Annotated in this window: 43 protein-coding genes and 2 pseudogenes; 20 read left to right on the top strand and 25 right to left on the bottom strand. The window is 60.7% G+C overall.

Annotation, left to right across the window (positions count from 1 at the left end; translation table 11 throughout):
* The 3 genes from BS629_RS38965 to BS629_RS21970 form a co-directional block, all read left to right on the top strand.
* Positions 1-226: hypothetical protein (locus BS629_RS38965; protein ID WP_158081462.1), on the top strand; the 226-nt coding region annotated here is incomplete at its 5' end.
* A gap of 1,107 nt (positions 227-1,333) precedes the next feature.
* Complete coding sequence (locus BS629_RS21975) at positions 1,334-2,017, top strand: winged helix-turn-helix transcriptional regulator (RefSeq protein WP_018246080.1); 684 nt, start codon at positions 1,334-1,336, stop codon at positions 2,015-2,017.
* Between the two features lie 123 nt (positions 2,018-2,140).
* Entirely contained in the window at positions 2,141-3,382 is a 1,242-nt protein-coding gene (locus BS629_RS21970) for an 8-amino-7-oxononanoate synthase family protein (RefSeq protein WP_018246079.1), read from the top strand.
* Between the two features lie 48 nt (positions 3,383-3,430).
* Here the strand turns inward: BS629_RS21970 and BS629_RS21965 are convergent, their stop codons facing one another.
* The 4 genes from BS629_RS21965 to BS629_RS21950 all read right to left on the bottom strand — a co-directional run bounded on the left by BS629_RS21965 (position 3,431) and on the right by BS629_RS21950 (position 7,380).
* A complete protein-coding gene (locus BS629_RS21965; protein ID WP_018246078.1) occupies positions 3,431-4,486 on the bottom strand; it encodes an extracellular solute-binding protein in 1,056 nt (351 codons plus the stop codon).
* Positions 4,487-4,519: 33 nt separating this feature from the next.
* Positions 4,520-5,290: an ABC transporter permease gene (locus tag BS629_RS21960; RefSeq protein ID WP_018246077.1), complete on the bottom strand. Its 771-nt coding sequence runs from the start codon at positions 5,288-5,290 to the stop codon at positions 4,520-4,522.
* A 70-nt stretch (positions 5,291-5,360) separates the two neighbouring features.
* On the bottom strand, positions 5,361-6,269 hold the full coding sequence (locus BS629_RS21955; protein ID WP_018246076.1) for an ABC transporter permease: 909 nt from the start codon (positions 6,267-6,269) through the stop codon (positions 5,361-5,363).
* A 1-nt stretch (position 6,270) separates the two neighbouring features.
* Entirely contained in the window at positions 6,271-7,380 is a 1,110-nt protein-coding gene (locus BS629_RS21950) for an ABC transporter ATP-binding protein (protein ID WP_018246075.1), read from the bottom strand.
* 237 nt (positions 7,381-7,617) lie between these two features.
* Here BS629_RS21950 and BS629_RS21945 point away from each other — a divergent pair, with 237 nt between their 5' ends.
* The 5 genes from BS629_RS21945 (at position 7,618) to BS629_RS21925 (ending at position 12,990) form a co-directional block, all read left to right on the top strand.
* Positions 7,618-8,316, top strand: a complete 699-nt coding sequence (locus BS629_RS21945) for a GntR family transcriptional regulator (protein ID WP_018246074.1) — start codon at positions 7,618-7,620, stop codon at positions 8,314-8,316.
* 104 nt (positions 8,317-8,420) lie between these two features.
* Positions 8,421-9,782: an aspartate aminotransferase family protein gene (locus BS629_RS21940; protein ID WP_077988501.1), complete on the top strand. Its 1,362-nt coding sequence runs from the start codon at positions 8,421-8,423 to the stop codon at positions 9,780-9,782.
* Positions 9,783-9,784: 2 nt separating this feature from the next.
* Complete coding sequence (locus tag BS629_RS21935; protein WP_018246072.1) at positions 9,785-11,494, top strand: acetolactate synthase catalytic subunit; 1,710 nt, start codon at positions 9,785-9,787, stop codon at positions 11,492-11,494.
* Positions 11,491-12,267: a 3-oxoacyl-ACP reductase FabG gene (gene fabG / locus BS629_RS21930; RefSeq protein WP_018246071.1), complete on the top strand. Its 777-nt coding sequence runs from the start codon at positions 11,491-11,493 to the stop codon at positions 12,265-12,267. The genes BS629_RS21935 and fabG overlap by 4 nt, the downstream gene beginning before the upstream one ends.
* A 39-nt stretch (positions 12,268-12,306) precedes the next feature.
* Positions 12,307-12,990, top strand: a complete 684-nt coding sequence (locus BS629_RS21925; RefSeq protein ID WP_018246070.1) for a response regulator transcription factor — start codon at positions 12,307-12,309, stop codon at positions 12,988-12,990.
* Between the two features lie 59 nt (positions 12,991-13,049).
* Here the strand turns inward: BS629_RS21925 and BS629_RS21920 are convergent, their stop codons facing one another.
* The 12 genes and pseudogenes from BS629_RS21920 to BS629_RS21860 all read right to left on the bottom strand — a co-directional run bounded on the left by BS629_RS21920 (position 13,050) and on the right by BS629_RS21860 (position 23,902).
* The gene (locus BS629_RS21920) at positions 13,050-13,763 is read right to left on the bottom strand and encodes an RNA polymerase sigma factor (protein WP_018246069.1); all 714 of its coding nucleotides are present in this window, start codon (positions 13,761-13,763) and stop codon (positions 13,050-13,052) included.
* A gap of 45 nt (positions 13,764-13,808) precedes the next feature.
* The gene (locus BS629_RS21915) at positions 13,809-14,135 is read right to left on the bottom strand and encodes a cupredoxin domain-containing protein (protein ID WP_018246068.1); all 327 of its coding nucleotides are present in this window, start codon (positions 14,133-14,135) and stop codon (positions 13,809-13,811) included.
* A gap of 8 nt (positions 14,136-14,143) precedes the next feature.
* Positions 14,144-14,665, bottom strand: coding sequence for a DUF4142 domain-containing protein (locus tag BS629_RS21910; RefSeq protein WP_026188729.1), 522 nt, complete (start codon positions 14,663-14,665; stop codon positions 14,144-14,146).
* Positions 14,666-14,816: 151 nt separating this feature from the next.
* A pseudogene (locus BS629_RS21905) lies at positions 14,817-14,930 on the bottom strand (DUF488 family protein); the annotation flags it as partial.
* A 395-nt stretch (positions 14,931-15,325) separates the two neighbouring features.
* A complete protein-coding gene (locus tag BS629_RS21895) occupies positions 15,326-16,771 on the bottom strand; it encodes an aldehyde dehydrogenase (RefSeq protein WP_018246066.1) in 1,446 nt (481 codons plus the stop codon).
* Positions 16,772-16,794: 23 nt separating this feature from the next.
* Positions 16,795-17,580, bottom strand: a complete 786-nt coding sequence (locus BS629_RS21890; RefSeq protein WP_026188728.1) for a coniferyl-alcohol dehydrogenase — start codon at positions 17,578-17,580, stop codon at positions 16,795-16,797.
* Positions 17,581-17,619: 39 nt separating this feature from the next.
* Entirely contained in the window at positions 17,620-18,657 is a 1,038-nt protein-coding gene (locus tag BS629_RS21885) for a branched-chain amino acid ABC transporter permease (RefSeq protein ID WP_018517497.1), read from the bottom strand.
* A complete protein-coding gene (locus BS629_RS21880; protein ID WP_018246063.1) occupies positions 18,654-19,568 on the bottom strand; it encodes a branched-chain amino acid ABC transporter permease in 915 nt (304 codons plus the stop codon). The genes BS629_RS21885 and BS629_RS21880 overlap by 4 nt, the downstream gene beginning before the upstream one ends.
* Positions 19,565-20,293 carry an ABC transporter ATP-binding protein gene (locus BS629_RS21875; RefSeq protein WP_018246062.1) on the bottom strand — a complete coding sequence of 243 codons (729 nt, stop codon included), beginning with the start codon at positions 20,291-20,293 and terminating at the stop codon, positions 19,565-19,567. The genes BS629_RS21880 and BS629_RS21875 overlap by 4 nt, the downstream gene beginning before the upstream one ends.
* On the bottom strand, positions 20,290-21,057 hold the full coding sequence (locus BS629_RS21870; RefSeq protein ID WP_032981278.1) for an ABC transporter ATP-binding protein: 768 nt from the start codon (positions 21,055-21,057) through the stop codon (positions 20,290-20,292). Before BS629_RS21870 ends, BS629_RS21875 begins: the two co-directional genes overlap by 4 nt.
* The gene (locus tag BS629_RS21865) at positions 21,050-22,369 is read right to left on the bottom strand and encodes an ABC transporter substrate-binding protein (RefSeq protein WP_018246060.1); all 1,320 of its coding nucleotides are present in this window, start codon (positions 22,367-22,369) and stop codon (positions 21,050-21,052) included. Before BS629_RS21865 ends, BS629_RS21870 begins: the two co-directional genes overlap by 8 nt.
* A gap of 69 nt (positions 22,370-22,438) precedes the next feature.
* Positions 22,439-23,902 carry an aldehyde dehydrogenase gene (locus tag BS629_RS21860; protein WP_026188727.1) on the bottom strand — a complete coding sequence of 488 codons (1,464 nt, stop codon included), beginning with the start codon at positions 23,900-23,902 and terminating at the stop codon, positions 22,439-22,441.
* A 247-nt stretch (positions 23,903-24,149) separates the two neighbouring features.
* Here BS629_RS21860 and BS629_RS21855 point away from each other — a divergent pair, with 247 nt between their 5' ends.
* Both BS629_RS21855 and BS629_RS21850 read left to right on the top strand, forming a co-directional pair.
* Positions 24,150-25,049, top strand: a complete 900-nt coding sequence (locus BS629_RS21855) for a helix-turn-helix transcriptional regulator (RefSeq protein ID WP_018246058.1) — start codon at positions 24,150-24,152, stop codon at positions 25,047-25,049.
* Between the two features lie 241 nt (positions 25,050-25,290).
* Positions 25,291-26,994 (top strand): adenylate/guanylate cyclase domain-containing protein, encoded by a 1,704-nt coding sequence (locus BS629_RS21850; protein WP_018246057.1) that lies wholly within the window; start codon positions 25,291-25,293, stop codon positions 26,992-26,994.
* Between the two features lie 449 nt (positions 26,995-27,443).
* Here BS629_RS21850 and BS629_RS21840 read toward each other — a convergent pair whose 3' ends face one another.
* Both BS629_RS21840 and BS629_RS21835 read right to left on the bottom strand, forming a co-directional pair.
* Positions 27,444-28,850 (bottom strand): adenylate/guanylate cyclase domain-containing protein, encoded by a 1,407-nt coding sequence (locus BS629_RS21840; RefSeq protein ID WP_018246055.1) that lies wholly within the window; start codon positions 28,848-28,850, stop codon positions 27,444-27,446.
* 119 nt (positions 28,851-28,969) lie between these two features.
* A complete protein-coding gene (locus BS629_RS21835) occupies positions 28,970-29,455 on the bottom strand; it encodes a MarR family winged helix-turn-helix transcriptional regulator (protein WP_018246054.1) in 486 nt (161 codons plus the stop codon).
* Positions 29,456-29,655: 200 nt separating this feature from the next.
* Between BS629_RS21835 and BS629_RS21830 the strand changes: the two genes are divergently transcribed.
* The 7 genes from BS629_RS21830 to BS629_RS21800 all read left to right on the top strand — a co-directional run bounded on the left by BS629_RS21830 (position 29,656) and on the right by BS629_RS21800 (position 39,761).
* Complete coding sequence (locus BS629_RS21830) at positions 29,656-31,242, top strand: AMP-binding protein (protein ID WP_018246053.1); 1,587 nt, start codon at positions 29,656-29,658, stop codon at positions 31,240-31,242.
* Between the two features lie 41 nt (positions 31,243-31,283).
* Complete coding sequence (locus BS629_RS21825) at positions 31,284-32,108, top strand: p-hydroxycinnamoyl CoA hydratase/lyase (protein ID WP_018246052.1); 825 nt, start codon at positions 31,284-31,286, stop codon at positions 32,106-32,108.
* Positions 32,109-32,164: 56 nt separating this feature from the next.
* Positions 32,165-33,271 (top strand): NAD(P)-dependent alcohol dehydrogenase, encoded by a 1,107-nt coding sequence (locus BS629_RS21820; RefSeq protein ID WP_077988500.1) that lies wholly within the window; start codon positions 32,165-32,167, stop codon positions 33,269-33,271.
* Positions 33,272-33,292: 21 nt separating this feature from the next.
* Positions 33,293-34,732 carry a coniferyl aldehyde dehydrogenase gene (locus BS629_RS21815; RefSeq protein ID WP_018246050.1) on the top strand — a complete coding sequence of 480 codons (1,440 nt, stop codon included), beginning with the start codon at positions 33,293-33,295 and terminating at the stop codon, positions 34,730-34,732.
* A gap of 447 nt (positions 34,733-35,179) precedes the next feature.
* On the top strand, positions 35,180-37,108 hold the full coding sequence (locus BS629_RS21810; RefSeq protein ID WP_018246049.1) for a diguanylate cyclase: 1,929 nt from the start codon (positions 35,180-35,182) through the stop codon (positions 37,106-37,108).
* A 77-nt stretch (positions 37,109-37,185) separates the two neighbouring features.
* A complete protein-coding gene (locus tag BS629_RS21805) occupies positions 37,186-39,480 on the top strand; it encodes an FdhF/YdeP family oxidoreductase (protein WP_077988499.1) in 2,295 nt (764 codons plus the stop codon).
* On the top strand, positions 39,477-39,761 hold the full coding sequence (locus BS629_RS21800) for a hypothetical protein (protein ID WP_077988498.1): 285 nt from the start codon (positions 39,477-39,479) through the stop codon (positions 39,759-39,761). Before BS629_RS21805 ends, BS629_RS21800 begins: the two co-directional genes overlap by 4 nt.
* Before the next feature lie 11 nt (positions 39,762-39,772).
* Here the strand turns inward: BS629_RS21800 and BS629_RS21795 are convergent, their stop codons facing one another.
* The 7 genes from BS629_RS21795 to BS629_RS21755 all read right to left on the bottom strand — a co-directional run bounded on the left by BS629_RS21795 (position 39,773) and on the right by BS629_RS21755 (position 47,434).
* Positions 39,773-40,771, bottom strand: a complete 999-nt coding sequence (locus BS629_RS21795) for an AraC family transcriptional regulator (RefSeq protein ID WP_018246046.1) — start codon at positions 40,769-40,771, stop codon at positions 39,773-39,775.
* 942 nt (positions 40,772-41,713) lie between these two features.
* On the bottom strand, positions 41,714-42,718 hold the full coding sequence (locus tag BS629_RS21780; RefSeq protein ID WP_018246044.1) for an Ldh family oxidoreductase: 1,005 nt from the start codon (positions 42,716-42,718) through the stop codon (positions 41,714-41,716).
* A 156-nt stretch (positions 42,719-42,874) separates the two neighbouring features.
* On the bottom strand, positions 42,875-43,954 hold the full coding sequence (locus tag BS629_RS21775; protein ID WP_018246043.1) for a quaternary amine ABC transporter ATP-binding protein: 1,080 nt from the start codon (positions 43,952-43,954) through the stop codon (positions 42,875-42,877).
* Positions 43,947-44,834, bottom strand: coding sequence for an ABC transporter permease (locus tag BS629_RS21770; protein WP_018246042.1), 888 nt, complete (start codon positions 44,832-44,834; stop codon positions 43,947-43,949). The genes BS629_RS21775 and BS629_RS21770 overlap by 8 nt, the downstream gene beginning before the upstream one ends.
* A gap of 95 nt (positions 44,835-44,929) precedes the next feature.
* Positions 44,930-45,931 (bottom strand): ABC transporter substrate-binding protein, encoded by a 1,002-nt coding sequence (locus BS629_RS21765; RefSeq protein ID WP_018246041.1) that lies wholly within the window; start codon positions 45,929-45,931, stop codon positions 44,930-44,932.
* Between the two features lie 67 nt (positions 45,932-45,998).
* The gene (locus BS629_RS21760; RefSeq protein ID WP_018246040.1) at positions 45,999-46,793 is read right to left on the bottom strand and encodes a pyrroline-5-carboxylate reductase family protein; all 795 of its coding nucleotides are present in this window, start codon (positions 46,791-46,793) and stop codon (positions 45,999-46,001) included.
* A gap of 11 nt (positions 46,794-46,804) precedes the next feature.
* Complete coding sequence (locus tag BS629_RS21755; protein ID WP_018246039.1) at positions 46,805-47,434, bottom strand: TetR/AcrR family transcriptional regulator; 630 nt, start codon at positions 47,432-47,434, stop codon at positions 46,805-46,807.
* A gap of 147 nt (positions 47,435-47,581) precedes the next feature.
* Here BS629_RS21755 and BS629_RS21750 point away from each other — a divergent pair, with 147 nt between their 5' ends.
* From BS629_RS21750 to BS629_RS38500, 3 genes and pseudogenes are all read left to right on the top strand, one after another.
* A complete protein-coding gene (locus BS629_RS21750) occupies positions 47,582-49,618 on the top strand; it encodes an NADH:flavin oxidoreductase (RefSeq protein WP_018246038.1) in 2,037 nt (678 codons plus the stop codon).
* Positions 49,619-49,666: 48 nt separating this feature from the next.
* Entirely contained in the window at positions 49,667-50,269 is a 603-nt protein-coding gene (locus tag BS629_RS21745; protein WP_018246037.1) for a dimethylsulfoniopropionate lyase, read from the top strand.
* A 34-nt stretch (positions 50,270-50,303) separates the two neighbouring features.
* A pseudogene (locus tag BS629_RS38500) lies at positions 50,304-50,381 on the top strand (electron transfer flavoprotein subunit beta/FixA family protein); the annotation flags it as partial.

Raw genomic sequence — 50,381 nt, 5'->3', positions numbered from 1 at the left:
GGAGTTCGCCGCCGTCAGCCGGGCACTCGACGAGCGCTTTGGTCGCAATGCCATCATTCGCGGCGAAAAGGATCTCATCAATCGTGTGCCACCAGCGCAGCGCAATGCTTTCGAGGCGATGCAGGACAGGTTGAAGGTCCTGCAGCGGACGGTGCGCATGGAAAGCAGCGAACAGATCATCTCGGAACGGCACCAGCGGGCTGTCAGTCGTGGCATTAGTCTCTGAGACCAATGAATGAGCTGCGGGAGAGATTATGGACGGCAGGAAATCGCTGCAATGCGATCGCCCGCGCCTATATCGCGATCGAGATCAAGAACCAGGCGCGCGGTCGCTCGCTCGCCCGTCAGCTGTGGGCCATCCCTCGGCTCATGGAGTATTCTGTCAACCCAATTACTTGGCGGAGGCAGCGAACGGCTTCAAGCAGCGTGTCGATCGCGGGTGCATGACTCAAATAAGCTGACTTTGAGGATGCGCCCCATTTCCTCGAACTCAGCCGAGCTGCCCTTCAACGCGTCTGAAACTCCTGGTGCAGGATGCGGCAGGCGTCTTTCATGACAGGACTTTTGTAGCCATCGTATTCAGATAAAACTAGTCCCCCTGCTCTGCGTGTTGATCATGAACCCTTCGCTGTGGGGACACCCTGTCTGCCCCTACACGTCCCGCTCCCGAAATCTGCGTTCAACCGAGCGGCTGGCATGATCACCGCGAATCTGTCCGACCTATAAGGCCGGACAGATTCGTAGTGTCGGAATGCTGTCGGAGTAAACATGCGTGCGACATCAAAGCCGATGGCCCTCGCATTTGTTTTCGAATTTCCCCAACTGCTGGAAAACTCGGACCCAAAACTTGAAATCGCCTGAGCGACCGTCGGAGCGAGCGCTTATGGCACACCAGGCTGCCGCGGTTTTCGCATGTTGTCCGTAAAGCGAACGGACAGCAGTACTTATGTCCCCAACATCTGCATCACTCCAAAAATCCGGTGCGGTTGCGGCGCAGCCGGCTGAGAACCTTTCGAACATTTCGCGCATTAAAAAGCCCCGTTACCGTCCGGAAACAGGCCATCAAATTATGCCGGACGTCGATCCCACCGAGTGGGCCACGATCACGTGCCGTCCCTGGCAAATACGCGCTTCAGTGCGAAGTGCTTCTCATGCTCAACATTATGTTGTAACAAAACCGAAAGGCAAGCTATAAAAACACCCGCAATGAGAGCGATTTTCGCGATATTTTACGAATCAGGCTTGAGGTGTCACTTAGAATGAGGCAATCCGGTGAGAGTTTTGTCGTAGCAAACGTAGAAATGGTGGGGTCAACAGCTGGCGGTGCGAGCCGATGAGCGCACTTCTGGCGATCGTATCCCGGGATGCCGACTATTATTTGATGCTGTCATACATCTTGAGGGGGGCCGGATACAGGACGGTGCTGGTCGATATTCCAAACGAGGCCGTGGCGATCGCCGAGGAGCGCGGCGCTGCAGCTATCATCGTCGACTGCCAGCCGGGTTCACAAATTCTGGCTGATATCGCGTCGAGCCTGGGAGAAAAGGGGCTTGCCGACGAACTCACACTCATCGCACTCGTCGCCGAAAAGGCCGCTTATCTCGACATCCTGAAAGCCGACGTCGATGAGAGCTTCACAAGGCCGATGCCTCCGGAACGGCTGCTGTCTTATCTCCACGGTGAAATAGGCAATTCCTCCGACGAAGCGTCTGGCCGCTTCGTTCCAATATATGACGATCTGAAGCTGGACGTCAGCGGCCGGCGTGTCTTGGTAAGGGGTATGCCGGTTAATCTCAGCCCGATCGAGTTTCGTCTGCTGAGCGCTCTTATGGGTGACGCGGGGCGTGTTCTAAGCCGCGCGGAACTGATCGCGGTCGCTTGGCCGAAATCAGCTTTCGTCGAGCCTCGGACAGTCGATGTTCATATCGGCCGGCTCCGGCGTGCATTGAGGCGGGCGCTTGGCCGCGATTTGATCCGCACCGTGCCAAAGGAAGGATATGCAATCGACGTTGCGTAAAGTATGTGACTTCCCCACGTTCACATGTTCATCGAAACTTCCCGAAAACTTGCTGTCGCCTTCGTTGCATAAACGACGATCACGCGCATAGCTTGAAGTCCGTTGAACATTTGGGAGCACAACATGCAAGAGGCAGCTTCGGGCGCCGGATCGGCGAAAACATCCCACAGAAACACCGCGGGCCTGATCAGCCACGCGAGTCCCCACTTTGCCGCCGCCCAGCTCAACGGCTTGATGGCCCTCTATGTCCATCCGTCTGACGGTCGAGCGGTGGAGCTGCCGGTTTCGGATCGCCGATTGAAGCGCGTCGTCGACTTCGTCCGCTGCTCGTATCTCGGGCTCGACAATCACCCCTCAATCATCGAAGGCGCAATAGAGACAGTTCGGCGCTACGGAACACTACACTGGTCCTGCGCCCGGACGCGGCTCAATTTTGCAGTCCTCGGAGACCTCGAGGATGCTCTTTCTGATCTCTTCGGCGCGAGGGCTATCACCTACACAACAGTGCTTGCCGCCAACTTAAGCGCGCTTCCGCTGATTGCGTCCGGCGTTCTGACGGGCGGCAAAAAACCAGTCATGGTATTCGACCGTCTCGCGCATGCAACGCTCGCCTTCAACAAGCCCGTCGTTGCTGAAGAATGCGAGGTGCGCACTATAGGCCACAACGATCTTCAGGCGCTCGAAGAAATTTGCCGCCAGAACGAGGCGGTCGCCTATGTTTGCGACGGTGTCTATTCCATGGGTGGCTGTGCCCCGATCAAGGAGTTGCGGGAGCTTCAGGAGCGATACGGCCTCTTCCTTTACATCGATGATGCTCACGGTATATCGATTTTCGGGGAAAGAGGCGAGGGGTTTGCCCGTTCACAGATGCCAGAAGGTCTCGGTGAACGGACGATCATCGCCGCCTCGCTCGGGAAGGGCTTCGGAGCGTCGGGCGGCATGCTGATGCTCGCAACGGCGTTCCAGGAAGAGATCTTCCGGCGCTTTGCTCTCGCGCATGCCTTCTCGGCCTCCATCAATGTTGCGGCGATCGGTGCAGCTCTGGCCTCTCAGTCGATTCACCGCACACCGGAACTTGGTGTGCGGCAAAGGACGCTCGCAGAACACATCTCTCTTTTCGACGAGCTGGTGCCGACCGCACAGGCAGGGTCCCGACTCCCGATCAGGACCGTCGTCGTCGGTGACGAGCTTGCGGCAATCGGCGCTGCCAGACTTGTACTTGATTCTGGTTACTACACGTCGGCCATTTTCTTCCCGACTGTGGCCAAGGGAAGGGCGGGGCTGCGAATATGTCCGACTGCCGGCCACACGGCATCCGAATTGCGCGACGTCGCAGCTGCCGTCAATCGTGCTCTCAAGGGATAAAGATCTGTCTCCGCCCCTTCGGGCGGAACCACCGCCAAAGGGGGATCGTTATCGGATCCAGGCATTCCAACGCTCGAGCATCATCGCAGCATTGTCGTTGATCCATTTGGCGTCCGGGATGACGATGTAATCCCGGATGTCCTCGTCGCTCGGCAGTGCCGCGCGTGCAGCCGGCGACATCAAATCGATCGCCTTGCGGCTCGGCGGCGTGCAAAGGAGTTCGTTGCACACCCCGGCCTGCGCCTCCGGATGATCAAGCCAGTAGCCGATCAACTTCAACGCGTTTGCGCGGTTCGGCGCATCCTTGATAATCGTCAAGCGATCGCCGACGAGGAACGAGGCCTGTTTGGACCAGGCGATCTGGCGTCCTTCCGCCTTCAGTGTATTTGCGCGCGTCAGCCAGATCTGCCCGATTCTGTAGTCGCCGTTGCGAAAGCCCTGAACGCTCTGGTCACCGGTCTTCCACCAGAGCGATATCGCCGGGCGGATCTCGTCGAGCTTGTTAAGGGCGCGATCAACGTCGAGCGGAAAGAGTTTGTCGCGCGGAACACCATCGGCGAGGAGCGCGGCAGCCATTACCCTCCACGGATCGTCGAAATTTGGAAACGAGCGACCCCCAGGAAATTTTGTCTGGTTCCACATATCGGCCCAGCTCAACGGATTCCCATCCTTGAAGGCAGTCGGGTCGTAGGCCATCAGCGTTGCGGTTGAAAAAAGCCTGGCCCCAGCGCTGACGCAGGCATCCTCGACCAGATCTGGCCGGCTCTGGAAAGACTTGCAAAAGTCGGTCAGGTCTTCAGATGTAAGCCGATGCGCTTCAGCGCTCGCCTGGATCTCGCCGTCCGGATAAAGGTCCCAGGTCACGTTGCCGGTCTTGACCATGGCCGCCGCTTTCGCCCGCATCTCGGCATTCGTTGCCGCGACGGAAACAACTTTGATGCCGGTCTTTTCGGTAAACGGCTCGAACCAGAATTTTCGAAGCGCGGCATCGTAGGCGCCGCCTGTGGTCGCAATGATGACCTGCTCCTCGGCTTGCGCCGCCCCCGCACCGGCAAGCATGAGGCAAGCCGCAAGCAGTGGCTTGATCTTCGTTCGCTTTTTCATCGGTTCTTCCTCTCTCCGATTGATGTGATCATGTTAATCCTCCCCGCGGCCGGTAAGGAGATGAATGGTCCCCATGAGCAGCAGCGATACCGCGACGAGCAGCGTCGAAACCGCCGCTATGACCGGGGTGAGATTGAAATCGATGTCCTCGAACATCTTGCGGCTGATCGTTTTTCCGCCCGTATCGGAAATGAAGAAGGCGACTGTTGCCTCATCGAACGACGCCAGAAACGCAAAGACCGAAGCCGCAGCCACCGCCGGGGCGATGTTAGGAAGCACAACGCTGATAAAGGCGCGGCTCCGGCTTGCCCCGCAATTCAGTGCGGCAAGCTCGAGTGACGTGTCGAAGCGCTCGAGTGCTGCCGACACGGTGATGATCACGTAGGGAACAGCAAGTACGGTGTGCGCGATCAGGAAACCAGCGAAATTGCCGGTCAGACTGAGCGGGGAAAAAACCAGATAAAGGGCAACGCCAAAGACAACATGGGGAACGATCATTGGCCCCAACGACAATGCCCGCAGAAGCGTCTTTCCCGGCAGATTACCGCGAACGAGCCCGATGGCGGCCAATGTACCGATAACCGTCGAAGCGACCGTCGTCGCCAGCGCAATCTGCAGACTGAAGATCGTTGCTGCGCGCCAGTCCGGATCGGATAGAAAGTCGATATACCAGCGAAGCGTCAGGCCCCTCGGCGGGAACTCGATATAGCTGCTGTCGTTCAGCGAAATCGGGATGACGAGCAACGTCGGCAGAACCAGGAAGAACAGGATTTCCCCGATCAGGAAGCCCCCAAGGAGCCGCAATGCCGCTTTGCCGTAAGGCCGATGGGTGCTGTTGACGGGAGAGGGGGCGAATGAGGCGGTGACTGCGGGCTCAATTGACACTGTTCATTCCTTTGCTGACGGAAAGCGCCTTGCGGAACACAAGGACAAAGATCAGCGTCGTGGTCAGAAGGACGGTCGCGAGCGCTGCGGCAAATGGCCAGTCAAGCAGAACGGTGGTTTGCTGGCCGATCAGCGTTGCCATCATCAATGCTCCAGGCCCGCCGACGAGTGCCGGCGTGATATAAAAACCGATCGCCAGGATGAAGCACATGACGCATCCGGCAAAGATTCCAGGCAAGCTGAGCGGCAAGGTCACGCGCCAGAACGCGCTAATCGGGCCGGCGCCGAGATTGCGGGCGGCTTGAGTGTACTCTGCAGGAATAGTGCGAAGAACGTTGTAGACCGGCAGGATCATGAAGGGCATGAGAACATGCGTCATCGCAAGGATCACCGCGCCTTCGGTGTAGATTAGCTTCAACGGACTGCCAATGAGGCCGCTCTCGATCAGCAGACCGTTAACGATGCCGTTTCGCTGCAGCAGCACGATCCAGGCATAGGATCGCACCAGCACTGAGGTCCATAGTGGGACCAACACCGCGGCCGATACGAGCATCGCCATCCTGCCTTTGGCATGCGCCATGAGAAAGCTAACCGGAAATCCAAGCAGCAAGCTCGTCACTGTTACGATGGCGCCCGTCTGCAACGTCCGAAGCAGGACTTCCATGTAGAGTGGCTCGGTGACGATCCGCTCGTAATGCTCCAGCGTGAATCCCGGCGCCATTAAGCTCAAAGAGACGAGCCGTCCAATCGGATAGATGAAGCCTCCGGCCAGTAACAGCATCAACGGCGCAATAAGCAGGAACGTCAGCGCATGCGAATACTGGCGCGCCGAGCGTGAGAAAAACCAGCTCGCTGGACGGGTTGGTACAACGCGTGGATTATCGACGGTCGTGGTCATTTCATCCCTCCTCAACCGTAAAGAGCCGGAGGCCGTCGCGTTCGGCGACGACGTCCACGAGTGCCCCCATTGCGAAGGGCTCCCTCTTTCCATCAGCAGGGATCTGCACCTGAATGATCTCGCCGCTTCCGAAATCAGTGCGAACGAGATGAAGGTCGAAGGAGCCGGCAAAGACCGACGTTTCGATCCGACCGGGGAGGGCGTTCTGTCCTCCTGCGCCCCGCGCTGCAAGGCCGAGGCGCTCAGGGCGCAGCGCGAGCCGAACGCGATCACCTATCTTTGCCGAACCCTCGAAATTATGGGCGGCACCGGGCGTATCAATAACCACGTCGTCACCCAGTCTGATGGTGTGACGACCAGCGGTCTTGCCCAGGAATTCTCCCGTTAGGAAATTCATCTTGCCGATGAAGTCGGCGACAAAGGCACTCTCCGGATTACAGTAAAGATCCGCCGGGCTTCCAAGCTGCACGAGTTGCCCCTTTGCCATGACAGCGATCCGGTCGGACATCGTCAACGCCTCCTCCTGATCGTGCGTCACGTAGATGACCGTTGCACCGAGGCGCCGCTGAAGCTGCTTGATCTCGATCTGCATGGATTCGCGCAGCTTCTTGTCCAGTGCCCCGAGTGGCTCGTCCATCAAGAGAACAGGCGGTTCGAACACCATTGCTCGCGCGACTGCAACCCGCTGCTGCTGGCCGCCGGAAAGTTCGTGGGGATAGCGCTTGGCATAGTCCGGGAGTTGGACGAGGTCGAGCGCCCGGCTAACGCGTTCTGCCCTGAGGTCCTTGCGGATGCCGCGCATCCTCAGGGGAAAGCCGATGTTTTCGGCGACGGTCAGATGCGGGAATAAAGCATAACGCTGGAAGACCATCCCGATATTGCGGCGATCGGGCGATACGGCGGTGACATCGCGCCCACCAATGATAATGCGTCCGGCAGACGGACTTTCGAAACCGGCGATCATTGTCAGAAGCGTCGTCTTGCCCGATCCGGATGGACCGAGGATCGACAGGAATTCGCCTGCTGAAATGTCCAAGGTCACTGCGCCTACGGCAGTCTGGCTGCCGTAGGCCTTTCCTATGCGATCGATAAAAACAGGCGCACCAATCAAACTGATATCTCCTTTGCTTTAAGATGCATTGATCCCTCCCGACTCCGCCCGCGCGGCGCCAGGTGGTGTGAGTGTCGTGCCGACAAGGCCGGCATCTGTTCAGGCATGGCCGCACGGGGCCAAGGCGTTGCTAATATTCACGATCCCGTTATGCTGTCACATTGCGTGATCAATTTTTACACAATGCATTTTTGTTGCAACAAAAATGTGAAGAAGTCAACTCGTGGGGAGTTAATTTTGAACGAGAATACAACTGAAGAGGAATCGCCGGCGTCGGAATTGCACTCCGGGCGTCTCAGCGACTTCGCCTATTCATCCATCAAGGAGCAACTTACGCGGGGCGTATACAAGCCCGGTCACAAGTTGCCGATCCGTTCGGTTGCCGAAATGCTGAAGGTTGGTGCGACGCCGGCGCGCGAGGCGATTAACCGCCTGGTCTTTGAGGGTGCGCTCGTCATGGTGGGTCCTAAAACCGTCATCGTCCCGCATCTCGATCTTTCGGCGCTTTACGAAGTCACGCAGATGCGGCTTGCCCTCGAAGGATTAGCGACCGAAAAAGGCGCACTTCGTGCGACCAATGATGTGCTTGACAAGCTATTGGTAATACAGGAAAAAATCACACTTTCGCTCGAGGAAAAGCGCTACGGCGATGCTCTTCACGACAATAAAGAATTCCACTTTACCATCTATCGACTGTGCGAGATGCCGCACCTTCTTTCGACCATCGAGGCCCTATGGTTAAGGATCGGCGCCTCGTTCCACGACCTCTATCCTGAGTTTGCGGAAGCGAAATACGGTGTCCACAACCACCTGGCCGCGATTGAGGCTCTGGTGGATAAAGATCCCTCCGCCGTCCGAGCGGCAATGGAAAACGACATTCGAGACGGCTATCGGCGCCTCAAGAAAGCAGCGCAGGAGCGTCTCAAGCGGCAATAACATCGTGGCCGGATTTTTTTGTTGCAACTTCTTCGGGTTCATGATTTTTGTAATAACAAAATTATGAAGGGTCGCGCCGTGACCCATTTGCCGGAGAAGATCGAATGTTTCACCCTTGTATCTTGCGCGACGGCCGGGGATTTCCCCGGTCGAGGTCCGAACATTTCTTCAAAAAGGGTCGCCGCGTGTTTCCAACCGGGATCACGCGCGTCACCGTCGATCATGAGCCCAGCCCGCTCTACATTTCGCGCGGGGAGGGGGCCTATCTCATCGACGTCGACGGCAATCGCCTACTCGACCTAAACAATAATTTCACGACGCTGATTCACGGCCATGGTTTTCTTCCAGTTGCCGACGCGGTTGCAGATCTTCTTCATCGCGGCACATGTTTCTCTAACCCGACCGAGCACGAAATCACGCTGGCCGAGCTGTTGATCGAGCGCATTCCGGCTATCGAACATATTCGCTTTGTCAGCAGCGGGACCGAGGCTGTGATGTTTGCGATCAAGGCCGCTCGCGCCTTCACTTGCCGGCCCGGCATCGCACGGATTGAAGGCGCCTATCACGGCGCTTACGACTGGGCGGAAACGGGGCAGGCGGTGTCGCCGGCTATATGGAACGATCCCTCGGTGTCTCAGGCCGTACCGGCCTATCGCGGAATGCCCCGTTCGGTAAGGGACGAGGTAACGGTTATCCGCTTCAATGACATCGCGGATCTAGAGCGCCGAATTGCTTCGGCTGCCCCTTCACTGGCTTGTATCTTGATCGACCCGATGCCAAGCCGCGCCGGGCTGATAGCGCCTGAGCCAAGCTTTTTTGCCGCTGTCGAGGCGATCGCGAAGCAATACGGGATTCTCATCGTGGCCGATGAGGTCCTTAATCTGCGGCAGTCATATGTTGGGGCGTCGGCCCGCTATGGTCTCCACCCCGATTTGGTCGCCGCCGGCAAAATCATCGGCGGAGGTTTTCCCGTCGGGGCGATCGGCGGGCGCAAGGACGTGATGCGGGTGTTCGCAAGCGACAGCGGCAAGCCGCTGCTGCCGCAAGGCGGCACGTTTTCGGCAAATCCCGTATCGATGGTTGCGGGCCGGGTTGCCATGGAGGCGATGACGGATGGCGCTTTCGCTGCACTCGAGAGCCTTGGCGATAGAATCCGGGCTGGACTTCGAAAGGAAATCGCGCGCCACGGGGCAGCCTTCAGCGTGACGGGGGCGGCATCCTTGTTTCGTATCCATCCGAAAGGAAAGCAGCCAACGGACTTCCGCGAGGCGTATCTCGCCCCGGAAGAGGCCGAGTTGATGGGGCGGCTCTCCAGGCATTTCCTCAGTTGCGGCATCCTGCTTCCCAATGGCGCTGCGGCGTGCCTTTCGACGGCAATGACAACTGCGGACGGTGATGCGGTCGTCTCAGCCTTCGCAGACTTCCTTTCAATCCTCGAAGCAACTTCAACCGAAGCAGGCATGTGACCATGGCAACTGATCATCTAACCGTCGCCGAGCGGATCGCTCTTTCCCTGAAGAGGCACGACGTCACCCATATCTTTGCTCAGAGTCTGCCTTCGGCGGTTATCCTTGCGGCCGAAGCAATCGGCATACGTCAAATCGCCTACCGTCAGGAAAACATGGGCGGGACCATGGCCGACGGGTATGCGCGGCTGTCAGGCAAGGTCGGCGTTGTAGCAGCGCAGAACGGACCTGCGGCAACGCTTCTCGTTCCGCCGCTGGCCGAAGCGCTGAAGGCTAGCGTTCCGGTCGTTGCTCTCGTTCAGGATGTGGAACGAGATCAGGCTGATCGCAATGCATTCCAGGAACTCGATCATCTCACCCTGTTCCAATCATGCACGAAGTGGGTGCGCAAGGTGCTCGTTGCTGAGCGGATCGACGACTATGTCGATGCTGCTTTCACGGCAGCCGCCTCGGGCCGGCCGGGACCGGCAGCTCTCCTGCTCCCCGCCGACCTCTTGCGTGAGCAGATCTCCCCTTCGCTGTTTCGTCGTGAGGCTGTGCTTGGCCACTGGCCACTCGATCGGTTGCGTCCACGCGATAGCGACATCGAGCACGCAGCCTCGATGATCGCCGCAGCCCAGGCGCCCATCGTCATCGCCGGAGGAGGCGTCCATGCAAGCCATGCCGCCGGCGAGCTTTCGGCGCTACAGGACGAAGCCTCGCTTGCCGTCCTGACGACCAATATGGGAAAAGGCGCGGTCGACGAATACCACCCGCTGTCAGCTGGCGTTCTCGGTGCTCTCGTCGGGCCGAGATCGCTTGGACAGCACGCGCTTGCCCTCGTCGAAGAAGCCGATCTCGTCATTCTGGTGGGGACGCGAACCAATCAGAATGGCACTGACAGTTGGCGCCAAATTCCCCGGTCCGCGTCAGTCATCCACATCGATGTCGATCCCACCGAAATCGGACGTACCTACGAAGCGGTCAGATTAGCAGGCGATGCGGCCGAAACTATCAGCGCGCTTCGCCGCGCGCTTGCCCGACGCGATCTCTCTTACCGCGCATCGCAGCGCGACAAGTTGACGGCTCGGATTGCGGGTTTCTGGCGCGCGTTTGACATGGAGCGACGATCTATTGCCCGTTCGGAGAACAGTCCGATCCGTCCCGAGCGAGTCATGTCCGACCTGCAACAAGTATTGACGGCAGAGACGACCGTTGTTGCCGATGCGAGCTATTCCTCGATGTGGGTCGCGGGCCAGCTCCGAGCCCTTTCGGCCGGCATGCGCTTCCTATCGCCGCGGGGCCTTGCCGGACTTGGGTGGGGCCTGCCACTTGCGCTCGGCGCGAAAGTGGCAAAGCCCGACAAGCCGGTCGTTGTCATCGTCGGGGACGGCGGTTTCGCGCATAGCTGGGCGGAGTTGGAGACCATGGTGCGGAGCAAGCTTCCGGTACTCATCATCGTGTTGAACAACGGTATCCTTGGCTTCCAACGTGATGCGGAAACTGTCAAGTTCGGCAGCTTCACGACTGCCTGCAGTTTCGCGGACGTCGATCATCGGCGAATTGCGGAAGCTTGCGGCTGCCCAGCAGTACGCATCTCGGATCCCGCCAACCTTTCTCAATACCTTGAGCGCGGTCTCTCTGGAGACGGGCCCTTGCTGATTGAGGTAATAACAGAGGCCGCCGCCCATCCGCCCCTTTCGCTGTTTACTGGAATGGATCAAGCGGCATGAGCCCTGGTGGCAGTTCGCATGTTGCGGTCATCAGCGGTGGCACGACTGGGATCGGTCTTGCCACTGCGTTTCGACTTCTCAGGGCCGGTCATCGGGTTGCGGTCTTCAGCCATGGTGAAGCAAGCGTCATGGCCGCGGGCTCTGCGCTTGCCGAGGCTTTCGGGCCAGAGCGCTCGCTTACGAGAAAGGTCGATCTCCGCGAACCGGCGGCGATCAATTCCTTTTTCGGCGAAGTCACCCGTGTCCTAGGCGCACCTGGGATCCTCGTTTGCAACGCGGGGATTTCGCCGAAAAGTCCTGACGGCCCTCTTCACGTCGCCGACCTTACCCTTGAAGAGTGGAACGACGTGCTCGCCGTCAACCTGACAGGGACGATGTTGTGCTGCCGAGCCGCTCTGCCCGCCATGAAGGAAAGCGGTTTTGGACGGGTCATATTCGTTGGATCTCTTGCCGGCCGGACGATACCGCGGATCGCCGGCGCGAGCTACGCGACGTCCAAAGCCGCACTTTCAGGATTATCCCGCGTGCTGGTCTCTCAATATGGCTCCTACGGCATAACATCGAATGTCGTGGCGCCAGGTCGCATCCTGACGCCACTCACAGGCTCCCCGCAAAGCAAGACCAACATCGACGCGCTCGCCCGTATTCCGGCGGGGCGGCTCGGTGCACCGGACGACGTCGCCGCGGTGATCGCGTTTCTGGCATCGGAGGATGCACAGTTCGTCAACGGAGCCATCATAGATGTCAATGGCGGCGAGTTCGCAACGAGTTAGGGCTTGCCGCATCGTCAACCGACAGAAGAGGCGATAGACATGACCCCGGTCATTCTGGTCTGCTCACAGGACGCCGAGCTTTATCTGCTCCTCGCGCATATTCTGCGTAGTGAAGGCTTTGAGGCTCGTCTTGCTGCAAGTGACGACGATGTGGTGGACGCCTGCACATCAATAGAGCTTTCCGCCGTCGTACTGGATTGTGCAGGTTGGCCGAGTGACGTTGCGCCCCTGTGTGCGCTCTTGAAGGGCTCGGGGCTTTCCGTGGGTGCACTCATCGGCGAGGATATGCGCACGCAGCACCTGCAATTGATCAAGGCGGGCCTCGACGAAGGCATCACGCGTCCTCTGTCGCCTGCAAAGCTTCTCGCCTTTCTGCACGACATAAGCCCTCGGCCGGCGGTTTCGACTCTGCCAAATTGCGCTTCCGCCGCCGAGATTGTCTTCGGGCCGCACGCAGTCGTGGTTTCAGGCAAGATTGTAGCGCTTGCGCCTATTGAAATGAGAATCCTTAAATTCCTAATCGAAAGGCAAGGGCAGATCAGTACCCGCAAGCAACTCATCGAGGCCGTTTGGCCAGTTCCGCACGCTGTAGAAAGCCGGACCGTTGACGTGCACATTGGCCGGCTGCGAAAAGCGTTTGCAGGACTCCGCAATCTGAGGATTCGCACTGTCTATGGCGCGGGTTACGCGCTCGATACCACGATTAACCTCCGCATGTTTTAGCGCCCCGCGACTACCATGGCAGGCGTGCGTGGCAAGCTGCCCGCTGATATTGCGAGACATCATAACGTCTTGTGACGAAGGGCAGCGATGACGCGGTCGGCCATGAAAGCGCAACGGGCGCCATCGAACGGGAACAGGGCCGAGAATGCGCCGGAGAGCTGCTTTTCGATCGAATGGCGCATCATCTTGCGCGCCCGGTGCAGCCGGGTCTTGGCGGTTTCGGGTCTTATGCCGAGGTAAGACGCGGCCTCGTCTGTGCTCATGCCCTCGACATCCCGGAGCACGAACACGGCGCGAAAATCATCCGGGAGTTCGTCGACCGCATTCTCGAGGAGATGCCGCGCCTGGCTCCTGGCGAGCTCGGTTTCCGGATTGGTTGCTGACAGGGAGGAGGGAAACTGTAACACTTCGCCACCTGGCGCCATCGTCTGCATATCGATTTCCTCGAGCCCGGTGGTGTTCTTTCGGGCCCGCACGCGACCCAGCGCCTCGTTGAGCGTAATGCGGGTCAGCCATGTCGAAAGTTGCGCCTCGCCCCGGAACGTCGCCAGATTAGTGAATGCCTTGATGTAAGCGGCCTGGACGACATCTTCCGCCTCCGCATCGTTACGGATGACGGCGCGCGCCGTCCGGAACAGGCGCTGATTGTGACGCTGAACTATGGTGCGGATGGCGGGCTCGTCGCCTGCTTTTGCCAAGGGCACGAGATCGGCGTCGGACAGTATCGACATCTGCTGCCGGTGTCGCTCGGCCGGAATCGGAATGGCTATCATGGGGAATTCTCCGCCCGCTCGCGCATCTTTCGATTGGAGCCCGGCCTATGGCCGGACGTCCAGCTTGCCCGTCATAGCGGGATGAAAACGACAATAAAAATCAATCGCTCCCGCTTGGGCGACCGTCATGCGGGCTTCCGATGTCGGCGGCAGGTCGATATCGAAGCTCTTGTCGCGAGCGGTTGCCGTGTGCCGGAATATATCATCGTTTCTCCAGACGATCACATCGCCCACATGCAGCTCGGGAGGCGGCGAGCTGAATTTCATGCCGGTGATGGTGATCTGATAGTCCGCCGCCGAGGCAACCCCGTTGCCTGCCCAAAGTAGTGCAAAGAGCAGCGGGAGCCGTAGGGATTTCATCAGCAAGCCCATTGCCATGTCTATTTGGTCTTCGAAGCCAGATGCTCGGCATGCATCTGGTGCTCCTTGAACAGGGTCAGGCCCGTTTCCAGCAGCGACTTGAGCTCTTTATTCCCAGCCGACGGGATCAAGATGTTGGCAAGCGCGTCGTTGACCGACTTGTGATAGGCGACTTCGTTTTCGACATAGGCCTTGTCGAACGCCGCGCCGTCGAGCGCCTCCAGCGTCGTCAGTTCCTTAGCTGCTTGTGTCGACAAGGACTGGCTGACGGGGTTGTCTTCGGGTGTCACCTTCAGCATCTTGACGAGAGCGAGCGCCTGATCGTTGACGGCCTTGTGGTCGCGCTCCATGGTTTTGGCGAATGCAATGACTTCGGCATTCTTGCTCTTCTTCAACGCCTGTTCTGCCGCGGTGACATCGATCTGTCCCGCTGTGTAGGCGATGTGGGCGATCTGAGGATCGGTCGGCTTGGCATCGGCGGCGATCGAAGCCGTGCCGAGTGAGGCTGCCATCAGAGTGGCGCCGAGAATTCGCTTCAACATGATCTGTCTCCCTTGTGTCGTGACCGATGCCTTCCGGCGGCAACGGTGGTGCGCCTTCGGAAGCGAACATTGGATGCAGGTTCGTCGAAAAGGTTCCCGGAAATTTCGGACACGGAAAGGGCGTGTGTCATCGACGTCGGTCACCGACGCGTCAGTCTTTGCCGATGAAGCGCTGAAGCACGATAGCGTGATTGTGGTCCACGTCTTTCGCAGCGTAGAGAAGCGTCGTGTCCGCTTGTCCGATCTGGCGTTTCAGCTCCTCCAGCAGCTTCCAAGGGAGGACTCATTTAGGAACCTTGCACGGCCTCTATGTGCTCGAAGGTTCTCGTGTGAGACTGCTCACGAGCGGAAAGCTGGACGGCAAGACACAGATCATCGGTCTCGACAGTGTGTCTGATAACACTTTGTGGATAGCGATCGAAGGGGAGTGCCTTCGGAGTTCGGATCTCTGACGAAGATTCGCGGCCAATTCCCTCGCCTCCCCATGATCTTTGGCTGAAGCTTGCTGACGCCCTGGACGGTTTCTCGATCTGAAAGGTCGACGCGGGGCATCGGCGCATGTCGCCGGTCTAAGTCTGATCGCGCCACAAACGTGAAGCCGGCGTGGCGCGATGATGCCTCGGGAGCTGATTGCCATCCGTAGCGGAATTTGCCCGCCGCTCAGAAGGGATAATGCTGGGCGGAGTCCTCAACCGTGATCCAGCGCAGGTCGGTGAATTCGGCGATTGCCGCTTTGCCGCCGAAGCGGCCGTAGCCGCTGCCCTTGACGCCGCCGAAGGGCATTTGCGCCTCGTCGTGCACGGTCGGGCCGTTAATGTGGCAGATGCCGGATTCGATCCGCGCTGCAACCGTCATTGCCCGCTGGACATTCCGGCTGAAGACGGCGGAGGACAGGCCGTATTCGGTGTCGTTGGCGATGCGGATGGCTTCTTCCTCGCCGGCAACACGAATGATCGGCTTGACCGGGCCGAAGGATTCTTCCGCATAGACGCGCATCTCGGGCGTGACATGATCGAGCAGCGTCGCCTCGACCACGGTGCCCGAGCGCTTGCCGCCGGCCACGAGCTTTGCACCCTTGGCCGTCGCATCGGCGATCAGCTCTTCCATTTTTTTCGCGGCGTCGAGGCTGATCAGCGAACCGAGAACGACGTGGCCACGCGGATCGCCGGCCGGGAGCTGGCTGGCGCGGGCGGCCAGTTTGGCGACGAACTGATCGGCGATGGTCTCGTCGACGATGATCCGCTCCGTCGACATGCAGATCTGGCCCTGATGCATGAAGGCGCCGAAAATGGCGGCATTGACGGCACCGTCGATATCGGCGTCGTCGAGGATAACAAGCGGCGCCTTGCCGCCCAGTTCAAGAAGGGCGGGCGTGAGATGTTTGCCGCAGGTCTCGGCGATGATCTTGCCGACCTTGGTCGACCCGGTGAAGTTCACGCGCCTGACGGCCGGATGGGCAATCAGCGCGGTGACGATCTCGGGCGCATCTTCCGGCGCGTTGGTGAGAACGTTGATGACGCCGGCCGGCAGGCCTGCTTCGGTCAGCACTGTGGCAATCAGCCGGTGCGTGCCGGGGCATTGTTCGGATGCCTTGAGGACGACGGTGTTGCCGCAGGCGATCGGCATGGCGATGGCGCGGGTGGCGAGGATGACGGGCGCGTTCCAGGGGGCAATTGCCAGGCAGACGCCGACGGCCTGGCGAACGCCCATGGCGAGCGTGCCGGGTTTGTCGGAAGGGATGATTTCGCCGGTGATTTGCGTCGTCATGGCGCCGGCCTCGCGCAGGATGTTGGCGGCGAGCATGACATTGAAACCGGCCCAGGGCGCGGTAGCGCCCGTCTCCTCGATCATCAACTGGGTAAACTCGCCCACTTTGGAATCCATGATGTCGGCAGCCTTCATCAGGATGGCGCGGCGCTGGCCGGGGCCGGTCTTCGACCAGGCGCCAAAGGCAGCGGAGGCGGCATTAACGGCCGCGGCAACATCGTCCAGGCTTGCCGCTGCGGCGCGGCTTGCGAGCTTCTCGGTGAAGGGATCGATGCGATCAAAGGTCCGGCCGCCGGAGGCTGCGCGGTCGGCGCCATTTATGAGGAGGGAAATATTCATCGGAGATCTCCTGGGGACAAGAACTAGAAGCCGAGAACTTCGGCGTTGATGGAAGCTTCGAGGCCGCCGTCGACGGCAATGTTGGTGCCGTTGATCCAGCGCGCACCATCCGAGCAGAGGAAGAGCACGGCGGGTGCGATATCGGCGGAGGTGCCGGCGCGGCCGACGCGGGTGATGTCGCTATCGACCCTGGCGTCGCCGAGCACGGCACGGAACTGCTTGAGGATCGGCGTTTCCACCGGCCCGGGGCTGACGGCATTGACGCGGATGCCACGGTTTTTGAACAGCGGCTGATGGGCGGCGCGCATGGTCCAGAGCAGCAGCAGTTCCTTGGAGAGCGGGTAGGCTTCCTCGTCCTTGAGGCCGTGCTCGGCGACAATCGCCGCCACCTCGGGAAAGCCGTCTATGCCGGCGAGCGACTTTGCCCGCTCGAGATTGGCGCGCCAGCCGTAGCCGGCGATCGAGGCGACGTTGACGATGGCGCCGCCTTCGCGCAGGCGGGGTGCCACGGTTTCGGAGAGGGCGCGAAGCCCGTAGAAATTGACGGCGAGCGTCGAGACGACGCCGGTGCTGCCGGAAAGGCCGGCGACATTGGCGAGCGCGTCGAGGCGCACCGGAAGCTGCGCAACGATGTCGGCAACGCCTGATGCGGTGGACAGATCACCCTTGATGAAGGCGGCACTTCCACTGGCAGGCTCGCGGACATCGACGCCAATGACCTCGGCGCCCATCTGGCCGGCCAGTTCCGCCGTGCGGGCGCCGATGCCGGAAGCCACGCCGGTCACCAGGATCGTTTTACCAAAAAGCATGAACGTCACCTTTCGCAAGAGATCCGGACGCAAGCCGGCTCATTCTTCCCATTGGATTTTATGCGGACCGGGCAATTTCAGCCGATAGCCGACGGGCAGAAGTTGAAAATCGAAACGGCGCTCGATTTCGCCCCAAAGGCCGCGCGGCAGGTAGAGCGAGAAAATCACGGCGGTGGCGCCGAGGCCGATCAGGTACCAGACGCCGGCTGCGCCGAAGAAGGTCTCGATCACGAAGAACAGGATGGCGCCAAGGATCGCGCCTTCGAACTTGCCGATCCCGCCGACCAGCACCATGAAGATCATGTAGGCCGTCCATTGGACGCTGAAATAGGTCTTCGGCTGGAAGGTGGTGGCGGTCGCCAGCCACAGGCCTCCGGCGACCGCGATGCCGAAGGCGGCGAGCACGAAGAGCAGCCGATTGGTGGCGATCACGCGCACGCCGAGCGAGGTTGCCGCCTCCTCATTGTCGCGGATCGCCTGCATGGCGGCACCGGCGCGGCTGCGCATCAGGAGGAAGAGAGCGCCGAGCAGGGCGGCCATGGCTATCAAGGCGAGCCAGTAGATCGTTGCCCGCCGCATGTTGCCGTCATAGACATTGAGCGAAATCAGCGAGGTTCCCGTTTCCCCCTGGATCAGCCGGTCGAGATTGACGAGCAGATGGGCAAGTTCGGCTATGACCCACATGCCGATCGCGAACTCGCCGCCCTTCAGGCGCAGCATGAACAGCGAAAGCGGGATTGACAGGACGCCGGTCACGACCGCGGCGGCAAACAGCGCGACGAAGGGATTGAGCCCCGCATCGGCCAGCCGGATGGTGAAATAGGCGCCGAGGCCGAAGAACACCTGCTGGCCGACCGAGACGAGCCCACCGAAACCGGCAAGCGCATTCCACATGGCGGCAAGGATCACGTAGATGAACAGGGCTGTCATCCGGTCGATCGCACCGGCGCCGAGCACGGCGGGGGCAAACATCAGCAGGGCGAGCACCGCGGCCATGCAGCCAAGCGCCACCCGCGACGATTTCGTCCAGCGCTCTATCGATATTCCGGTGGAGGCAAGGGTCGCGTTGGGGCTCATGTCGGGCTCCGGAGACGGGTGCGCAGTTTGAGAGAGGCGCCAAATTTATCGAGAACCGGCATGCCGAACCGGGACAGCCTGACGAAAAGCACCAGCAGGAACACGGCATGGCCGCCGATCAGGAAGCCTTGCGGATGCAATTGCGCGCCGAGCGATTGGGCAAGACCGAGAACGATGCCGCCGGCAAGCGTCCCCCATAGTGATCCCGCTCCTCCAATGACGGCCGCCTCGAAGGCGAAGAGAAGCTGTGGGCCGCCGGCATAGGGGCTGAAGGTTGCCCGCATCCCGAGAAAAGCACCGGCGATCCCGACCGTGACCATGGTGATCGCCGTGGCGACGGCGTTTACCCTGCGGGCATCGATGCCGACCAGCCCGGCCGTATCGGGATCCTCGGCCGTGGCGCGGATCGCGCGACCAAGCGCAAAGCGGCTCAGGAAGAACTGCAGCCCGCCGAGAATGAGCATCGCCGTCACCATCATCAGGACGGCAAGCTTGCCGACGAAGATGTGGCCCGGAAGCTGCCAGGATGCATAGGACAGGTTGCCGATGAACGGTGCGAGCGAGCGGGTGTCGGCGCCGAACTGCTCGAACAGCAGGTTGTCGATGACGATCGACAGGCCGAAGGTCGTCAGGATCGGCAGCAGCGTGCCGCCGCGGGCGCTTCGTTCCAGGATGAAGCGCTGTAACAGCCAGCCGACGGCCGCCATGACCGGCAGCACGATCAGCAGGCCGGCGAAGGGCGGAATGCCGAATTTGGCGGCGAGCAGCCACAGTCCGTAAGCGGCTGCGACCGCCAGGCTGCCATGCGCAAGATTGATGATCCGCATCACCGAGAACATGAAGGACAGTCCGCAGGCGATGACGGCGTAGTAGCCGCCGAGCAGGATGCCCTGGAGCAGGGTGTTGATCACGATGCGCTCCTTTCGCCGGCTGCCCGGTGCAATCCGAAATAGGCCTGGGTGACGTGCTCGCGCGTGACGGCCGCCGCCGGCCTGTCGAGGACGATGCGTCCTTCCAGCATGCAGATGACACGGCTCGCCACGCTCATGGCGCGGGCGAGATCCTGCTCGACGAGCACGATGGTCGTCCCCGACGTGAGCAGTGACTGCAACTGGGCATAGACGCGATCGACGACCAGAGGCGAAAGTCCGAGCGAGACCTCGTCCAGGAGAAGAATATCGGGATTGCTCATCAGCGCCCGGCCGATGGCGGTCGCCTGCTGTTCCCCGCCCGAGAGGTGTCCGGTTTTGGCGTGACGGCGGGGTTTCAGGTTCGGAAAGGCGTCGAGGACACGATCGATGTCCCAATCGCCCTTGCGGCCGGAGGTCTTTCCGAGAAGCAGGTTTTCCTCCACCGTCATCTGTGAAAACAGGCGCCGGCCTTCCGGCACCAGAGCGATGCCCTTGGCGATCCGCTTGTGGGACGGGACGGCGGCCAGATCTTCGTCGTTAAGAAGGATGCTGCCGGAGGATGGCAGATGGGCGCCGGCGATCGATCTGAGCAGCGTCGTCTTGCCCGCGCCGTTCGCGCCGACCAGCGCCAGCACCTCGCCCTTGCCAATATCGAAACTGACCCCGCGCACTGCCTGGAGCAGGCCGTGGCGAACGTCGAGGTCGCGGATGGAGAGAAGGCTCATGCGGGTGTTCCTCCGAGATAGGCCTTGACCACCTCCGCATTGCTCATGACCATTTTCGGTTCGCCATCGGCGATGATCCTGCCGGCATCCATGCAGATCAGTCGCTCCGCCACCTGCAGGAGGATGTGAACGATATGTTCGATCCAGACGATGCCGATGCCGCGGCGGCGCAATTCGAGGATGGTTTCGACGAGCTCGCTCGCCTCGCCATCGGTCAGGCCGCCGCCGATCTCGTCGAGCAGCAATAACCTCGGTTGCGTGGCAAGCGCACGAGCAAGCTCCAGGCGTTTGCGATCCAGCAGACCGAGCGTGTCGGCAGGGCGGTTAGCCACCCCGAGCATGCCGCAAAGGGAAAGTGAATCCACCACACGCTCATAGGCCTCGTCGCGGCTTGCGGCACTGCCGTGCGATGCGGCGACGAAGACATTTTCGAAGGTCGTCATGCCGCTGAAAGGCTTGGGAATCTGATGGGTCCGGACGAGCCCGGAGCGGCAGCGTTCCGCCGCCGTCCGGCTCGTGACGTTGGCGCCGTCGAAGGTAATGCTTCCCTCATTCGGCGGGAAGGCGCCGGCGAGCACGTTGAGCAGGGTCGTCTTGCCCGCGCCGTTCGGCCCGACAATGCCGACCGCCTCGCCATCGCCCATGGAAAAATCCAGATTCTCCAGCACCACAAGCGCGCCGAACCGCTTGTGGATCCCCTTGGCCGAGAGAAAGGCTCCCCCCGGCCGCCTTTGCGCTTCCTGTCGCTGCACTTGGTTATCCATTGTAAGCGGTAAGCTTGGCGCCGACCGGGACATTGGGGTCGGTGGCATTTTCGGTGACGACGTAGTCGAGCGCGAATTTCGAGCCCTCCGCCGCTTTCACCCATTGCGTGCCGATGATCGGTCCGGGAGAGACGTTGGCGACGGGGCCGCTGGTGAAATCGACCTTGCCGGCGATCGTGGTGGTCTTCAGCGTGCTGATCGCCTCGGCGACGGCCTCCTTGCTTTTGACGTCCGTGCTGGCCTTCAGTGCATCGAAGCCGGCGTCGAGAAGCGCAAGGCTGGCGCCGAGCTGCTGCGTCCACTGCTTGCCGCTGGCCGTCTCATAGCCGTCGGCGAGTTCGGTTCCGGATACGCCTGTCAGCGTGGATTTGTAGGGGAAGGCCTTGTGCCAATAGGCGGCGCTGCCGATGTTCAGGCCGAGGTCGCCGAGCGCCTCGATGTCGGAGGGAAACAGGCCCGTCTTGGCGATCTGGCAGATCTTGATCTGCTGGGTAAGGCCCTGCTGCGCAGCCTGGCGCCAGAAGGCGGCGAAGTCAGGCGGTATCGGGAACGAATTGAAGATCTCCACGCCCTCCTGCCTGAAGAGAGCGATTTGCGCGGTAAAGTCGGTGGTTCCGGTTTCATAGGCTCCCGGATCGACGATGGTGAAGCCCGCCTTGGCAAGCGCCGGCGCCAGATGGGTGCGGATCGCATTGCCGTCGGCGTCGTTGGGATACATGACGCCGACCTTCTTGTTGGTCTCGATCAGGTTCCACTGCGACACATAGGCCTTGTGGAACTCTTCGACGCCGAAGCCGAAATGATAGGTCCATTTGAAGGGCGACGGCGCGCCCGGCTTGGCGCCGCGGCCGAAATACCAGGCTTCCCAGGGCATGACCGTCGAGAGGCAGGGAATACCGGCCGCTTCGCAGGCGTCGGCCACCGGGTTGATGGTTTCGGGCGTCGAGACGGCGAGCATCAGGTCGATCGCCTGGTTGTTGATCAGGTCCTTTGCCAACTGGCCTGCGCGTGAAGGGTCAGACTGAGTATCCTGGTCGAGAATATCAACCTTCCAGGTCTTGCCGCCCGCCTGCAGGCCGTTCGCCAGCGCCTTGCGCGCCAGTTCGAGCACATAACCGTCCGTCTCGCCGAAGCCGCCGAGAGGGCCGGTGCGCGGACTGATGAAGCCGACCTTCAGCGTATCGCCGCTCTGAGCGAAGGCCGTGCGGCGGGAAAGCGCCAGCGCTGCACCGCCCGCCACGGTCGATGCGATGAAAGAGCGGCGGCTCAGCGATGCCGCGTTGAATTTTCCGCTGCGGAAAATGCCGTTCATGAATTCATTCCTCCCTCTTGATGCGGGCCTCCCAGCCCGTTCCCAGTGTTCATCCCGACCGATCTCAATTCAGATCGGGTAGTGCCGTTTTCCCGAGGCCATGGTGATCCATCTGAGCTCGGTGAATTCATCGATCGCGGCCTTGCCGCCGAAGCGGCCGTAGCCGCTTGATTTGACGCCGCCGAAGGGCATTTGCGGCTCGTCGGAAACTGTGGCTTCGTTGATGTGGCAGATGCCGGATTCGAGCCGCATGGCAACGGCAAGTGCTGTATTGACGTCGGCGCTGAAAACGGCCGCCGACAGCCCATATTCGTTGTCGTTGGCAACCGTCACAGCCTCGTCGACGCTACCGACCCGGATGATCGCCGCCACCGGTCCAAAGCTCTCCTCGCGGTAGATGCGCATGGCAGGCGTCACGTGATCGATGACGGTTGCGTCCATCAGCGTGCCGTTGGCCTGGCCGCCGCAGACGAGAACCGCGCCCTTCTGCAGGGCATCATCGACGAGCGACCTGACACGCCGGACGGCCTCAGTGTTGATCAGCGTGCCGAGCGGCGTGTTGCCGTCCTTGGGATTGCCGGCGACAAGGGTTGCGGCCTTCGTTCGGAATTTGCCAACGAAGCCGTCGGCGATCTCGTCCATGAGGATGATCCGTTCGGTCGACATGCAGATCTGGCCCTGGTTCATGAAGGCGCCGAAGGCGGCAGCACTCACGGCCTCATCGATATCGGCGTCGGCAAGGACGATGAACGGCGCCTTGCCGCCGAGCTCAAGCAGGCAGCGCTTGAGATGCCTTGCCGCGGATTCGGCGATGATCCTGCCGACACGGGTGGAGCCGGTGAAATTGATGCGGCGCACGGCCGGATGGGCGATCAGCGCGTCGACGACGGCGGCGGCATCGCTCGGCGCATTGGAAACGACATTGACGACGCCGCGCGGGAAACCGGCGTCACAGAGGATGTCGCCGATCAGGCCATGGGTCTTCGGGCAGAGTTCGGAGGCTTTCAGGATAACCGTGTTGCCGCAGGCAAGCGGCATGGCAACGGCGCGGGTGCCGAGGATGATAGGTGCATTCCAGGGGGCAATGCCGACGCAGACGCCTGCCGGCTGGCGGACCGCCATGGCGAGGCTTCCCGGAATGCCTGAAGGAATGAGCTCGCCTGATATTTGCGTGGTCATCGCCGCCGCCTCGCGAAGAATATCCGCGCCAAGGCCGCAATTGATCGCCGCCCATTGCGCGGTGGCGCCAGTTTCTCCAGTCATGGCGGCAATGAGTTCGGGCGTGCGGGCCTCGAGGATATCGGCTGCGGCATTCAGGAGCCTGCGCCGTTCGCCCGGGCCGATCTGGGACCAGTCCGGAAAAGCGGCCGCGGCCGCATTGGCTGCCCTTGTCATGTCGCCAACGGATCCTGCCGAAGCGATCGTTGCGACGTCGCCGGTCAGCGGATCGATGCGTTCGAAGGTGGCCCCTTCGGAAGCATCCATCGCCTCGTTGTTGATCATCAGCTTTGCCGCGAACACTGTTCCATCCATTTGCCAGGCATTGGCGCCACGTACTGGCGCCACATGCCGGTTTGCGTTGTTGCCATGGGAGAAAACGAGCGGACGCGGCGCCACGAGGGTCGCCTGACGGTTCCTGCATCTGTTGAAGAGCCTCCTCCCAAAGGCTGATGAGAAAAGGTTACGCCGATCTGGCGCGGATGGAAAGCGATTTATTGGGTTAATATTGTAATTATCCGGCGATTACAGCATTGTTTGACTTGGGGAGTGGAGGAGAAGCTTGGCAACGGACGGAGGGATTCATCACTATGCCAGGGGCGAGTGGCACGGGCCGTCGCTGTCGCACCGGCGTATCCGTTTTCAAAAAGGACTCTATGCCGATTTCCATCATTTCCTTCTGCTCGGCGAGGGAAGCGGGGAGCTTCATTTCGACAATGGCGACCATCGGCCGCTACACGGGCCGCTGCTTGCCTTCCTGCCTCCGCAGGCGCGATGCGACCTGTCGATATCAGCCGGAACCGCGGCCCATCTGGTCGGAGCTTCGCCGCAGATCATGGTCGATGCGATCGGCGACAAGGTGGAATCCTATTCGCTGCGCATCTTCACCGAGCAGCGCAAGCTGGTCGAGGCATTGGATCCCTCAGCTGTGGCCGAAATCAGTCCGCTGATTTCGGGCTTCGTGCGGGAATTGGGCGATCCCACCCGCTCCTCCTGGATGGTCGCATCCGCCTATATCAGGCTCATTCTGATGGCGCTGTGGCGCGGTTCCGATGGTGAGAGAAGCGAGCAGCGCGGGCAGGGCGAAACCGGATCGATCCTGCAGAGATACCGGCAGCTGGTCGAGGCCGGCTTCCGCCGGCACCGGCCGATCAGCGATTATGCCGCAGAGCTGGGCGTCACGGCCGACCGGCTGCATTCCATCTGCCAAAGGGCGCTCGGCCGCTCGCCGATCCAGCTCTTGCACGAGCGCGTTGTGCAGGAGGCAAAGCTGAGATTGGAGCGTTCGGCCCGCAATATCCAGGAAATCTCCGACAGCCTCGGCTTTCGCGACCCGACCTATTTCAGCCATTTCTTCAAACGCAAGACCGGCCTTTCACCCGCCGGCTACCGCGAGATCGCCCGCGCGTCGGCCGGCTCGGAAAACAGCATGCTGTCCTCAGGTTACGCCGATTGGCCTTAGGCTCGGGCTCATTTGGTCAAGGCTGGAATTTGCCAGACTTGGATCGGAGATCATGCTGATGCGGAACTCCAAGCCGGCGTAGGCCTGCGATGCGCCAAGAAGCGGTCGTTGCCCCGGCGTGAAGGCATGACAGATTTGGGGCCGGAAGGTGGAGATCGCCTGGATATTACCTCTTACGATTTGTTGACTCACCTGCGGTTGAACAATAACTTGCTAATCTGGTCATTAGGCTTGTCCTCACATGACGGATCAATCTATTCAGCGTCGCCTTGCCGCCATCGTCGTTGCCGATGTGGTGGGATATACACGCCTGATGGAGGCTGATGAAGGCGCAACGCTGGCGAACCTCAGGAAACTCCGTTCTGGCGTTATCGAGCCGGCTGTGATGCGCCACAACGGCCGCATCTTCAAGGTTGTGGGCGACGGCTTCCTGATCGAATTCAGTAGCGCGGTGGAAGCGGTCGCAGCAGCGTTGGAAATGCAACGGGCCACCACCGCTGTTGAGACCTCCGACCGGCGCCTGCTTTTGCGTGTCGGCGTCAATCTGGGTGATGTCATTGACGACGGTTCAGACGTCCTCGGCGACGGGGTCAATGTCGCGGCGCGCCTCGAGACGCAGGCCGCGCCGGGAGGTATCTGCATTTCAGCCAGCGTTCACGGCGAGATCGTCGGCAAGATCGGCGACCGGTTCTTCGATGCAGGCGAACGCTACCTGAAGAACCTGACTCGCCCAGTCCACGTGTGGCATTGGCCGGATGCGCTGCAGAGCATATTGCCGCTGCCCGAAATGCCCTCGATCGCTGTATTGCCGTTCACGAATATGAGTGGGAATGAAGCGGACGCGCCTTTCGTCGACGGCTTGACCGAAGACCTGATCACTGACCTTTCCCGAACGGCTGGCCTGTTCGTCATCGCGCGCAATTCCGTGTACGGCTACAAGGGCAAGCCGGTCAACGTACGGCTGGTCGCCCAGGAACTCGGCGTCCGCTACGTCCTGGAGGGGAGCGCCAGACGCGCAATGGGCCGTGTCCGCATCAATGCCCAATTGGTCGACGCGCTTGGCGGCCGGCACTTGTGGGCCGACCGGTTTGACAGGACGGTGGAAGATGTTTTCGAATTACAGGATGAAGTTAACGCCAAGATTGTTGAAGCCCTCGTCGGCCGACTGACCATCCCGCCGCAGCGCAATCGGCCGAAGAACTTTGAGGCGTACGACCTGTGTGTGCGCGCCCGCCTCCTGACGGAAGAGTCGCCGCAAACTGAGCGTGAGGCCTATATGCTGCTCCAACGCGCGGTCAAGCTCGAGCCATCATATGCCGAGGCGCTTGGTCTGCTCGCCTATAATCGTTGGCTTGCCTGGACTCATTTCGGCGAGCCCGAAGATCCCAACCGTCGGATGGCGGTGACGTCCGCGCAGAAGGCGGTCGACCTGGATCCCAACGATGCCGGCTGCCGTTACGTTCTGGGGACCATTTTGGCTTATGAGCGGCGATGGGAGGAATCGGAGGCCGCCTTCGCCAAGGCCCTGGAGCTGGACCCCAACCACGCCGACACCTGGGCCGCCATGTCGGACGTATCAGTGCTGGACGGCAGGGTTGCCGACGGACTTGCGCAGATCGAAAAAGCTCTGCGGCTCAATCCCTATCCAGCGTGCTGGTATCTTTGTCATCTTGGGCAAGCGCAATACGCCGCGCGTGACTATGAGGCGGCAGCCGCTACACTCCGCAGGGAAGACACGTATCGTACCAACTCACGCAAATTCCTGGCCGCTACGCTTGCACAGTTGGGCCACCATGAGGAGGCGCTGCGAGAAGCAGAATTGTTCCTGATCGCCCACCCTCATTTCACGATTGGGCATTGGCTCAGCTCCCAGCCGCTGCGCGATGCATCTGTACGAGACCACTTTGTTGACGGCTTCCGAAAGGCCGGCCTGCCAGAGATGTGACAGCGGGTGGGGACAATTCCGACGCGTTCGAGGACTTGATCGACGGATATGCGCTGCGCGAGAACGGCGGTCTCGATCGCAGTGCCAAGCTTCTTCAGACGCTTCACAAAACGCGTCAATCAGCCCCAGTCTTACATGACTTTTCCGCTGAACCGCCTTGCATCGTGGTGGCGATGAGCCCGTAGCCCAGAATGAAGACAGGATGCTTTGCAAAACATTTAAGCAGCTTCGCCGAGACATGAAGGCCACGACGCCTGCTTCCGCTATCGGCGGCGCAAAGATGCCGTTACCTTGAAACTAGACAATGGCTGCTTTCCGGCAGGTGCAAGGTCTGTTTCAACGGCAAAATTAGGCGCAAAGCAGCCGTGTCCTTCGACAACGAAAAAAGTCCACTTAGGGCCGACCGTTACCGGAAACTGCTGAAGTTAATTTGACCACGAAGACCAAACTCACGACAGCGCAAAAATCCTCACCTCTCTCCCGATGCCCTGAAGCTCCGCCATCCGGGAGGCCGATGAGATGCCGCTGTCACGCAGGATCTCTGAAACTTGGGCATCCTCGACGATCGCCTCCGTCGTCATGATGACATTGGGATCGGCAAGGCCCTGGACGCGGGAGGCGATATTCACCGTCTGGCCGAAGTAGTCCTGCCGGTCGTTGAGGTTGACTGCGAGGCATGGGCCCTCGTGGATGCCGATCTTCAGCAGAAGGTCGTCGCTGCCGTGTTCGGCATTTAAGCGAAGCATCGCCTCCCGCATCTTGAGTGCGGCCGCTACCGCACGGTCCGGGCTCGGGAAGGTCGCCATTACGGCATCGCCTATAGTCTTCACGACCGCTCCGGCCTCTGTGGCGACGATCTCATGAAGAACCCGGAAATGCGCTCGCACTAGATCGAAAGCGGCAAGATCTCCGACGCGCTCATAGAGAGCGGTCGAGCCCCTCAAGTCAGTGAAGAGGAAAGTCAGGCTGGTGATCTTGAGGCGCTGGTCGACGTCGAGTGTGTCGGTCCGATAGATGTCGCGGAAGCTCTGGTTCGTCAGCAGACGCTTGGCTGTCAGGAAAGGCCGCCTGCGGCCCAAGAGGTCGTGCAGTTCGTCTCCTGCGATGCAGACGTTCGGCACCACTCTGCGGTCGGTGTGGTTCTCGAGGGTGAGCCGCAGTGAGCCCGGGCGCAGGGTCAGCGTTTCGTTCAGCGCATGCGTCCGACTGATGATCATCGAGAGGGTTTGCCGTTCGTCGGTGGGCTCACCCTGCACGTCGATGAACTGCGCCGAGTGTGTCACCGGATCGAAGATGATGACGAACTGCGCCGGCAGTTGCAGGGAGACGAAGGCCTTCTCGCCCGGAGCCAACTCGATCATCTCCAGCTGGATGCGCGAAAACCTCGCTTCGAGATCGTCAGGCAGGTCCACTCCGGAGCTGAAGAAGATCTGGCGATAGTACTCGAGCGGCGGCAACCGATCGGGATCGTGAGCGGCAATCCTGCGCACGCGCGGACTGACCGTGAACGTGACCTCGACCATCTCGTCGAGGGTCGGCTCGTATCCGGCTGCGCAGAGCGCGCAATGGTACGTCTCGTGGACGACGGTTTTGAGGGTTGCGCCGCTGTCGAGGACGCCGCCGCATCCTGGGCAAAGGACATTCCAGGTCATCTCGAACGCGCCTATGCGGGCTGCATGGAGAAACGCGGCGATGGTTTTCTCTTGATCGAGATGGTGCTTATCGGCGAAAGCGAGCGCATTGATGCGATTAAGCTCGCGATCCGAGCCATGCGTGACGACCTTCTCGATGCACTCAACCGTCGGCGGGTCAGCCGCCTGTCGCAGGGAGGCAAAAAGGACGTCCACTTCGCTCATTAGACAAGTCTCCGTGTGCAGAACCCACGGCGGACGACGCCAGGATCGGGATCATAACACGGGAACTTCCCAATAGAAATCTATAGGCTTGGAGCTGCCTGCTGCCCAGCGAAGCGGGTTCATTTCCCCTTGTATATTCGCTTCAGCGCCACCAGCAGCGCATCCAGTTCGTCGCGCGAAAACAGGTCGGTGAAACGCCGCTCGTGCTTGTCGATCAGCGCACGCGCCCGCGCGAGCATCGCGCGTCCGGCCTTCGTCAGATGAAGCTCCTGGCGCCGGCGGTCCGCCGCGGAGGGACGGCGCTCGATCAGGTTGCGGGCCGTCAGCCGGTTGACGAGGGCCATCATCGTTGCCCGGTCGGTGCCGAGCGTGTTGGCAAGGTCGATCTGCGATGCGCCCGGATTGCCGGCGACGAGTTCTATCACCGCCAGCTGCTTCTGCGTCAGCGCCAGCTCCTCCATGGTTTCGGCGAAGTCGCGATAGATTGCGACATGCGCCATGCGTAGATGAAACCCCAAGAGATCGCCCAGCCGGCCGACGTCGAGGCCTGGCGTCGCGGGCGCATCTTCGCCCTCGAAATCGTCCTGCGGTGATTTTATCGCCATCGTTCGTTCTCGCCTCGTCCAGGCGCCATAACCATCAAAATCAGCAGGTTAGTCAATATCCGTAGTGCGGATTTCCCCGCGCCATTCGATCGATCGGATTTGCCTCAAACAGCCTCTTGCATCGCGGGGAAAAGATATTAGTATGTGTTACATACAAAATTGATGCCTGTTGCGGGGAGCGGTAGGCATGGGAGGAGAAAATGGCGCATTCCTTTTCCGGGATGGCTTCGTCGGCGGATTGCGGGCTGGTGACGGATGATCCGATCCTTTACCGCGCCGGCGTCGCACCGGACCGTCCGGCTCTGTTCGAAATCGCTACCGACAGGCAGCTCACCTATGCCGAGCTCGATGCGCGGATCGCCTGCTGCGCCGGCTTCCTGAGCGATGTGCTCGGAGTGCGCCGCGATGGGGCGCGTGTCGCCATGCTGGCGCGCAACTCGATGGATTCGATCGTGCTTGCCTTTGCCTGCCAGCGTGCCGGCGCCATCTACGTGCCACTCAACTGGCGCCTCAACGCCGCCGAGCTTCGGCCGATCCTTGCCGATTGCGCGCCGGCTCTGCTCGTTCATGACGAGGAGTTCGCGGCAACGGTGGCCAGCGTTGCGAACGCCGATCCCGAGATGGCGGTGATATCGACGGCAGACGGTTCGGCCGGTCTCGCCGCGGTGATCGAGGCGAGCCTTCCGGCCGCTCCCGTGCCCGCCGATGCCGATGGACCCTGCGTCCTTCTTTACACCTCGGGCACGACGGGACAGCCGAAAGGCGTCGTCATCACCCGCCGCAACGCCTTTTTCGCCGCCATCAATTTTTCCGTGGTCGGCGAGATCGGGCCGAGATCCGTCGCCCTATGCGACCTGCCTTTCTTCCACACGATCGGTCTGATCGCCGTCGCACGAACCACATTGATGCTGGGCGGCACACTCGTCGTCTCCGATCGCTTCACGCCGGCGCGCACACTCGCAGCCCTTGCCGACCGGCAGCGTGCCATCACCCATTATTTCGCCGTGCCGCAGATCGTGCTCGCCTTGCGCAACGACCCTGCCTATAGCGCCGCGGCGCTCGCCGGCCTGCATGCGCTCTTCGTCGGCGGTGCACCGCTGACGCAGGCGCTGATCGAAAGCTATCTCGATGACGGCGTTGCGCTGGTCAACGGTTACGGCATGAGCGAGGCGGGAACGGTGCTGCATATACCGATCGACCGGCGCGCCGTGCAGGATAATCCCGGCAGCGTCGGTCTTCCCGCGCCATTGCTCGACATTCGTATCGTCGGCGAGGACGGCCGCGAGGTTGACGAAGGCGAGATCGGCGAACTCTGGCTGCGCGGGCCGGCGGTGACGCCGGGCTACTGGAACAAGCCTCAGGAAACCGCTGCCGCCTTCGCCGACGGCTGGTACCGCACCGGTGATCTCGGCCGACGCGAAGCGAACGGCTTCTATCGCATCGTCGACCGGCTGAAGGACATGTACATCAGCGGCGGCGAGAATGTTTATCCCGCCGAGGTCGAAGCGGCACTCGCAAGTCATCCCGATATCCTCGACGCCGCGGTCGTCGGCATTCCCGATATCCGATGGGGCGAATGCGGCCTCGCCTATATCGTGCTGCGGCCGGGTGCCGTGGCAACGGGCGATGAGATCGCCGGCCATTGCGCGGCTAGGCTCGCCGCCTTCAAGCGTCCGGCGCGCATCCTCTTCGTCGAGGCCATTCCCCGAACCGCCTCCGGCAAGGTGCAGAAACATGTCCTGCGCCAGTTCCATTCCGACGAAACCCTTCAACGACAGCCCCTGTGAAGCGGCCCCGGCATTCACGCCGAAACCAATGGAGTGACCCTATGACTGAAGACAAATCGCCGGTTCTGGTCGAATTCGATGGCGGCATCGCCTTCGTGACCCTCAATCGTCCGGAAAAGCGCAATGCGATGAATCCGGCCCTGAATATTAGGATGCTCGAGGTGCTCGACGAGCTCGAGGGCGACGAGCGCTGCGGCGTCCTCGTCCTGCGCGGCGCCGGCGAATCCTGGTCGGCCGGCATGGATCTGAAGGAATATTTCCGCGACAATGACGACAAGCCGCGTGACGTCACGCTGAAGGCGCGGCGCCAGTCCGGCAACTGGTGGGGCCGGCTGATGTATTTCGAAAAGCCGACGATCGCCATGGTCAACGGCTGGTGCTTCGGCGGCGCCTTCACGCCGCTGGTTTCCTGCGATCTCGCCATCGCCGCCGAGGAGGCAAATTTCGGCCTCTCCGAGATCAACTGGGGCATTCTGCCGGGCGGCAACGTCACCCGTGCGGTCGCCGAAGTGATGCGCCATCGCGACGCTCTCTATTACATCATGACCGGCGAACTGTTCGGCGGGCGCAAGGCCGCCGAAATGGGTCTCGTCAACGAGGCGGTGCCGCTGGCGGAGTTGGAAATCCGGGTCCGCAAGATCTGCGCCAGCCTGCTCGAAAAGAACCCGGTGACGCTGAAGGCCGCCAAGGACACCTACAAGCGGGTGCGCAACCTGCCATGGGATCTCGCCGACGATTACATCTACGCCAAGCTGGAGCAGATGCTGTTTCTCGACAAGACCAAGGGGCGCGACGAGGGGCTGAAGCAGTTCCTCGACGACAAGACCTATCAGCCGGGGCTCGGCGCCTACAAGCGCGGCCGCTGAGGACGGGCCTGGCATGCCGGGCCGTTCACGAGCCGATCATCGGGAGGAGGAAAGCAATGAAAATTCATGCCGCGGTGGCGCGTGCGCCCCATACGCCGTTTTCGCTGGAAAGGCTCGATTTGGAGGAGCCGCGTGAGGGTGAAATCCTGGTTCGCGTCGTGGCAACAGGGGTTTGCCACACCGATATCGTCATGCGTGACCAGCACTTGCCGGTGCCGCAGCCGGTCGTGCTCGGCCATGAAGGCGCCGGCATCGTCGAGCGTGTCGGGCGGGGCGTTGCCAAGGTCAAGCCCGGTGATCACGTGGTCATGACCTTCAATTCCTGCGGTCATTGCCCGAGCTGCAACGATCACGAGGAGACCTATTGCCACGAATTCTTCCCGCGCAATTTCTTCGGTGCGCGCGCTGACGGTTCGAGCGGGCTCTCATGCGAGGGAGAGCGGGTTCACGGCAATATTTTCGGGCAATCCTCCTTCGCCAGCCACGCCCTGTGCCATGAACGCAATATCGTGAAAGTGCCTGAGGATGCGGATCTGGCACTGCTCGGGCCGCTCGCCTGCGGCATCCAGACCGGCGCCGGCGCGGTGATGAACGCGCTCAAGATCGAACCGGGAAAAGTGCTCGCGGTGTTCGGCATGGGCTCCGTCGGTCTTGCCGCGGTAATGGCGGCGCGGATCGTCGGTGCTTCACGGATCATCGCCGTCGATGTCAACGAGACGCGGCTGGCGCTTGCAGCGGAGCTCGGCGCGACTGATATCGTCAACGGCAGGGCGAGCGACGCGGTTGCCGCGATCATGGCGCTAACCGGCGCCGGCGTCGATTATTCGATCGATGCCTCCGGCGTGCCTGCGGTCATCGACCAGTGCGTGCGTGTGCTGGCGCCGCGCGGCACCTGCGGCATCGTCGGGGCCTCGCCCCATGGCGCGACGCTGACGCTCGAACTCACCCATATCCTGTCCGGCGGGCGCCGGGTCCGCGGCATCGTCGAGGGCGATTCCAATCCGGACGTGCTGATCCCGTTGTTGATCGACCTGCATCGGCAGGGCCGCTTTCCCTTCGACAGGCTCGTCACCTTCTATGATTTTGCCGACATCAACCAGGCGGTGGAGGATTCGGAAAAGGGCATCGTGCTGAAACCGGTCGTGCGCCAGCCGGCCGTCTGACACCGTTCGAGGGAGGAAACAATGAACACCGTCACCCCAATCGCCACCGATACCAGTCCCGATGCGATGAAGGCGCTGCTTGACCGGCAAAGGGCGTCTTTCCTGAGGGAAGGGCCGCCAAGCATTGAGACCCGCATCGATCGCATCGACCGCGTCATCGCCCTTCTCGTCGACCATAAGGATGCGATTGCCGCGGCCCTGTCGGAGGATTTCGGCAGCCGCAGCGTCGAGGCGAGCCTGCTTCTCGACGTCTTCACCTGCGTCGGTTCGCTCAAATATGCCAAGGCCCATCTGGCCGAATGGCTGAAGCCCGAGCAGCACGAGGCATTGTTCCCGGATGCGGTGGCAGAAGTGGTCTATCAGCCGAAAGGGGTTGTCGGGATCCTGAGCCCCTGGAATTTCCCCTATCAGCTCGCCCTTGCGCCGCTCGCCGGCATTCTTGCCGCCGGCAACCGCGCCATGATCAAGCCGTCGGAGGTGACGCCGGCTTCATCAGCCTTCATGGCGGAACTCATCGCCGGCTCTTTCGACGAAACGGAAATATCAGTCGTTCAGGGCGGGCCGGCGACGGGCACGGCCTTTACATCACTTGCCTTCGACCATCTGATCTTCACCGGCGGAACTGCGATCGCCCATCATGTCATGCGCGCGGCGGCGGAAAACCTGACACCGCTGACGCTTGAGCTCGGCGGAAAATCACCCGTCATCGTCGGCCGCGCGGCCGATCTCGCAGACGCGGCGCGGCGCGTCATGACCTTCAAGACGCTGAACGCCGGCCAGATCTGCCTTGCGCCGGACTATGTCTATGTGCCCGAGGAAAGCGTCGAGGCCTTTGCCGGACACGCGGTCGCGGCAGTCGGCGCGATGTATCCGACACTGAAGGAAAATCCTGATTACACCTCGATCGTCAATGCCCGCCATCTCGCCCGCGTCCAGGGCCTGATCGACGATGCCAGGGCCAAGGGTGCTCGTGTCGTCGAGATCAACCCGGCGGCAGAGAATTTCTCCCAGCAATCGGCCCACCGTATACCTCCGACGCTGATCCTCGATCCCACAGAAGACATGCGCGTGCTGCAGGAGGAAATCTTCGGACCCGTGCTGCCGGTCCTTCCCTATCGCGATATCGCCGACGTCATCGACCGTATCAATGCCAGGCCGCGCCCGCTCGCTCTCTACTACTTCAGCCAGGATCAGCAAGAGGAACGCCGCGTCCTCGACAACACGACCTCCGGCGGGGTGACGGTCAACGACTGCATGAGCCACGTCACGGCGGAAGGCCTGCCCTTCGGCGGCGTCGGCCATTCGGGCATGGGAGCCTATCATGGGAAGTTCGGCTTCCTCGCCTTCTCGCACCCGCGCGCCGTCTATCATCAGAGCAGGATGGTCGAAGCGGAATACATGATGCGGCCGCCTTATGGCGAGGCGATGCGCGGCTTCTTGGCGGCGGCGATCTGCAAGTAGAAGAGAAGTGGCGGCGATGCCGTCGGCAGCCTCGGCTGCTGACGGCATGACGCGGGCGCTGTGGGTTCGCGACTGCTTTCACCTCAAGGAATGGCCCGATTGCGCAGACTTATCCGGATAACGCGATATTGCGTCATTGGGCTACGTGTCCTGATGCAGAGGATGCCGTTGTTAAACATGCCTTATGCATCAGGTGCTAGCCGTTGAACGGCAGGCGTAGCGGACATGATGTCTCCTGCCGTCCTGGAGCATGACCTTTAATTCCGGTTTCGCCTATTTCTCATGTGATCAAATCTGGCAGCAGGCCCTGCGTGCCCATACCGCATCGTCGCGGCAGTCGCCGCTTTCCTGTCGCCGTATTGCTGCCGACCGGGCTGGAGACGCATAAGCAAACGAGTATAGCCTGATAGGTCTTCAATTTAACGAAGCTCAAACCAGTGTTGCCCTATGATTGGTTCGGTACATGTATTGGAAGGTGGATCCAACGCAGTGAATGGCATCTGGACGCAATTCGGTGGCAACTTGTCATTCGTGTGCCTGGCGATTTCGCTATGGGCGCATTTCTCGATCCAATTTCAGCGTCGTTCGGCCATACAGGAAAAAATCGCCTTCGGAATCATAGCCGGCGGCGCCTCCATCGGATCCATTTTGCTGGCCGTCGAAGTCAATCCCGGCATCTATATCGACATGCGCTTCTCGCCGCTTGCTTTGGCGGGCATGTTTGGTGGACCGATCGCGGCGGCCTTTGCGGCGTCGCTGGCGATGGCCTTCCGCTTCTGTGTCGGCGGCACGGCAATGGTCGATGGTCTGATCGCAATTGCTGTCGCGACCGGCATCGGCCTGGCTGCCAATTTCTGGATCCGGAAGAGATCTCCCGGGTTCATGGACATTGCACTGCTGAGCCTCGCGCTCGGCGCCGCGCTTGTTGTTTTGATGGCGGTGCTTCCCACTCTGGTGCACGCCCGTGTATTGGCCATCATCGGTCTGCCCATGACCGTTTTGAACTGCCTGGCGACCGTGCTCTGTGGTTTCGTGCTGTTGAAGACACAGCAATGGGACCTGGAGCGAAGCATATTGGTGACCGCGTTTTCGCAGTCGCCCGACTATCTCTACGTGAAGGACCGAAACAGCCGGTTCATCACCGTCAATGAAAATATGATCCGCCTCTATCGTTTCAAGACGACGGCAGAGATGACCGGATTGTCGGATTTCAATCTTCTGTCACGGCCGCTCGCCGAAGAATTGTATTATCTCGAACAGCAGGTCATGGACACTGGCGTGCCTCTGATCGACTCCACCGAGCGCATCGAAGGCAGATACCTGCTCGCCTCCAAGGTGCCGCTGAGGGATAGACAGGGGCGGGTGATCGGCCTTGCCGGGGTAACGCGTGATGTGACGGAGCGTGCTGCTCTGGAGCGGGAACTGCGCGAAAGCAAGAACCTGCTGTCGCATGCGATGGCCGGCATGTCCGATGGTATCGCGATGTACGACAGCAAGGGTTTTCTTGTTTTCTGTAACGAACAGTATCGCACCGCGTTTCCGCTGTCCGGAGACGCCCGCGTGGTTGGCGCGCATATCAGCGACATTCTTCGCCGCGTCGCCGAAACAGGCGAGCGGGCCGGTATTCCGGACAATGACCGCGAAGAGTGGATCAAGGCCGCCAGTGCTACCTTGCACAGCAACAAGGACGAAGAGATTCAACTTCACAACGGCGACTGGCGCAGCATCCGGACAAGGCTTGCGGAAGACGGCACGGCGATGGCCGTTGTCTCGGACATCACTGCGACGAAGCAGGCGGAAATCGCGCTCAGGCTGTCGGCGGAGCAGCTGAAGAATCTGGCCGAGACCGATGGGCTCACCGGCATGGTCAATCGCCGGGCCTTCGACGAAGCTTTCGCCCGTGAGACCGCAGGCAGCGCCAGGAAAAACACGCCGTTCAGCCTTCTGATGGTCGATATCGACCGCTTCAAGGCATATAACGATACCTACGGCCATCCCGCCGGAGACCAATGCCTGCGTGTCGTCAGCAAGTGTCTGCGGCAGTCGGTAAGCCGGCCGGCAGACATCGTCGCTCGCTACGGCGGAGAGGAATTCGTGGTTCTGCTCCCAGCAACCAGTGCGAAAGGGGCAATGATCGTTGCCGAGCAATTCGCACGTCTGCTGAGCCAGGAGAATATCGTTCATTCCGGCAGCGAATTCGGACGGGTGACCGCCAGCATCGGCATATCCTGCGCGACGGGAGCCACCTTGAGGGTCAACCCTAACCGCCTCCTGACCGAGGCCGATGCCGCCCTCTACGACGCAAAGACCCAAGGTCGCAATCGCATCCTGGCACATTCGCCCGACGAACGGCATGCCATGAAGGACGCCGGTTAGATCCTTGATAGGTTTTTCCTATCGAGCCATCGCTCGTGCGCCCTTGATGTTTTCCTCGCTTCGACAATACAGGGCGCATGGACACAAAATTCATTGGTAAGAAATCGGCGGCAGCCGGCGGCTGGGGCGCTTTGAAGAGCTGCGGCAAGCGTTTGCTTCAAAGCGGCATGCCCATTTCAGGCGCGCGGACGATGCTGAAGGCGAACCAGCCGGATGGATTCGATTGCCCGGGCTGCGCCTGGGGCGATCCGGAGCACGGATCGTCGTTCGAGTTCTGCGAGAACGGCGTGAAGGCCGTCGCCTGGGAGGCGACGGAAAAGCGGGCAACGCCCGCCTTCTTCGCTGACAATACGGTATCTGAGCTTCGCCGGCTGACGGACTATGAACTGGAACTCAACGGCCGCCTCACCCATCCGATGCGCTACGATGCGGTGAGCGACCGTTACCTGCCGGTCGCGTGGGAGGATGCCTTTGCCGAGATCGGCAGCATTCTGACGGGCCTCGATAATCCCAATCGGGCGGAATTCTACACGTCGGGCCGGGCGAGCAACGAGGCCGCCTTCCTGTACCAGCTGTTCGTGCGCGTCTACGGCACCAACAATTTTCCCGACTGCTCCAACATGTGCCACGAGGCAAGCGGCATCGCCATGCGCCAGGCGGTCGGCGTGGGCAAGGGCACCGTGCTGCTGGAGGATTTCGAAGAGGCCGACGCGATCTTCGTGATTGGGCAGAACCCGGGCACCAACCATCCACGGATGCTCGGCGACTTGCGCCGGGCGGCGATCCGCGGCGCGCGCGTCGTCGTCTTCAATCCCATCCGCGAACGCGGCCTGGAGCGCTTCTCCGACCCGCAGGACAAGATCGAGATGCTGCGCGGCGGTTCGACCGACATCGCCAGCCTTTATCTCCAGCCGCAACTCGGCGGCGACATGGCTGCGGTGCGCGGGATGGCGAAGGTCGTGCTGGCTGCAGAGGATGCAGCGGTCGCCGCCGGTCTGCCCTCCGTACTCGACCATGCATTTCTCGCCGAACACTGCGCGGGTTTTGCGCAATACAAGGCAGCGGTCGAGGCGACGAACTGGGCTGACATCGAGGACCAATCGGGACTGAGCCGGCAGGAGATCGAGAGGGCGGCCGATGTCTATGTCAACGCCGAGCGGGTCATCTGCACCTGGGCGATGGGTGTAACCCAGCATCTGCATTCCGTGGCGACGATCCGCGAGATCGCCAATTTCATGTTCCTGCGCGGCAATATCGGCCGGCCGGGTGCCGGCCTTTGCCCGGTTCGCGGCCATTCCAACGTGCAGGGTGACCGCACCGTCGGCATCAACGAAAAGCCATCGGAGGATTTCCTCGATGCGCTGGAAAAGCACTTCCGCTTCACCGTTCCCCGCGAACATGGCCACAATGTCCTTGCCGCGATCGGAGCGATGCTCGACGGCTCGGCTGATGCCTTCATCGGGCTTGGCGGCAATTTCGCGCGCGCCACGCCTGACAGCGCACTCGTTGAAAAGGCGCTGCGGCGGCTGAAGCTGACGGTGCACATCGCAACCAAACCCAATCATTCGCATCTCATGCCCGGCGAGACGGCCTTTATCTTGCCGTGCCTCGGGCGCACCGAGATGGATATGAATGCAGCGGGCAACTCACAGCTCGTGAGCGTCGAGGATTCGATGAGCATGGTGCATGGTTCTGCCGGTATCAATCGCCCTGCCTCGCCGCATCTCCTCTCGGAAGTCGCCATCATTGCCGGCATTGCACAGGCGACGGTCGGCTCCGTCGTGGTCGACTGGGCAGAGCTCGCCGACGACTACGACCGCATCCGCGATCACATCGAGGCGACCATTCCCGGCTTCGAAAACTACAATACGCGCCTGCGCAAGCGGCGCGGTTTCCACCTGCGCAACACGGCCGCCCATCGGGAGTGGCATACACCGGCAGGCAAGGCGTCATTTTCTTCGGAGGCGCTTCCGGAGGAGACGGTGCATCAGCGGGCGCGAAAGGGAGAGGGGCGTTTCGCCCTGCAGACGTTCCGATCGCACGATCAATACAATACGACGGTCTATGGTCTCGATGACCGATATCGCGGCGTCTATGGGGAGCGGCAGGTCATCTTCATTCACCCAGCCGACCTGACGGCGATGAATGCCAAGGCCGGCGACCGGGTCGACGTGATCGGCGAGCATGATGACGGCATCGAGCGTGTCGCAGAGGATTTCCGCTTTGTGCCCTATGATATTCCGAGGGGAAGCATAGCGGGATATTATCCCGAGCTGAACGTGCTCGTGCCGCTTGGCAGCGCGGGTAGGGAAAGCGATACGCCCACCTCGAAATCGATCATGGTATCCTTCCGCCGACGAAAAGCCGCGTGAGCGAAGAAGCGTCGGAGGCCGATCGCTTTCTCGCCCTCGTCGCTGCGGCGCAAGGCAGGGATAACAGGCTGACACCCATCCAGGCCGGTCTCCTTGTCGCCGCAGATTTGGGGATTGCCCGTGACAGTCCCACCTTTGCGCGCATGCTGGGGATCGCGCATTCTCTCGTGCTCAGGGAGCTCAACGCCCTGGCGGAACGCGAAGGGATGCTGCAGATCGTGAAGCGGGATCTGAGGACAATGAGAGTGCATTACACATTGCCGCCGCGAGACGAGACGTAAACCCCCATGCGTTATCGCCGCATCACGCGCTTCCTGGTGTCGGAAGGGTATTCTCCGTATGTCGTCTTATAGACTGCGGAAAACCGGCCGAAATGAAAGAAGCCCCATTTGAGGCAGATGGCCTTCATGGTCTCCTTGCTCTCGGGATCGAGCAGATCCTGGCGCGCGGCACGCAGCCGAAGCGTCAGCAGATAGGCAGCGGGAGAGGTTCCTCTGAAGGCACGAAAACCGGTTTCGAGCGCCCGGCTGGATACGCCGGCCGCTTCGGCCACCTTCGGCATTGTGATCGGCTGATCGATATTGGCGTGCATGAATTCGATCGCCCGGCGCACATGTCGCGGGGCGATCAGGGCGGGGCCATTCTCCAGGAAATGCGACAGCCGGTGCGGCACCAGGCGCACAACCAGATCGGCGAGCGCCTGCGTCATATGCGCCATGGCGATCGGCGACTGCAGCAAGGGGCCATCGTCGCGCATGCCTGAGATGATCGTTTCCGTGAGATTGTTGATCAACCGGCCTTCCGGTTTGGACAGATCCAGTTCGGGCAGCAGGTCAAGGGAGCCGCTGAACGGCATCTCGAACGTCTGGCCGATCGTTTGCAGGATGAGAGGCCAGTTGATCAGCAACTCGTCGATGACGTTCGATCGCCCATGCATGATGACGCTATTGGGCTCGAAATTGTTATAAAGAAGCAGTTTTCCTTGCCCGGCCTCGGCGACGCGGGACCCATAGGTTACCCCCATGCCGCCGCTGCGCGGCACGACGATCGACAGGTATTCGGCCGTATCGACGGTCGGCTCGATATTGAACTGAAACTCCGCCTCATGATAACCGGTGAGCAGGACGGCGGTGTCACATACCGAGAAATCCAATCCCCAATGGAAGTCCTGGGCGCGGCCGACAGGCTCGGCATCAAATGCGCCAAAAGCCCCCCCGAGCGTTTCGACCATGTTGTCGAAGGACGAACCGCTAAATCGGAATGAGAATGGCGCAGTGCTATTTTCCGTCATGCTGCTCCCATTGTTCGATGTGACTGTTTCGACATGCTTTTCTCCAGCGCTCGCAGGTGCCAGCGTGACGCGCGGCCGGCGAGAGTGTCGGATTGGTGCACGTACCTCTGCCAGCCTTGCCAGTCGTCATGGATGGTCGTCCTGCGCTGCGGCGCTTCATCAGAGCCTGTAGACGGCATGGATGAGCGGCCTAGGACGTATATTAGACGATTGTTGGATAGAGTGCAGCAGCTTGCAACGGAGCAGGTGGATCTCCGCGTCATACCGGCATCGAGATCAGCGGCTTGTGCCAGCTGATGCAGGCCGAATTCGGGTATGGTAGACGTCAAAAAGACCAACCCGTTGAATGCATTAGTTCCCATCCAGATCAGGAACTGACAGAACCCGCGGCCATTGGCAAGACGTCACGCTGCCGGCGATGATGACAACCCGCTGATAAAACGATTACGCTGAAGGAGCGATTTTACAGCTGTAGCCGATAGAGAGCGCCCCAATTCGCGAGCTGCGCAGTCGCCTGCCGAAGGTTCTTAGTGGACCGCTTAAAGATGGCCTTCGGCAGGCAGACAGGCATGCAAGCATACGCACGGGATGGAGTGCGTATGTATGATCCCTTTCATCCTTTGGGGGTAACGGATGGAAGGGCTTGGTTTTGGGACCGTCAACCATCATGGCCTTGGTCGAGATTGATCTTACTGTTCCTTAGCTATGGAGCAATTGTCAGGCCCCGATATTGTCGGCCAACCGGCTTTTCGTGACGCAGTCTGGACTGACCTTGCGCAAAATGTATAGGCAAGCGCTTCGTGGAAGCCGCGTGTTCCGCGTCATGGCCTGCGCAGAGTGGATAGAGATCTTCAATTTCTCATTTAGCACGAACGATGGGAACTTCGGCATGCTGCCGCCGGGCACGATGCATTCGATTCTTTGAGCTGAGCAATGATTTTCTCACCGAAGGCACAAGCGACGGATCGTTTCTAACACGCCTATATCGACGTCAAGACTATCGGTTTCCGTGACGCTCGCGGGCATTGCTCTGTCTCCGGGGATACGGACTCCCTTGGAGCGCAGCCGTTCCAATTGGGCCTCGGCGCGCTCCGGGAAACCTGTATCCACGGCCGCGGGGAATAGCGCGATCACGGTCATTCCCGCATTCACCGGGTGCTCGCCCGAGAAAAAGTGGCCCGCATCGAGCGACCAGGCGGCCCCGGAAAGACCCGCGGAAAGCATCTCGACGATAAGAGCGATGTTGGCGCCCTTATAGCCGCCGAAGGGCAGGAGGGCGCCGAGCATCGCCTTGACAGGATCGGTGGTGATTGCGCCGGTCTCGTCGATGGCTATGCCGTGCGCAATCGGCGACTGTTCCCTTGCCGCCTCGGCAAGAGTTATGAAGGCCGTCGCACTCGTCGCCTGGTCGATGACGAGGGGCGGCAAGGGTTCCGGCAAAGGCGCGCCGAAAGCGAGCGGATTTGTGCAGTAGACGCGCTCCCCGCCTTCGGCGGCGGCCATCAAAGCCGGTCCGTTGGCGGCGGCGATGGCTATCAACCCGTCCTCAGCGAGGCGCCGGACGTAATATCCCAGTTCCCCGGCGGTATAGCTGTTTCTTTGCGTGAAGACTGAAATGCCGAAGGTTTTCACGCGCTTTACGAAGTCGTCGTAAATCAGGTCAAACCCGAGCTGCGCTATGCCGCCGTCCGCATCGGCGTAAATCAGGGCCGGCAGCACGTGGTCGAAGCGGGGCTTGGCGTCTCCGTTGATCCGCCCGTCGCGCAGGCTGGTGAGATAATCGACGAAATGCGGAAAACCCAGCTCGGTACGACCGAAGCAGGCGGCCGAAAGCGTTGCATCGACGAGCGCCTTCGCCATGGCCGGGCTGCTGCCGCAGGCGAGGCAGGCTTCGAGCGCCAATTGGCGGAGCTCGTCGATCGGCATTCTCATCCTCTGCTTTGCCATCACAGCTCCAATGCGGCTCGTCTACCCTCATAGAAGGCATAGGTGCCTGGCGCGGCGCAGTCTCCGATTTCGACGACATCGCAACCGTGCGAACACAGTTCCTCACCCAGCCAGTTGGCCGCTGCAGAGATGGCGGCATGTTGATTGCGACGCACTTCAGAGGGCGACTGAAAGGGCGCTATCGCGTCGGGGAGCCACCTCCTGCGAGTTCACCATTGCACCCGCGAGCTGGCGGAAGGTGACAAGCCCCAAAGCTTCTCCTGATGGTGAAAGCACCCTGGCATCGTCGTCCGGCGCCGATGCCAACATCCGCACAGCCTCTTCGACGGTCGTACCTGATGCAATCGTCAATCCGCCGGGCGCAGCACCGGAATGCAAGGGTGTCATGACGGCATCGACCTGGATGACCCGGCCTCGATTGACCTCCTTGACGAAGTTGGCGATGTAGGCGTCGGCCGGACGCAGAACGATGTCCTGGCTGGTGCCCTGCTGGATGACTTCGCCATCGCGCAGGATCGCAATCTGATCGCCCAGGCGAAGGGCTTCATCGAGATCGTGGGTGATGAAGACGATGGTTTTCTTGATCTCCCTCTGAATATCGAGAAGGACCGTCTGCATATCCGTGCGGATCAAAGGATCGAGCGCCGAATAGGCCTCGTCCATCAGCAGAACGGGAGCATCGTTCGAGAGGGCTCGGGCCAGCCCGACGCGCTGCTGCATGCCGCCCGATAACTGATTGGGGTATTTGCTCTCGAAACCTTTCAGGCCGACCCGCTCCAGCCAGCGCATGGCGACGTCGGCGGCTTTCGAGCGCTCCATGCCCTGCACTTCGAGGCCGAAGATGGTATTGTCGAGAACATTCCGATGCGGCAGAAGCGCGAACTTCTGAAACACCATTGCCGTCTGGTGCCGGCGAAACGTCCGCAATTCGGTCTCGTTCATTTTCACGACATCGACGCCGTCGACAAGCACTTCGCCAGCGGTCGGATCGATCAGACGATTGATGTGGCGGATGAGCGTCGACTTGCCCGAACCCGAAAGGCCCATGATGACCTGGATGCGGCCCGAGGGTATCTCGACATTGATATCTTTCAGGCCCAGCACGTGGCCGTGCTTTTCGTTGAGCTCGGTCTTCGACAATCCCTTTTTGACGGCATCGACATGAGCGGCAGGGTTGGGACCGAAGATCTTGTAAAGGTGGCGGATCTTGATGCCGCCGAAACGTTGATCAGCCATGGACGATCTCCCGATGCTTCTGGAGCCTCTTGCCATACGCCTGGCTGACCCGGTCGAAGATGATGGCGATGCCGACGATGGCAAGGCCGTTGAAAATACCCAGCGTGAAGTACTGGTTGGCGATGGCCTTCAGAACCGGCTGGCCCAGGCCCTGGACGCCGATCATCGAGGCGACGACCACCATGGCGAGCGCCATCATGATGGTCTGGTTGATGCCGGCCATGATGGTGGGAAGCGCCAACGGCAGCTGGACCTTGAACAGTTTCTGCGAACTCGATGTCCCGAAGGCGTCGGCCGCCTCCAGCACGTCCTTGTCGACCAGGCGGATGCCGAGGTCGGTCAGCCTTATCATCGGCGGTATCGCATAGATGACCACTGCGATCAGTCCCGGCACCTTGCCGATGCCGAGCAGCATGACGACAGGGATGAGATAGACGAAGCTCGGCATCGTCTGCATGACGTCGAGGATCGGATTGATGATGCGCTGCAGCCGGTCGGAACGCGCCATCAAGATCCCCATCGGGATACCGATGGCAATGGAGAGCACGGTACAGACGAAGATCATCGAGACCGTCCGCATCGTATCGTCCCACATGTCGAAATAGCCGATCAGCAGCAGCGTGACGAGACAGCCGAAGACGATCTTCAGGCTGCGGCTCGCAAACCATGCGATGACAAGGATGATTGCAGTAATGATCGGCCACGGCGTCTGCGTCATGAAGCGGTCGGCGGCGATGAGGAAATGCTGCAGCGGGGAGAAGAGGCTTTCGATTGCGTCGCCATAGGTGCGGGTAAATGTGCGAAAGCCGTCATCGATCGCCTTCTTCAGATTGCGAAGGGCGTCGTCATCCATATGCGGGAATTTGTAAAACCATTCCATTCGGTTCCCCTTTTTCTTCAAAGAGCCGCGGCAGTCTTTTTGATTTTATCGGCAGCGAGAGGCGGTGCGCTTTAGGCGCACCGCAATAGTCGGTCTTAAAGAGCAGCTTCGATCTTCGCAGCTGCCTCAGGCGAGACCCACTTGGTCCACAGGTCCTTGTTTTCTTTCAGGAAGTGCTTGGCACCATCCTCGCCGGTTGCCTGGTTGTCGGTCATCCACGCCATCAGCTTGTTGACCGTCTCATTGCTCCAGGAGCGCTTCGTCAGGTAGTCCATGACCTCAGGCCCGACCTTTTCCGAAAAAGGCTTGGCAACCAGGGTCACCACGTGATCGACCGGCCATGCATTCGGCTTCGGATCGGGGCAATCGGCGACGGTATTGCAGCGCTTCCATTCGGCAGCGTCGTTCGGCACGCCGGCTTCCAGCTTGACCATCTGATACTTGCCGAGCAGCGCGGTTGGTGCCCAGTAATAGCCGGCCCAGCCTTCCTTGCGTTCGTAGGCCTTGGCGATCGAACCGTCGAGGCCGGCAGCTGAACCGGTGTCGACGAGGGTGAAGCCTGCCTTCTCGGCTTCGAAGGCCTTGTAGAGCTGCGTGGTCACCACGGTGCCGCCCCAGCCCTGCGGCCCGTTGTAGATGGCGCCCTTCTTCGAATCCTCAGGATCGGGGAAGAGTTCCGGATGCTTCAGCACATCACCGATGGTCTTGATATCGGGATGGGCGTCGGCCAGATATTTGGGAATCCACCAGCCCTGTACGCCGCCATCGGGCAGCGGAGAGCCGACCTGGACGATCCGGCCTTCATCCGTCCCCTTCTTGACGACATCCGGCAGCAGGTCGATCCAGGCTTCCGGCGCGATGTCCGGCTGGCCCTTTTCGGCCATCGAGGTAATCGTCGGGACGGTATCGCCGACGGTGATTTCGGCGGCGCAGCCATAACCTTCGTTCAGGATGAGCTTGTCGAGGTTAGAGAGAACCTCCGCACTCTGCCAGTTCATGCTGGCAATGGTCACAGTGCCGCATTCGGCGGCGCTGGCGAAAGACGCCCCGCCCATCAGGCCAAACGTCAGACATGTCGATGCGAGTAGTTTTTTCATTCTCGTTCCCTCTGTTTAGCGGCCAGTTTTGCTGAGCGGGGCGCCGCAGGACCCGCTCCAACGGTTGTCAGGAAGCGTCTCCCATACTCACCGATTTCTTGAATGCTGCCGATAGTCCCTCCGCAACCGAAGCGTCGAACCCGGCCGCGCGCATGCCTTCGATGGCCGCCGCCGTGGTTCCGCGATAGCCGACAAAGGTTTGAACAACCTCATCGGGACATTCGTCGCGGCGCTCCAGCAGGCGACCGGCGCCTGTCATCACCGTGTTGACGGCGCGCCGCGCAATCTCCGCCGGCAGGCCATGGGCGACGGCATCGCTCATCATGGCGGCGGCGAGCAATGCCGGGAAAGCCGGTCCGGACCCGGACAGGCCGGTGAGGTAATCGATGTCGCTTTTCCTTGCGACCTCGTCCTCAGATCCGCATGCCTGAAAAATCGCGCGGACGAGCGCCCGGTCGTCTTCGGTGACATCGCTCGCGCCAATCCAGGGTGTATAGGACTTGGCCAATTCGGCGGCGGCATTCGGCAGGGCGCGGACGACGCGACCGGTGTTGTGGCGGTCCGAAAGTGCGTCCAGGCGGATGCCCGCCATGACTGAGATGACGAGCTTGCCGCCGGCATCGACATCAAGAGCATGCCAGTCATCAGGGCGGACGGAAAGAATGATCACGTCCGAACGGTCGGCAAGCGCCTGATTGTCGGTGGTCAAGAAAGAATTCGGGAAGCGGCGCGGCTCTTCGCTGCGATAGGAGAGGGAGAGTTTTTGAGGTTCGACCAGGCCGGCATCGAGGATCGAGCCGGCGATTGCTCCGCCAAGCCAACCGCCGCCACCAATTATACCGATCCTCAAGGAAACGCTCATCTCGGCTTTCCCTAACCCGGCCTATAGCCATGCCGGGAGAAGAAGCGATCGAGCTCCCTCTGCTGCGGCACTTCGCCGGTGTAGATCGCGATATATTCGGGAATCCGTTTCATGCGGACGGCGAGTTCCTCCTTAGCTTGCATGGAGATATATCCGATCTGCACGAGGTAAGTTGTTCGCGCTCGGACATCTGATGTCGCTTCTGGTAGCCCGAACCGGATAAACATGCGCTTGAGGGCTTCCAGCCGGAGCTGATCGGCTTGCCGGACCTCGGCGAGAATCTCGTCGGACTGCAGCGCCCAGCTGCGCACGGCAAATTCGAACCTGGCGTCGAACAGATCATTGTTGAGCCAGCAGTCGAAGACGTTGAGCATCGCCTCGGCGAGCGATTCCGCGTAGGCTTCGGATTGCTTGACGATGTTGCCGGTATTTTTGTCGCGCCACCGCGCCACGAGCCCGGCCAACAGCTCCTCCCGATCCTTGAAGAACCAGTAGAAGCTCGTGCGCGAGAGATTGAGCCTCTTCGCCAGCGGCAGAATTTTCACCGAATCCACGCCGGAATCCAGCAGCGAGTGGTAAGCTGCTTCCAGCCATCCCTCTTGTGATCCCCGCCAGCCAGTGTCGTTCAGAGCCTGATCCATAAGCTATCTCCTATCAAATTATACGGCAGCGCACAAGGAAAATGTACATTGGTGTCGAAAATGACGACCCAGATGTTTTCAACATTGACACATATGTACATTGTGCTTAGCGTCGGCTCTGACGTTTTTAATCCGGAACCACGGCCCATGTCGAACGATCCCCTTCTGCAGCCCTACCAGCTCAAGCATTTGAAACTGCGCAACCGCATCATCGTCACCTCCCACGAGCCGGCCTATCCGGAAGACGGCATGCCGAAGGAGAGGTATCGCGCCTATACGGTGGAGCGGGCAAAGGGCGGCGTGGCCTTGACGATGACGGCCGGCTCGGCCGCGGTTTCCAGGGACAGCCCGCCGGTCTTCAACAACCTGCTCGCCTACAAGGACGAGATCGTGCCCTGGATCAGGGAGATGACCGACGCCGTGCATGAAGAGGGAGCGGCGATCATGATCCAGCTCACCCATCTCGGCCGGCGCACACGCTGGGACAAGGGCGACTGGCTGCCTGTGGTGGCGCCATCGCATCAGCGCGAAGCGTCCCACCGGGCCTTCCCGAAGAAGGTGGAAGATTGGGACATCGAGCGCATCATCAAGGATTTCGCCGACGCTGCCGAACGCATGAAGGCGGGTGGCATGGACGGTGTCGAACTGGAGGCCTACGGCCATCTGATCGACCAGTTCACCTCGCCGCTCACCAACGAGCTCGACGGCCCCTATGGCGGATCGCTCGATAACCGTTTGCGCTTCTGTTTCGACGTCTTCAGGGCAATCCGGCAAAGAGTGGGGAACGACTTCATTCTAGGCGTGCGCTATACCGCCGACGAATGTCTTCCCGGCGGTACCGGCAAAGCCGAAGGCTTGGAAATCTCCCGGCGCCTGAAGGAAAGCGGCCTCATCGATTACCTGAACGTCATTCGCGGCCACATCGATACCGATGCGGGCCTCACCGACGTGATCCCGATCCAGGGCATGGCGAATTCGCCGCATCTCGATTTCGCCGGCGAAATTCGCGCCGCAACCAACTTTCCGACCTTCCATGCGGCGAAAATCCCTGACGTCGCCACCGCGCGCTACGCGATCGCCTCCGGCAAGGTCGACATGGTCGGCATGACCCGCGCCCACATGACCGACCCGCATATCGTCCGCAAGATCATCGAAAAGCGGGAAGACGATATTCGTCCCTGTGTCGGCGCCAATTACTGTCTCGATCGTATCTACCAGGGCGGGGCGGCCTTCTGCATCCACAATGCCGCCACCGGCCGCGAACTGACCATGCCGCATATCGTGGCGAAGGCCGACGCCAAGAAAAAGGTCGTCATCGTCGGCGCCGGCCCGGCCGGTCTGGAAGCGGCGCGCGTCGCCGGAGAACGCGGCCACCAGGTCGTCGTTTTCGAAGCGGCGAACAATCCCGGCGGTCAGATCCGGCTCACCGCTCAAAGCGAGCGCCGCAAGGAAATGATCAGCATCATCGACTGGCGCATGAGCCAGTGCGAGAAATACGACGTCACCTTCCACTTCAACACCTGGGCGGAAGCGGACACCATCGAGGCCGAGAATCCCGATGTCGTCATCATCGCAACCGGCGGCCTGCCGCATACCGAGGTCCTGGCGAGCGGCAACGAGCTGGTGGTTTCGTCATGGGACATCATCTCCGGCGACGTGAAGCCTGGAACCAACGTGTTGATCTTCGACGACGCCGGCGATCATGCCGGCCTGCAGGCGGCGGAGTTTCTCGCCAAGGCAGGCGCCAAGGTCGAGATCATGACGCCGGACCGGTCCTTCGCGCCCGAGGTCATGGCCATGAATCTCGTGCCCTATATGCGGTCTCTGCAGAAGCATGACGTGACCTTCACCGTCACCTACCGTCTGGAAGCCGTCGAAAAGAGCGGCAACCAGCTCGTCGCCCATGTCGGCAGCGATTACGGCGGGATTGCCAAGCAGCAGAGCTTCGACCAGATCGTCGTCAATCATGGGACCATTCCGCTCGATGAACTCTATTTCGAACTGAAACCCAGCTCGAGCAATCTCGGCGAAATGTCGCACGATCAGCTTCTTTCCGGAGAACCTCAGTCCGTGATCCGCAATCCTGATGGCAAGTTCCAGCTGTTCCGGATCGGCGATGCCGTTGCCGCACGCAACACGCATGCAGCCGTCTATGACGGGTTGCGCATCGCGAAAGATATCTGATTGCAAGAGTGGGCCGCTTGTCGGCCGATCGTCTCGGGAGGTGATGTCATGAGTTTACGCAATGAAAGCCTCCAGATTTTCCTGGATGCAATTTTTGTGGCTTTCGACCAGTTCACGAATACCCCGGAGGCTCGCCGCTCGATTCGTCAGATTTCTGCTGCGCTGGAGCGCCCGGGAACGGCGCGTGCGGGGGAGGGAGGCCGATTGCCTGTGTGCGCTCTCCTTGATGTGGCGCTTTCCGTCGATACGTCCTATCCTTCGCTGACGCGTTTGATCGAGGGGTTCAAAGGCATCGAGCCAATGCTTGAATGGCATCGGCGCACCAAGTATGACCACACGGCCAGCGACAATTTTGTCGATGGGCATGCCAATGCGATGATTATCGGCCCGGGAGGATTGGAGGAGCGGAGCGACCTGTGGATCGGCGTGACGTTGATGGCGCCTCACGTGCGCTATCCCGATCACGACCATGCGCCTGAGGAAGTCTATCTCGTGCTTTCCGAGGGAGAGTTCCAGCAGGGGGAAGGGGACTGGTTTTCGCCAGGTATCGGCGGATCCTTCTATAATGTCCCTGGCATCAAACATGCCATGAGGTCGCTTGACACGCCGTTCTTCGCCTTCTGGGCATTGCTTGCCGAACGGCCGAACTGACGGCCAGCAGTTTAGAAATAAAGGGGGGTTGCCCATGAAGATACTCGTCCCAGTCAAACGGGTTGTCGACTACAACGTGAAGATCCGGGTGAAGCCGGATGGCACGGGTGTC

It is taken from the genome of Rhizobium leguminosarum bv. viciae USDA 2370 (genome assembly GCF_002008365.1).
GTDB lineage: Bacteria > Pseudomonadota > Alphaproteobacteria > Rhizobiales > Rhizobiaceae > Rhizobium > Rhizobium leguminosarum.
The sequence above is the reverse complement of the archived record's forward strand: the minus strand, read 5'-3'. Positions and strand labels throughout refer to the sequence as shown.

Bases quoted from the DNA above. Each gene is read 5' to 3' on its own strand.
- BS629_RS21975 (WP_018246080.1), top strand. From the start codon at position 1,334: ATGAGCGCACTTCTGGCGATCGTATCCCGGGATGCCGACTATTATTTG.
- BS629_RS21970 (WP_018246079.1), top strand. From the start codon at position 2,141: ATGCAAGAGGCAGCTTCGGGCGCCGGATCGGCGAAAACATCCCACAGA.
- BS629_RS21965 (WP_018246078.1), bottom strand. From the start codon at position 4,486: ATGAAAAAGCGAACGAAGATCAAGCCACTGCTTGCGGCTTGCCTCATG.
- BS629_RS21955 (WP_018246076.1), bottom strand. From the start codon at position 6,269: ATGACCACGACCGTCGATAATCCACGCGTTGTACCAACCCGTCCAGCG.
- BS629_RS21940 (WP_077988501.1), top strand. From the start codon at position 8,421: ATGTTTCACCCTTGTATCTTGCGCGACGGCCGGGGATTTCCCCGGTCG.
- BS629_RS21935 (WP_018246072.1), top strand. From the start codon at position 9,785: ATGGCAACTGATCATCTAACCGTCGCCGAGCGGATCGCTCTTTCCCTG.
- fabG (WP_018246071.1), top strand. From the start codon at position 11,491: ATGAGCCCTGGTGGCAGTTCGCATGTTGCGGTCATCAGCGGTGGCACG.
- BS629_RS21925 (WP_018246070.1), top strand. From the start codon at position 12,307: ATGACCCCGGTCATTCTGGTCTGCTCACAGGACGCCGAGCTTTATCTG.
- BS629_RS21920 (WP_018246069.1), bottom strand. From the start codon at position 13,763: ATGATAGCCATTCCGATTCCGGCCGAGCGACACCGGCAGCAGATGTCG.
- BS629_RS21915 (WP_018246068.1), bottom strand. From the start codon at position 14,135: ATGGGCTTGCTGATGAAATCCCTACGGCTCCCGCTGCTCTTTGCACTA.
- BS629_RS21910 (WP_026188729.1), bottom strand. From the start codon at position 14,665: ATGTTGAAGCGAATTCTCGGCGCCACTCTGATGGCAGCCTCACTCGGC.
- BS629_RS21895 (WP_018246066.1), bottom strand. From the start codon at position 16,771: ATGAATATTTCCCTCCTCATAAATGGCGCCGACCGCGCAGCCTCCGGC.
- BS629_RS21890 (WP_026188728.1), bottom strand. From the start codon at position 17,580: ATGCTTTTTGGTAAAACGATCCTGGTGACCGGCGTGGCTTCCGGCATC.
- BS629_RS21885 (WP_018517497.1), bottom strand. From the start codon at position 18,657: ATGAGCCCCAACGCGACCCTTGCCTCCACCGGAATATCGATAGAGCGC.
- BS629_RS21875 (WP_018246062.1), bottom strand. From the start codon at position 20,293: ATGAGCCTTCTCTCCATCCGCGACCTCGACGTTCGCCACGGCCTGCTC.
- BS629_RS21870 (WP_032981278.1), bottom strand. From the start codon at position 21,057: ATGGATAACCAAGTGCAGCGACAGGAAGCGCAAAGGCGGCCGGGGGGA.
- BS629_RS21865 (WP_018246060.1), bottom strand. From the start codon at position 22,369: ATGAACGGCATTTTCCGCAGCGGAAAATTCAACGCGGCATCGCTGAGC.
- BS629_RS21860 (WP_026188727.1), bottom strand. From the start codon at position 23,902: ATGGATGGAACAGTGTTCGCGGCAAAGCTGATGATCAACAACGAGGCG.
- BS629_RS21850 (WP_018246057.1), top strand. From the start codon at position 25,291: ATGACGGATCAATCTATTCAGCGTCGCCTTGCCGCCATCGTCGTTGCC.
- BS629_RS21840 (WP_018246055.1), bottom strand. From the start codon at position 28,850: ATGAGCGAAGTGGACGTCCTTTTTGCCTCCCTGCGACAGGCGGCTGAC.
- BS629_RS21835 (WP_018246054.1), bottom strand. From the start codon at position 29,455: ATGGCGATAAAATCACCGCAGGACGATTTCGAGGGCGAAGATGCGCCC.
- BS629_RS21830 (WP_018246053.1), top strand. From the start codon at position 29,656: ATGGCGCATTCCTTTTCCGGGATGGCTTCGTCGGCGGATTGCGGGCTG.
- BS629_RS21825 (WP_018246052.1), top strand. From the start codon at position 31,284: ATGACTGAAGACAAATCGCCGGTTCTGGTCGAATTCGATGGCGGCATC.
- BS629_RS21820 (WP_077988500.1), top strand. From the start codon at position 32,165: ATGAAAATTCATGCCGCGGTGGCGCGTGCGCCCCATACGCCGTTTTCG.
- BS629_RS21815 (WP_018246050.1), top strand. From the start codon at position 33,293: ATGAACACCGTCACCCCAATCGCCACCGATACCAGTCCCGATGCGATG.
- BS629_RS21810 (WP_018246049.1), top strand. From the start codon at position 35,180: ATGATTGGTTCGGTACATGTATTGGAAGGTGGATCCAACGCAGTGAAT.
- BS629_RS21805 (WP_077988499.1), top strand. From the start codon at position 37,186: ATGGACACAAAATTCATTGGTAAGAAATCGGCGGCAGCCGGCGGCTGG.
- BS629_RS21795 (WP_018246046.1), bottom strand. From the start codon at position 40,771: ATGACGGAAAATAGCACTGCGCCATTCTCATTCCGATTTAGCGGTTCG.
- BS629_RS21780 (WP_018246044.1), bottom strand. From the start codon at position 42,718: ATGGCAAAGCAGAGGATGAGAATGCCGATCGACGAGCTCCGCCAATTG.
- BS629_RS21775 (WP_018246043.1), bottom strand. From the start codon at position 43,954: ATGGCTGATCAACGTTTCGGCGGCATCAAGATCCGCCACCTTTACAAG.
- BS629_RS21770 (WP_018246042.1), bottom strand. From the start codon at position 44,834: ATGGAATGGTTTTACAAATTCCCGCATATGGATGACGACGCCCTTCGC.
- BS629_RS21765 (WP_018246041.1), bottom strand. From the start codon at position 45,931: ATGAAAAAACTACTCGCATCGACATGTCTGACGTTTGGCCTGATGGGC.
- BS629_RS21760 (WP_018246040.1), bottom strand. From the start codon at position 46,793: ATGAGCGTTTCCTTGAGGATCGGTATAATTGGTGGCGGCGGTTGGCTT.
- BS629_RS21755 (WP_018246039.1), bottom strand. From the start codon at position 47,434: ATGGATCAGGCTCTGAACGACACTGGCTGGCGGGGATCACAAGAGGGA.
- BS629_RS21750 (WP_018246038.1), top strand. From the start codon at position 47,582: ATGTCGAACGATCCCCTTCTGCAGCCCTACCAGCTCAAGCATTTGAAA.
- BS629_RS21745 (WP_018246037.1), top strand. From the start codon at position 49,667: ATGAGTTTACGCAATGAAAGCCTCCAGATTTTCCTGGATGCAATTTTT.